56 protein-coding genes (1 of these 56 running past the window's edge) are annotated in these 54026 nt (G+C 66.3%); 25 read left to right on the plus strand and 31 right to left on the minus strand.

Going from position 1 to position 54026, the window contains the following annotated elements:
- Nucleotides 1-172 precede the first annotated feature (172 nt).
- The gene (locus AC07NT_RS10110; RefSeq protein WP_498599155.1) at nucleotides 173-310 is read left to right on the plus strand and encodes a lmo0937 family membrane protein; all 138 of its coding nucleotides are present in this window, start codon (nucleotides 173-175) and stop codon (nucleotides 308-310) included.
- 12 nt (nucleotides 311-322) lie between these two features.
- Here AC07NT_RS10110 and AC07NT_RS10115 read toward each other — a convergent pair whose 3' ends face one another.
- Entirely contained in the window at nucleotides 323-712 is a 390-nt protein-coding gene (locus tag AC07NT_RS10115) for a GreA/GreB family elongation factor (protein WP_498599154.1), read from the minus strand.
- 366 nt (nucleotides 713-1078) lie between these two features.
- On the opposite strand from AC07NT_RS10115, the gene AC07NT_RS10120 reads away from it, so the two are divergent.
- Nucleotides 1079-2326 carry an Hsp70 family protein gene (locus AC07NT_RS10120; protein WP_498599153.1) on the plus strand — a complete coding sequence of 416 codons (1248 nt, stop codon included), beginning with the start codon at nucleotides 1079-1081 and terminating at the stop codon, nucleotides 2324-2326.
- Here AC07NT_RS10120 and AC07NT_RS10125 read toward each other — a convergent pair.
- Together AC07NT_RS10125 and AC07NT_RS10130 are read right to left on the minus strand one after the other, a co-directional pair.
- A complete protein-coding gene (locus AC07NT_RS10125) occupies nucleotides 2323-3807 on the minus strand; it encodes a sensor domain-containing diguanylate cyclase (RefSeq protein ID WP_498599152.1) in 1485 nt (494 codons plus the stop codon). The two genes, AC07NT_RS10120 and AC07NT_RS10125, sit on opposite strands and share 4 nt — an antisense overlap.
- 257 nt (nucleotides 3808-4064) lie before the next feature.
- The gene (locus AC07NT_RS10130; protein ID WP_498599151.1) at nucleotides 4065-4214 is read right to left on the minus strand and encodes a DUF805 domain-containing protein; all 150 of its coding nucleotides are present in this window, start codon (nucleotides 4212-4214) and stop codon (nucleotides 4065-4067) included.
- Between the two features lie 118 nt (nucleotides 4215-4332).
- Here AC07NT_RS10130 and AC07NT_RS10135 point away from each other — a divergent pair, with 118 nt between their 5' ends.
- The 5 genes from AC07NT_RS10135 (at nucleotide 4333) to AC07NT_RS10155 (ending at nucleotide 8427) form a co-directional block, all read left to right on the plus strand.
- Nucleotides 4333-5454 (plus strand): DNA alkylation repair protein, encoded by a 1122-nt coding sequence (locus AC07NT_RS10135; protein WP_498599150.1) that lies wholly within the window; start codon nucleotides 4333-4335, stop codon nucleotides 5452-5454.
- 61 nt (nucleotides 5455-5515) lie between these two features.
- Complete coding sequence (locus AC07NT_RS10140; RefSeq protein ID WP_498599149.1) at nucleotides 5516-5830, plus strand: ArsR/SmtB family transcription factor; 315 nt, start codon at nucleotides 5516-5518, stop codon at nucleotides 5828-5830.
- 2 nt (nucleotides 5831-5832) lie between these two features.
- A complete protein-coding gene (locus AC07NT_RS10145; RefSeq protein ID WP_498599148.1) occupies nucleotides 5833-6297 on the plus strand; it encodes an SRPBCC family protein in 465 nt (154 codons plus the stop codon).
- 14 nt (nucleotides 6298-6311) lie between these two features.
- Nucleotides 6312-6728, plus strand: coding sequence for a GFA family protein (locus AC07NT_RS10150; RefSeq protein ID WP_498599147.1), 417 nt, complete (start codon nucleotides 6312-6314; stop codon nucleotides 6726-6728).
- 127 nt (nucleotides 6729-6855) lie between these two features.
- Nucleotides 6856-8427, plus strand: a complete 1572-nt coding sequence (locus tag AC07NT_RS10155; RefSeq protein WP_498599146.1) for an EAL domain-containing protein — start codon at nucleotides 6856-6858, stop codon at nucleotides 8425-8427.
- A gap of 2 nt (nucleotides 8428-8429) precedes the next feature.
- Here the strand turns inward: AC07NT_RS10155 and AC07NT_RS10160 are convergent, their stop codons facing one another.
- Nucleotides 8430-8912, minus strand: a complete 483-nt coding sequence (locus tag AC07NT_RS10160) for a DUF2798 domain-containing protein (RefSeq protein WP_498599145.1) — start codon at nucleotides 8910-8912, stop codon at nucleotides 8430-8432.
- A 67-nt stretch (nucleotides 8913-8979) separates the two neighbouring features.
- On the opposite strand from AC07NT_RS10160, the gene AC07NT_RS10165 reads away from it, so the two are divergent.
- Entirely contained in the window at nucleotides 8980-9450 is a 471-nt protein-coding gene (locus AC07NT_RS10165; RefSeq protein WP_498599144.1) for a MarR family winged helix-turn-helix transcriptional regulator, read from the plus strand.
- A 3-nt stretch (nucleotides 9451-9453) separates the two neighbouring features.
- Here the strand turns inward: AC07NT_RS10165 and AC07NT_RS10170 are convergent, their stop codons facing one another.
- The 4 genes from AC07NT_RS10170 to modA form a co-directional block, all read right to left on the minus strand.
- Nucleotides 9454-10134 (minus strand): hypothetical protein, encoded by a 681-nt coding sequence (locus AC07NT_RS10170; protein ID WP_498599143.1) that lies wholly within the window; start codon nucleotides 10132-10134, stop codon nucleotides 9454-9456.
- A gap of 176 nt (nucleotides 10135-10310) precedes the next feature.
- A complete protein-coding gene (gene modC / locus AC07NT_RS10175) occupies nucleotides 10311-11396 on the minus strand; it encodes a molybdenum ABC transporter ATP-binding protein (protein WP_498599142.1) in 1086 nt (361 codons plus the stop codon).
- Nucleotides 11393-12076, minus strand: a complete 684-nt coding sequence (gene modB, locus AC07NT_RS10180) for a molybdate ABC transporter permease subunit (RefSeq protein WP_498599141.1) — start codon at nucleotides 12074-12076, stop codon at nucleotides 11393-11395. The genes modC and modB overlap by 4 nt, the downstream gene beginning before the upstream one ends.
- A gap of 29 nt (nucleotides 12077-12105) precedes the next feature.
- Nucleotides 12106-12861 (minus strand): molybdate ABC transporter substrate-binding protein, encoded by a 756-nt coding sequence (modA, locus tag AC07NT_RS10185; RefSeq protein WP_498599140.1) that lies wholly within the window; start codon nucleotides 12859-12861, stop codon nucleotides 12106-12108.
- Between the two features lie 88 nt (nucleotides 12862-12949).
- Here modA and AC07NT_RS10190 point away from each other — a divergent pair, with 88 nt between their 5' ends.
- The gene (locus AC07NT_RS10190) at nucleotides 12950-13708 is read left to right on the plus strand and encodes a TOBE domain-containing protein (RefSeq protein WP_498599139.1); all 759 of its coding nucleotides are present in this window, start codon (nucleotides 12950-12952) and stop codon (nucleotides 13706-13708) included.
- Between the two features lie 21 nt (nucleotides 13709-13729).
- On the opposite strand, the gene AC07NT_RS10195 is transcribed toward AC07NT_RS10190, so the two are convergent.
- From AC07NT_RS10195 to AC07NT_RS10210, 4 genes are all read right to left on the minus strand, one after another.
- Complete coding sequence (locus AC07NT_RS10195; protein ID WP_498599138.1) at nucleotides 13730-14770, minus strand: DMT family transporter; 1041 nt, start codon at nucleotides 14768-14770, stop codon at nucleotides 13730-13732.
- A gap of 61 nt (nucleotides 14771-14831) precedes the next feature.
- Nucleotides 14832-15716, minus strand: a complete 885-nt coding sequence (bla, locus tag AC07NT_RS10200) for a class A beta-lactamase (protein ID WP_498599137.1) — start codon at nucleotides 15714-15716, stop codon at nucleotides 14832-14834.
- A 75-nt stretch (nucleotides 15717-15791) separates the two neighbouring features.
- Nucleotides 15792-16178 carry a DsrE family protein gene (locus tag AC07NT_RS10205; RefSeq protein ID WP_498599136.1) on the minus strand — a complete coding sequence of 129 codons (387 nt, stop codon included), beginning with the start codon at nucleotides 16176-16178 and terminating at the stop codon, nucleotides 15792-15794.
- Between the two features lie 123 nt (nucleotides 16179-16301).
- Entirely contained in the window at nucleotides 16302-17234 is a 933-nt protein-coding gene (locus AC07NT_RS10210) for a LysR family transcriptional regulator (protein WP_498599135.1), read from the minus strand.
- 209 nt (nucleotides 17235-17443) lie between these two features.
- On the opposite strand from AC07NT_RS10210, the gene AC07NT_RS10215 reads away from it, so the two are divergent.
- Nucleotides 17444-17947 carry a DUF4148 domain-containing protein gene (locus AC07NT_RS10215; protein ID WP_498599134.1) on the plus strand — a complete coding sequence of 168 codons (504 nt, stop codon included), beginning with the start codon at nucleotides 17444-17446 and terminating at the stop codon, nucleotides 17945-17947.
- Between the two features lie 84 nt (nucleotides 17948-18031).
- On the opposite strand, the gene AC07NT_RS10220 is transcribed toward AC07NT_RS10215, so the two are convergent.
- Both AC07NT_RS10220 and AC07NT_RS10225 read right to left on the minus strand, forming a co-directional pair.
- Complete coding sequence (locus AC07NT_RS10220; protein WP_498599133.1) at nucleotides 18032-19165, minus strand: GGDEF domain-containing protein; 1134 nt, start codon at nucleotides 19163-19165, stop codon at nucleotides 18032-18034.
- Between the two features lie 41 nt (nucleotides 19166-19206).
- The gene (locus tag AC07NT_RS10225; RefSeq protein ID WP_498599132.1) at nucleotides 19207-20124 is read right to left on the minus strand and encodes a helix-turn-helix domain-containing protein; all 918 of its coding nucleotides are present in this window, start codon (nucleotides 20122-20124) and stop codon (nucleotides 19207-19209) included.
- Between the two features lie 138 nt (nucleotides 20125-20262).
- Here AC07NT_RS10225 and AC07NT_RS10230 point away from each other — a divergent pair, with 138 nt between their 5' ends.
- The 3 genes from AC07NT_RS10230 to AC07NT_RS10240 all read left to right on the plus strand — a co-directional run bounded on the left by AC07NT_RS10230 (nucleotide 20263) and on the right by AC07NT_RS10240 (nucleotide 23640).
- Nucleotides 20263-21249: a Bug family tripartite tricarboxylate transporter substrate binding protein gene (locus tag AC07NT_RS10230; RefSeq protein WP_498599131.1), complete on the plus strand. Its 987-nt coding sequence runs from the start codon at nucleotides 20263-20265 to the stop codon at nucleotides 21247-21249.
- A 4-nt stretch (nucleotides 21250-21253) separates the two neighbouring features.
- Nucleotides 21254-22981, plus strand: a complete 1728-nt coding sequence (locus AC07NT_RS10235; protein ID WP_498599130.1) for a thiamine pyrophosphate-binding protein — start codon at nucleotides 21254-21256, stop codon at nucleotides 22979-22981.
- A 242-nt stretch (nucleotides 22982-23223) separates the two neighbouring features.
- Nucleotides 23224-23640: an SRPBCC domain-containing protein gene (locus AC07NT_RS10240; protein WP_498599129.1), complete on the plus strand. Its 417-nt coding sequence runs from the start codon at nucleotides 23224-23226 to the stop codon at nucleotides 23638-23640.
- 198 nt (nucleotides 23641-23838) lie between these two features.
- Here the strand turns inward: AC07NT_RS10240 and AC07NT_RS10245 are convergent, their stop codons facing one another.
- From AC07NT_RS10245 to AC07NT_RS10275, 7 genes are read right to left on the minus strand one after another with little or no spacing between them, the layout of a single operon-like run.
- A complete protein-coding gene (locus tag AC07NT_RS10245; RefSeq protein ID WP_498599128.1) occupies nucleotides 23839-24426 on the minus strand; it encodes a YbhB/YbcL family Raf kinase inhibitor-like protein in 588 nt (195 codons plus the stop codon).
- Between the two features lie 11 nt (nucleotides 24427-24437).
- The gene (locus tag AC07NT_RS10250; RefSeq protein ID WP_498599127.1) at nucleotides 24438-25409 is read right to left on the minus strand and encodes a Bug family tripartite tricarboxylate transporter substrate binding protein; all 972 of its coding nucleotides are present in this window, start codon (nucleotides 25407-25409) and stop codon (nucleotides 24438-24440) included.
- A gap of 43 nt (nucleotides 25410-25452) precedes the next feature.
- Complete coding sequence (locus AC07NT_RS10255) at nucleotides 25453-27000, minus strand: bifunctional 3-(3-hydroxy-phenyl)propionate/3-hydroxycinnamic acid hydroxylase (protein WP_498599126.1); 1548 nt, start codon at nucleotides 26998-27000, stop codon at nucleotides 25453-25455.
- Nucleotides 27001-27002: 2 nt separating this feature from the next.
- The gene (locus AC07NT_RS10260) at nucleotides 27003-27863 is read right to left on the minus strand and encodes a fumarylacetoacetate hydrolase family protein (RefSeq protein ID WP_498599125.1); all 861 of its coding nucleotides are present in this window, start codon (nucleotides 27861-27863) and stop codon (nucleotides 27003-27005) included.
- A 30-nt stretch (nucleotides 27864-27893) separates the two neighbouring features.
- Nucleotides 27894-28796: a VOC family protein gene (locus tag AC07NT_RS10265; RefSeq protein ID WP_498599124.1), complete on the minus strand. Its 903-nt coding sequence runs from the start codon at nucleotides 28794-28796 to the stop codon at nucleotides 27894-27896.
- Nucleotides 28793-29824: an amidohydrolase family protein gene (locus AC07NT_RS10270; protein ID WP_498599123.1), complete on the minus strand. Its 1032-nt coding sequence runs from the start codon at nucleotides 29822-29824 to the stop codon at nucleotides 28793-28795. The genes AC07NT_RS10265 and AC07NT_RS10270 overlap by 4 nt, the downstream gene beginning before the upstream one ends.
- A 9-nt stretch (nucleotides 29825-29833) precedes the next feature.
- Nucleotides 29834-30259, minus strand: a complete 426-nt coding sequence (locus tag AC07NT_RS10275) for a GlcG/HbpS family heme-binding protein (protein WP_498599122.1) — start codon at nucleotides 30257-30259, stop codon at nucleotides 29834-29836.
- A gap of 123 nt (nucleotides 30260-30382) precedes the next feature.
- Here AC07NT_RS10275 and AC07NT_RS10280 point away from each other — a divergent pair, with 123 nt between their 5' ends.
- Nucleotides 30383-31288 carry a LysR family transcriptional regulator gene (locus AC07NT_RS10280; protein WP_498599121.1) on the plus strand — a complete coding sequence of 302 codons (906 nt, stop codon included), beginning with the start codon at nucleotides 30383-30385 and terminating at the stop codon, nucleotides 31286-31288.
- Between the two features lie 172 nt (nucleotides 31289-31460).
- A complete protein-coding gene (locus tag AC07NT_RS10285) occupies nucleotides 31461-32270 on the plus strand; it encodes an alpha/beta fold hydrolase (RefSeq protein ID WP_498599120.1) in 810 nt (269 codons plus the stop codon).
- A gap of 55 nt (nucleotides 32271-32325) precedes the next feature.
- Here AC07NT_RS10285 and AC07NT_RS10290 read toward each other — a convergent pair whose 3' ends face one another.
- The 3 genes from AC07NT_RS10290 to AC07NT_RS10300 are packed head-to-tail and all read right to left on the minus strand — an operon-like array spanning nucleotide 32326 to nucleotide 34651.
- A complete protein-coding gene (locus tag AC07NT_RS10290) occupies nucleotides 32326-33141 on the minus strand; it encodes an ABC transporter substrate-binding protein (protein WP_498599119.1) in 816 nt (271 codons plus the stop codon).
- Nucleotides 33138-33875: an ATP-binding cassette domain-containing protein gene (locus tag AC07NT_RS10295; protein WP_498599173.1), complete on the minus strand. Its 738-nt coding sequence runs from the start codon at nucleotides 33873-33875 to the stop codon at nucleotides 33138-33140. Before AC07NT_RS10295 ends, AC07NT_RS10290 begins: the two co-directional genes overlap by 4 nt.
- A 32-nt stretch (nucleotides 33876-33907) precedes the next feature.
- Nucleotides 33908-34651 (minus strand): ABC transporter permease, encoded by a 744-nt coding sequence (locus tag AC07NT_RS10300; RefSeq protein ID WP_498599118.1) that lies wholly within the window; start codon nucleotides 34649-34651, stop codon nucleotides 33908-33910.
- Between the two features lie 71 nt (nucleotides 34652-34722).
- On the opposite strand from AC07NT_RS10300, the gene AC07NT_RS10305 reads away from it, so the two are divergent.
- Entirely contained in the window at nucleotides 34723-35919 is a 1197-nt protein-coding gene (locus AC07NT_RS10305) for a substrate-binding domain-containing protein (protein ID WP_498599117.1), read from the plus strand.
- Here the strand turns inward: AC07NT_RS10305 and senA are convergent.
- Nucleotides 35865-37133, minus strand: a complete 1269-nt coding sequence (gene senA / locus AC07NT_RS10310) for a selenoneine synthase SenA (protein WP_498599116.1) — start codon at nucleotides 37131-37133, stop codon at nucleotides 35865-35867. The two genes, AC07NT_RS10305 and senA, sit on opposite strands and share 55 nt — an antisense overlap.
- Before the next feature lie 158 nt (nucleotides 37134-37291).
- Between senA and AC07NT_RS10315 the strand changes: the two genes are divergently transcribed.
- From AC07NT_RS10315 to AC07NT_RS10330, 4 genes are all read left to right on the plus strand, one after another.
- Nucleotides 37292-39019, plus strand: a complete 1728-nt coding sequence (locus AC07NT_RS10315) for a serine/threonine-protein kinase (RefSeq protein ID WP_498599115.1) — start codon at nucleotides 37292-37294, stop codon at nucleotides 39017-39019.
- Nucleotides 39020-39265: 246 nt separating this feature from the next.
- Nucleotides 39266-39805, plus strand: a complete 540-nt coding sequence (locus AC07NT_RS10320; protein WP_498599114.1) for a TRAP transporter small permease subunit — start codon at nucleotides 39266-39268, stop codon at nucleotides 39803-39805.
- A 44-nt stretch (nucleotides 39806-39849) separates the two neighbouring features.
- Entirely contained in the window at nucleotides 39850-41373 is a 1524-nt protein-coding gene (locus tag AC07NT_RS10325) for a TRAP transporter large permease (RefSeq protein WP_498599113.1), read from the plus strand.
- A gap of 35 nt (nucleotides 41374-41408) precedes the next feature.
- The gene (locus AC07NT_RS10330) at nucleotides 41409-41900 is read left to right on the plus strand and encodes a hypothetical protein (protein WP_498599112.1); all 492 of its coding nucleotides are present in this window, start codon (nucleotides 41409-41411) and stop codon (nucleotides 41898-41900) included.
- A gap of 91 nt (nucleotides 41901-41991) precedes the next feature.
- Here the strand turns inward: AC07NT_RS10330 and AC07NT_RS10335 are convergent, their stop codons facing one another.
- Complete coding sequence (locus tag AC07NT_RS10335) at nucleotides 41992-43071, minus strand: TRAP transporter substrate-binding protein (RefSeq protein ID WP_498599111.1); 1080 nt, start codon at nucleotides 43069-43071, stop codon at nucleotides 41992-41994.
- A gap of 144 nt (nucleotides 43072-43215) precedes the next feature.
- Complete coding sequence (locus tag AC07NT_RS10340; protein WP_498599110.1) at nucleotides 43216-44298, minus strand: TRAP transporter substrate-binding protein; 1083 nt, start codon at nucleotides 44296-44298, stop codon at nucleotides 43216-43218.
- A 287-nt stretch (nucleotides 44299-44585) separates the two neighbouring features.
- On the opposite strand from AC07NT_RS10340, the gene AC07NT_RS10345 reads away from it, so the two are divergent.
- Together AC07NT_RS10345 and AC07NT_RS10350 are read left to right on the plus strand one after the other, a co-directional pair.
- Nucleotides 44586-45491, plus strand: a complete 906-nt coding sequence (locus AC07NT_RS10345; protein ID WP_498599109.1) for an adenylate/guanylate cyclase domain-containing protein — start codon at nucleotides 44586-44588, stop codon at nucleotides 45489-45491.
- Nucleotides 45488-47233: a serine/threonine protein kinase gene (locus tag AC07NT_RS10350; protein ID WP_498599108.1), complete on the plus strand. Its 1746-nt coding sequence runs from the start codon at nucleotides 45488-45490 to the stop codon at nucleotides 47231-47233. The genes AC07NT_RS10345 and AC07NT_RS10350 overlap by 4 nt, the downstream gene beginning before the upstream one ends.
- Before the next feature lie 61 nt (nucleotides 47234-47294).
- On the opposite strand, the gene dxs is transcribed toward AC07NT_RS10350, so the two are convergent.
- The 3 genes from dxs to xseB are packed head-to-tail and all read right to left on the minus strand — an operon-like array spanning nucleotide 47295 to nucleotide 50343.
- Entirely contained in the window at nucleotides 47295-49193 is a 1899-nt protein-coding gene (dxs, locus tag AC07NT_RS10355; protein ID WP_498599107.1) for a 1-deoxy-D-xylulose-5-phosphate synthase, read from the minus strand.
- Nucleotides 49194-49204: 11 nt separating this feature from the next.
- Nucleotides 49205-50116 carry a polyprenyl synthetase family protein gene (locus tag AC07NT_RS10360; protein WP_498599106.1) on the minus strand — a complete coding sequence of 304 codons (912 nt, stop codon included), beginning with the start codon at nucleotides 50114-50116 and terminating at the stop codon, nucleotides 49205-49207.
- Entirely contained in the window at nucleotides 50101-50343 is a 243-nt protein-coding gene (gene xseB, locus AC07NT_RS10365) for an exodeoxyribonuclease VII small subunit (RefSeq protein ID WP_498599105.1), read from the minus strand. Before xseB ends, AC07NT_RS10360 begins: the two co-directional genes overlap by 16 nt.
- 208 nt (nucleotides 50344-50551) lie before the next feature.
- On the opposite strand from xseB, the gene AC07NT_RS10370 reads away from it, so the two are divergent.
- From AC07NT_RS10370 to AC07NT_RS10380, 3 genes are read left to right on the plus strand one after another with little or no spacing between them, the layout of a single operon-like run.
- Nucleotides 50552-51673 carry an aromatic ring-hydroxylating oxygenase subunit alpha gene (locus AC07NT_RS10370; protein WP_498599104.1) on the plus strand — a complete coding sequence of 374 codons (1122 nt, stop codon included), beginning with the start codon at nucleotides 50552-50554 and terminating at the stop codon, nucleotides 51671-51673.
- A 23-nt stretch (nucleotides 51674-51696) separates the two neighbouring features.
- Complete coding sequence (locus AC07NT_RS10375) at nucleotides 51697-52584, plus strand: DMT family transporter (RefSeq protein ID WP_498599103.1); 888 nt, start codon at nucleotides 51697-51699, stop codon at nucleotides 52582-52584.
- Nucleotides 52584-53441 carry a sulfurtransferase gene (locus tag AC07NT_RS10380; protein WP_498599102.1) on the plus strand — a complete coding sequence of 286 codons (858 nt, stop codon included), beginning with the start codon at nucleotides 52584-52586 and terminating at the stop codon, nucleotides 53439-53441. The genes AC07NT_RS10375 and AC07NT_RS10380 overlap by 1 nt, the downstream gene beginning before the upstream one ends.
- 3 nt (nucleotides 53442-53444) lie before the next feature.
- Here the strand turns inward: AC07NT_RS10380 and AC07NT_RS10385 are convergent, their stop codons facing one another.
- On the minus strand, nucleotides 53445-54026 hold the 3' portion of the coding sequence (locus AC07NT_RS10385; protein ID WP_498599101.1) for a MipA/OmpV family protein. The gene runs 198 nt beyond the window's last position; 582 of the gene's 780 nt are visible here — the last part of the coding sequence; its start codon lies off the right edge, out of view; it ends in the stop codon at nucleotides 53445-53447.

Here is a 54026-nt window from a genome sequence, read left to right on the forward strand (position 1 = left end):
GGGGATCCGGGACGCTGAGCTCACCTTCTCCCCCACATCTCCGGCACCAACAGCAAACCCCGCCTTGGCGGGGTTTGCTGTTTGAGGGGTAGCGGCTTCAACGGGACCTGCGCGTGCTATCGCCTTGACAGCACCACCCGCGGGGAACACCATGGGTCACTGAAGGAAAACCATGCTTGAAACTGTTGCAGTCGTTCTGATCGTCCTGTGGTTGCTGGGCCTGGTGTCCTCGTACACCATGGGCGGCTTCATCCACATCCTGCTGGTGATCGCCGTCGTGGTGGTCCTGCTGCGCATCATTCGCCGCTGAGCCGACCGCACATCAGCTGACGTAGTCGCCCGCGGCTTCGGGCTGGAAGAGGATGGCCGCCACTTCAGCGCAGCGCTCCTCACCATGCGGCAGACGCCAACGGGCCATATCACCCAGGCGCAGGCCCAGCAGGGCTGCGCCTATGGGCGAGAGCACCGAAACCCAACCCAGCGCCGGATCGGTATCACGGGGGTAGCACAGCGTGAGCTTTTGCCGCTGGCCGGAATCGAGCACCACGATCTCCACCTGCGAGTACATGGTGACGATATCGGGTGCGATCTCTCGCGAAGGTACGAGGTGGGCTGCACCCAGTTCTGCAGGCAGGGGTTTGCCATAGAGGCTGGACAGGCGGGCGAAGTCGAGTTCGGTGAGCTGGCGTTCAGCACTGGGGTTGGAATACATGCAACATCTCCATCAGGGGCGCGCCGCTGCACCAGATGCACAGGGGCGCGATCGCGCTGGGTGGGGGCCCGGCGATGGATGGTTTGCGCAGAAAAAGTGAAAAAGTTATCGCCGGGCTGAGGAATGTGCGACCGGCTTGCGGGGCCAGGTCTTGCACACAGCGGCGCACCACTCCCCGCACGGGCAACGCATGGCGCTCATGGACTCGGGAGTGAAGGTGACGGGCATGGGAAACACTGCGGTATCTTTCAGAGCGGCGATGGTAGCAGCGCGGAGATATCGCACCAAACTGCGCGGGATTGGCAATGGCACAATCCCCGCTCCTTTTCAGACTGCCAGCAGTCCCCTGCCCTCACACCTCCCTTCATGGCTCTCCTCGGCACCCTCGGCATCGACTTCGGCACCTCCAATTCCGCCATGGCCTGGGCCGAGCCCGGGGGCACGGCGCGCCTGATCGCATTGGAGGGTGCGGCCACGGCCATGCCCACCGCCGTGTTCTACAACCACGAAGACCTCAGCACGCACTTCGGGCGCGACGCGGTGACGCAATACCTGGAGGGCACCGAGGGGCGGCTGATGCGTTCGCTCAAGAGTCTGCTGGGCAGCCCGCTGCTGCTGGAGACCACGGTGGTCAACAACCGACAGATCAGCTTCCAGGACATCATCGCCACCTTTCTCGCCACGCTGCGCGAACGCGCCACCCTGGCCCTGGGCGCGGCGCCCACGCGTGTGGTGATGGGCCGGCCCGTGCACTTCGTGGACGACGATGCCGAGCGCGATGCACTGGCCCAGGCCTCGCTGCTGCAGGCCGCGCAGACCGTGGGTTTCAAGGAGGTGTCTTTCCAGCTGGAGCCGATCGCCGCGGCACTGGACTACGAGCGCCGACTGAGCCAGGAAAGCACGGTGCTGGTGGTGGACCTGGGCGGCGGCACTTCGGACTTCACCGTGGTGCGGCTGGGGCCGGACCACATCAAAAACAAGGATCGCTCAACCGATGTGCTGGCCACCACGGGTGTGCACATCGGCGGCACGGACTTCGACCACAAGCTCAGCCTGGAACAGGTGATGCCCCTGCTGGGCTACCGCCACATCGGCCCCGAAGGGCGCGAAGTGCCCAGCCGCATCTTCTTCGACCTCTCCACCTGGCACCTGATCCACTGGCTGTACCAGCCCCGCGCCCTCGCGCAGGCCCAGGCCCTGTGGACCAACTACGCCGACATCAAGCTGCACCAGCGCCTGATGCGTGTGCTGACGGAGCGCCACGGCCACCGCATCGCCCACGAGGTGGAACAGGCCAAGATCCGCTGCTCGCAGGCGGACGCCGACGCGGCCATGGACCTGTCCGATATCGAAGCCGGTCTGGCTGCGCAGATGACCGTGGCCGGCATGCAGGAACACCTGCACACCTTGCTGGAACGCACCGTGGCCTGCGCGCGCGAGTGTGTGCGCAAGGCCGGCGTGAGCGACAGCTCACTCAGCGCCATCTACCTCACCGGTGGCTCCTCGGCCCTGCGGCCGTTCCAGCGCGCGCTGCAGACGGAGTTCGCGGGGGTGCCGCTGGTGGAGGGCGATCTGTTTGGCGGGGTGGCTTCCGGCTTGGCCTACGCCACCTAGGCCTGGTGCAACTGCAGAGGCGCGGGCCCTGTGGGGGCCTCGCGCGGGGCCGGGGTAGCGGCGTCGGCATAGACCACCCGGTTGCGGCCGCCGCTCTTGGCCTGGTAGAGGGCGGCGTCGGCAGCAGCCAGGAGGGGTTCGACGGCGGTCGGGCTGCCGGGTTTGGCCACCGAGACGCCCACGCTCACACTGACATAAGGGCCGGTGCTGCAACGGGCATGGGGCAACTGGCAGCGCAGCACGGTGTTGCGCAGGGTTTCGGCCAGATGCACGGCGCCGAGCTGTTCGGTGTCGGGCAGGATCAGGGCGAATTCTTCGCCGCCGTAGCGCGCTGCCAGGTCCGAGGGCCGGCGGCAACAGGAGCGCAGCGCCGCTGCGACCTGCGTGAGGCAATCGTCTCCGGCCTGGTGACCATAAAGGTCGTTGTAGGCCTTGAAGTGGTCTACGTCGATCAACACCAGGGCCAGGCAACGCCCGTGGCGCGCCGCAATGGCACGCTGCTCCAGCAAGTATTTGTCGAAGGAACGGCGGTTGGCCAACTGGGTCAGACCATCCTGCATGGAGATCTTCCAGAGCAGGTCATTGGCGGTGCGCAATTCGGCCGAGGTGCGCATCATGCGCATATAACTGCGCGCCTGTTCGCCGAGCAAGACGACAAGCAGGAAACAGGCCGCCAGCAGCCCGTAGGCGCGCCCGGCGTACCAGCCCAGGTCGTAACGCCCCGCATTGAAGACCGCGGCCAGCGCCACGTCGAAGATCCAGACACACATGACCACCAGCACCCACACATCGAGCGCGGTATGTGGCTTGCTGCGCCAGAGCAGCGCCAGCGCTGCGACACTCAGCAGCCAGGTGCCGGTCAGCCAGCGGAAACCGCCAGGGGTGACGCGGTCTCCGTCCACCACCACAGGCAGATGGTCGTGCCCCAGCACAGCCCAGAGCAGGCCCGCGCCCACCAGGCTCAGCACCAGCGCTACGGACGCGAGCATCGGGTACGGCGCGGGTGGCAGCCGGGCCGAAGACAAGGACAAGGGCGGTGCGCGCTTGTACAGGGCGTAGAGCATCACCATCAGCGGGAAACCCGCGTGCCAGTAGATGTACATGAACGAGGTGGTCTGTGGCCCCGAACCCAGCAGGCCCGTGGGCGCGAAGAGGCCCGGAAAGACCAGCGCAAAACCCAGGGTGCTCAGGGCCGTGAACAGGTAGGCCGAGGCCAGGATCAGCAAGCCGCGCGCGCGCATGGCGTAGTACTGGCCGTAGAGCATCACGGCGGTGATCAGATCGCTGATGACCAGGGCAGTGACATAGATGGGCACAAAGGCCGGGTAACGGCTGAGCTGCATGCTGGCATTTGGCAGCACCAGCGCAAGAAAGCCAGCCGAGAGCAGCGCGGTCATCCAGGCAAACCGGTACTCGGCCGGCCCTGCCGCGTGGATGAGCAAGTGCGGGTGCTGTGCCTGCTCGTTATGCGGGGTGTCCATGGACAGGGCATTTTCGATACAGGCTGCCGACATACAACCTGAGCATCCACCTGCCCTGAACCTGCGAGGATAAAGTCTCTACCCGACGTAACACCCGGGGGGTGTTGCGCAACGTGGGCTGGTGAGGAATTGGCTCGCGCATGGCCTTCTTTTGTGTTTTCACCGTCCCTTACTGTGCGCCTTGGGTGTCAATAGAGGCCAAGGGTATACCCTTGATCCATTTGGCCTATTGCCACATCGGACGGGGCGCTTGTGATTCACGCTGCGGCGGTGCTGACCGGAACGCTGTCCTCGATGAGCAAGGCGATCGGCACAAGAAAGCGGAGAAAGGGCAGCGCCCCCATCAGTTGCCACCGGCCGGATTTTCCTGTGTCGTGCAACCGGCGAGTCGCGGCGACCCCAGCCAATGTGCGGCAGATGCAGGGCGAACAGCAGCGCGGGACGCCAGACCCCCAGGACCGGGGGTGGCATCATCTCCGAAATGCCTGTGCTGGCAACAACCGTCCTGCAAACCGCACCCGCCCCATGTCTACAGAACAAGAATCCGCACCGCTGCTCAAAGAACTGCTGAACGCCAAGGTGATGGCCGGGATCGGCCGCGTGGCAGCGCAGGTGCACCCTGCGTTTGACGAGCGGGCCTATCTGGCCATGGCGCGCAAGGACCTGGATGCGCTGTCCATCATGCAGCGCATGAGCCGCGCTGCGGACAGCCTGCGCGCGCACCTGCCGGCGGACTACCCCCAGGCCCTGAAGATCGTGCGCAAGATGGCACCGCTGCTGCCCGGCGGCTTTGCCGATATGGTGCTGCCCGAGTTCGTGGGCCGGCACGGGCTGGAACACTTCGAGCTCTCGCTGGAGGCTCTGCGCGAGCTCACGCCCTACAGCAGCGCGGAGTTCGCTATCCGCCCCTATATCGCGCGGGACCCGGAGGCCGTGCTGGCCCTGGCCCTGCGCTGGGCCGAGGACAGCAACGAACACGTGCGCCGCCTGGCCAGCGAAGGCACGCGCCCTCGCCTGCCCTGGGCCCGGCGCCTGCCGCTGCTGGCGGCCGAGCCGCAGCGCGCGCGACCCATCCTGGAAAAACTCCGGGCCGACCCGAGCGACTATGTGCGCCGCTCGGTGGCCAACCACCTCAACGACATGGCCAAGGACCACCCCGACTGGGTGCTGGCGCTGCTGGAGGGCTGGCCTCGCGAGCAGGCCGAAACGCAATGGATCGTCAAGCACGCACTGCGCAACCTGATCAAGGCCGGCCACCCGCGTGCGCTCCAGCTCATAGGCGTCGCGCGGGGAGCCAAGGTGGAGCTGACCTCTTTCGAGGTGAGCCCGACCACGCTGCGCCTGGGGCAGACGCTGCAGCTGAACGCGGCACTGCGCTCCGCCACGCGACAGGCGCAGAAGCTGGTGATCGACTACGCCATCCACTACGTGAAGAAAAACGGCGAGACCAGCCGCAAGGTCTTCAAGCTGCGCACGCTGGAACTCGCAGGCGGCGCCGAACTGGCACTGGAGAAGAAGCAGACTGTCACGAACTTCACCACGCGCGTGCACTACCCGGGGCGGCACGCGGTGGAACTGCTGGTGAACGGCCTGACGGTGGCGCAAGGCCACTTCGATCTGAAAAAGCCCAAGACCCAGGACGTTTGATGCGTCATTTGACATGCAGGTATTTACCTGCATATAATTCCCTCACGCACCCACACAACGAATGGACGCAGACAAGGTTTTCAAGGCACTGGGCGATCCGACACGCAGAAAGCTGCTCGACCTGCTCTGTGAAAAAAACGGGCAGACCCTGAGCGAGCTCTGTGAACAGCTGGACATGGCGCGGCAATCGGCCACCCAGCATATCGGGCTGCTCGAGGCAGCCAATCTGGTGAGCACGGTCTGGCGTGGCCGGGAGAAGCTGCATTTCATCAACCCGGTGCCGCTGCACGAGGTCTACGAGCGGTGGGTGCGCAAATTCGAACGTCAGCGGCTCAGCCTGCTGCACGACCTGAAAAAGGAACTCGAAGGAGAGTGACGATGAGCAAAGAGAAGACCAGCTTCGTTTATGTGACCTACATCCGCTCGACGCCGGAAAAGGTGTTCGAGGCCATCACGAAGCCCGAGATCGCGCGGCGCTACTGGGGCCACGAGAACGTCTCCGACTGGAAGCCCGGTTCAAGCTGGGAGCATGTACGCGCCAACGAGCAACGCTCGGTCAATGTGGTGGGCAAAGTGATTGAGGTCGTGCCGCCGACGCGCCTGGTCATCAGCTGGGCCAGCCCCTCGCAGGCCGCCGATCCGAATGCCTACAGCCGCGTGAGTTTCGACGTGTCCGCGTACGAGGACATGGTGAAGCTGACCGTCACCCACGATGAACTCGAGGCCGGCAGCGGCATGGCCAAGGGCATCCAGCAGGGCTGGCCTATCGTGCTGTCCAGCCTGAAGTCTCTGCTGGAAACCGGGCAAGGCATCGACGTCTTCGCCAAACCGAAGACGGCCTGAACCGGGAGTTGCTCATGACCCAGCCCTACACCGGCGGATGCGCGTGCGGCGCGATTCGCTACGCCACCCAGCACGCGCCCGTTTTCCAGAACCACTGCCAGTGTCGCGACTGCCAACGACGCAGCGGCACCGGGCACGGCTCCTGGCTGACCTTTCCCGCGCGCGCCGAAATGGCGATCACCGGCGAGGCCAGGCACTGGGAGGTGGCGGGCGACAGCGGCAATGTGAAGGTCCACGCTTTCTGCCCGGTCTGCGGAACACCGGTCTACCTGCGCTTTGCCGCCATGCCGGACCTGATCGCGGTCCCGGCGACCAGCCTGGACGAGCCGGGCCGTTTCTCGCCGCAGGTGCTCACCTACAGCGTGCGCGGGCTGGCTTGGGACACCATCGATCCATCCTTGCCAGCCGTCGAGCGGATGCCGCCCGGCTGAGGATCGGCGCGCAAGCCTCGCCCCTGTTACACAGTGGGCGCGTTCCGCAAGGTGGTCATGCTTGCGGATTCATGCTACAACGGCCCCTGCAGAGCGACATACCTAGAACAACTCTCAGGGAGACTGCATGAGGCGGATGGTTGTCCTGACGCTGGCCTACGGCATGGGTTTGCTGGCATTTGTCGCGCCCATCGTCGTCTCGCTCATGCTGTCCGACCGGCAGAGCCGCCTGGCGCAGGAAGAACGCGCCTATGCGATCGCCACAGAGGTCCTGCGCGACAACGTCACCATCTCCGACCAGATCATCAGCGTGGTCCAGAAACTGGAAGCCACCAGCGCCGCCGATCCCTGCTCCGACGCCAACATCGCGCTGATGCGCGAGCTGATGCTCACCTCCAGCCGCCTGCACGTGGTGGGTTACGTCGCCAACAACCGGCTGATGTGTTCGTCCCTGGGCCGGCACGACAAGGGACTGGACCTGGGGCCGCCCGATTTCCTGAGCATCTTCGGCTACTACGTGCGCAAGGACGTGAAGCTGCCCCTGAGCGCCACCAGCACCTTCCGCGTGAGCACGTCGGCCAAGAGCGGCTACGCCGCGTTTGCCCACGTCGAGCTTGCCTCCACCATGACGCTGGACGACCCGGACCTGGCCGTGGGCCTGGTGGGCCTGCGCAGCAAACAGCTGCTCTTCCAGCACGGCGTCTGGCAGCCGCAGTGGCTGAACAACCTGGGCCAGGACCTGCAGGCGATCTGGGTGGACCAGGATTACGTCGTGGCGATGAAACGCTCTGCGGCCTACAACTACGCCGCCTATGCGGCCATCCCGGTCAAGGTCATCGCCCAGCGAGGCCGGCAGCACATGCTGTGGATGCTGCCGATAGGCACCATCGCCGGCATCATCCTGGTGCTGTGCATCTACTTCGGGACCCTGCAGCAGATCGGCATGCCGGCCCAGTTGCGACACGGACTGAGGACCGGGGAACTCTTTCTGTTGTACCAACCCATCGTGGACCTGCGCGATGGCCACTGGGTGGGCGCCGAGGCACTGCTGCGCTGGCAACAACGTGACGGAACGATGGTGAGCCCCGACCTCTTCATCCCCATGGCCGAGCGACGTGGCATGGCCCAGGCCCTGACCGCCTACGTGTTGAAGACCTTCGCGCGCGACGCCTCGGCCCTGCTGTTGGCCCGCCCGGAGTTTTTCATCAGCCTGAACTTCGCGCCCGTCGATCTTGAAGACCCGGCCAATGTGGAACGGCTGGGCAGCACGGTGCGCGACATGGGCATACGCGCGGACAATGTGCACGTGGAGGCGACCGAGCGCGTGTTCATGAACGCAGAGACGGCCAAACACAATCTGCGCGACCTGCGCAAGATGGGCTTCCATGTGGCCATCGACGATTTCGGCACCGGTTACTCCAGCCTGTCCTACCTGACCTCGCTGGAGGTGGACTATCTGAAAATCGACAAGAGTTTTGTCAGCAGCATAGGCACGGGCTCGGCCACCTCGCACGTGGTGTTCCACATCATCGACATGGCCCGCTCACTGCATCTGCGCATGATTGCCGAAGGCGTGGAAACCCAGGCCCAGGCCGACTACCTGCGTGAACACGGCGTGCCCTACGCCCAGGGTTGGCTCTATGCCAGGCCCATGCCCATCAGCGCCCTGACCGAACAGCTGGCGACAAGGTCCGCCTGATTTCAGGCCTGCGCGGCCTGCATCATGCGCTGCAGCCGGGGCTTCACGTAAAAAGCCATGAAGAAACCGATCAGCACGCCTACGGGCAGGGAGCGGCTGAAGGCCGTCCACCAGTAGTGGCCCATGCCGCTGCCCCAGGGGCTGTTGATGAGGGTGACCGCGAGGGCCAGCACGCTTTCGATGGTGAAGGCCGTCAGCAGGGACACGATGATCTTTCGTGCGAAGCCGTGCATGGCGGGAAAGAGCCGGAGCACCAGGCGCTCCAGCGGGCCCAGGCTGGCCAGCACCAGGGGCAGGATGACCAGGCTGCTGCAGAAGCTGCGCAACCAGGTGGGAAGATAGGCCGCGCCAAAACCCACGTTGGCCCAGGTCATGAAGGCGCTGAGGACCAACGCCACCGAGGGCATGATGATCAGCGGGGGCAGGAGCTTGCGCAGGGTGCGCACCGGGGCGGCAGGAGGGGCGACGGGACGGGTGGTGTTCATGGCGGCCTGAATAGTTGACAATAGCAACATTGTAGCAGATGGTTGACTTTATCAACCTTCAACGACCATGAGCAAACCCAGCCGCCGCGACACCGATTCAGCCCTGGCCATCTTTCAGGCTTTCATGACCCTGTTCGGCAGCGTGCGGCAGGTGATGAAGGACCGCATGCAGGCGGACGACGGGCACGCCCTGGGCCCGGTGCACCTGCGCGCCCTCACCCTGTGCCAGCGTCACCCGGGCTGGACCCAGCAGCAGCTGGGCCAGGCCATGGGCCGGGACAAGGGGCAGATCACGCGGCTGATCCGCGAACTGGAGGAACAGGCCTGGCTGGCCCGCACCCCGGACGAGCAGGACCGCCGGGTCTGGCGCCTGAACGTGACACCTACCGGCGAGAAGGAGTGCGCGTGGTTCCTGGCCATCGAGGCCAGCCTGGCCACGGACCTGTTCGGCGGGCTCGGGACCCGTGAACGCGAGGCGTTGGAGCGCTTGATGAACGATCTGCGCGAGCGGATCAGGCCGGCAGCCGACGAGGCGTGAGCCTCAGAGGGAGCCGTATTGCGTGCCACCGGACGCGGGCTGGGACTCCAGAGGCACCAGGTCGGACTGGTACTCAAAATCCCCCAGGTGCAGGGGCGGCGGTTTGACGCCGCGGGCGATGGCCTGCTCGAAGGCGCGCATCTCCTCCGGGCTCACCGGTTCATGGCGGGAACCCGGTCGGCGCGCGAGTACCGGGGTCTGCACTTCAGGGGCAGGCGCTGGCGCGGCTTTGGGCACCACGGTCTTGCCCCCGTCGCCGGGCCGGGCGCCGCGCACGAAGCTGGTGATACCCGGGTGGAAGCGCCAGTAGATTGCATCGATGCGCACGCCGTATTGGGCGAAGGTGCGTTCGGTGAGGAATTTCTCCACCTCGTTCAGGCGCATCACCGTGCCGCCGCGTTTGGCGACAAAACCGGTGGCCACGTCCACGACCACCATGAAGCGGTGCTGCCGCTCGTCCAGGCCCACCGCCTTGAACTTGTACATGCCCGAGATGATTTCCAGCTGCAGCAGGTTTTCGCGCACGGACTGGTAGACCATCTCGCGGCGTACCTGCTTGCGTTCCTCCAGGTTCATGCGCCGCGGCCCGAGGTCCGTGATGGGATCCTCGCCGAAGGGCGTAGAGGGCGCCGCAGGGGGCTTCTGCTTGAAGAGACCGAACATGTTCAGGGCTGGGTTGTACACGAAACACAAAACCAGGGGCCAGAGCCCGTTCACGGTCTCCATGCCCTGGCGGTGTGCCGACGCTTATTCTTCCCTGATATCGGTCACCACCGCAGCACGATACACGTCTTTGCATACCCGGGCCAGGAAAGTTTGTTTCAAGTCATTTCGGGGCCGCCCCCCCAGGCCCGACGCCCCTATTGCACCAGTGCCACCGACTTCACCTGCACCCAGACCGCACGCCCCGGCTGCAGGCCCAGCGCATCCAGGGCCCGGCGCGTGATACGGGCCAGCAGCACCGAGGCCCCACAACGCACCCGCACCAGCACCTGCGAGGGGTGGGCATCGGGTGCGATGGATTCGAGGGTGCCGGGCAGATGGTTCTGGATGCTGGTGTGCTGGGGCTCCACGGTGGTCAGGCTCACGTCGCGGGCCAGCACCCGCAGGCGCACGGCCTGGCCCACGGGCACGCCACTGTCGCGCAGCCAGAGGCTGCCGCCGTCGAAGGCCACGCGCACCAGCTGCCAGTGCGCGTCGCGCTCGGCCACCTTGCCGCCGAGCAGGGCCCCGGCGTCTTCCCCCACCACCACGGGGCTGTCGATGGCCGAGAGCACCTCCTGCACAGGGCCTGAGGCCTTGACGCGGCCGCGTTCGAGCACCACCAGCTGGTCGGCCAGGCGCGCCAGTTCGTCGGCCGAGTGGGTGACATAGAGCATGGGGATGCGCAGTTCGTCGCGCAATCGCTCCAGCCAGGGCAGGATGTCCTGGCGCCGCGCCTGGTCCAGCGCGGCCATGGGTTCGTCCAGCAGCAGCACCTTGGGGGCGGTGGCCAGGGCCCGCGCGATGGCCACGCGCTGGCGCTCGCCACCCGAAAGCTGGTCGGTGCGACGGCGCAGCAGGTCACCTATGCCCAGCAATTGCACGGCGGTGTGCAGGGTGAGTTCGGCGCCGGGCGCGCGGGCGCGCTGCATGCCGTAGCGCAGATTGCCCTGCACATCCAGGTGATCGAACAGGCTGGCTTCCTGGAAGACATACCCCAGGGCGCGGCGGTGGGTGGGCAGGAAGAGGCGCTGCGCATCGTCCTGCCAGACCTCGCCCCCCACCACCACGCGTGCATGGTGGGCGCGCTCCAGACCGGCCACACAACGCAGCACGCTGGTCTTGCCCGAACCGGAGGCGCCGAACAGCACGGTGATGCCGCGCGCGGGCAGCGCCAGGTTGACGTGCAGATCGAAGTCGACCCGCGGCAGCGTGAGGCTGATCTGCAGCTCTTCAACGCTCATAGCAGCACCCGCGTGCTGCGCCGGCGCAGCAGGGCCAGGCTCAGCAGCACGGCAAAGGAGAAGATCACCATGCCGCCGGCCAGCCAGTGGGCCTGGGCGTATTCCATGGCTTCCACATGGCCGTAGATCTGTGTCGAGACCACCCGGGTCTGCCCCGGGATGTTGCCGCCGATCATGAGCACCACGCCGAACTCACCCACGGTGTGCGCAAAACTCAGGATGGCCGCGGTCAGAAAGCCGGCTCGCGCCTGCGGCAGGGCCACGGTGAAGAAGGCGTCCAGCGGGCGGGCACGCAGGGTGGCCGCCACTTCCAGCGGGCGGCTGCCCAGGGACTCGAAGGCGTGTTGCAGGGGCTGCACCGCGAAGGGCAGCGAGTAGATGATGGAGCCGATCAGCAGGCCCGTGAAGGTGAAGGACAGCAGGCCCCAGCCCAGGGCTTGCGTGAGCTGGCCCAGCGGCCCCTGCGGGCCCATGGCCACCAGCAGGTAGAAACCCAGCACCGAGGGCGGCAGCACCAGCGGCAGCGTGACCAGGGCGCTGACGGGCGCACGCCAGCGTGACCGCGTCTGCGCCAGCCACCAGGCCAGCGGCGTGGCCAGCAGCAGCAGGAGCACGGTGGTGAGCGCGGCCAGCTCCAGGGTGAGCCAGACGGCCTGCAGGGCTTGGGAACTGAGGGGCATCTCCGGGCTACAGACCAGGGCCTGTCACGCTATTTCTGCACATCCTGGAGATCGTAGCCGTAAGAGCGGACGATGGCACGCGCCTTCTCGCCGCGCAGGTACTGCAGCAGGGCGGCAGCGGCCGGGTTGTCCTTGCCCTTGGCGAGCAGCAGCGCATCCTGCCGGATGGGCGTGTGCAGGTCGGCCGGCACCAGCCAGGCCGAGCCCTGCAGACGGCCGTCGGCCAGCACCTGTGAGTAGGCGACAAAACCCAGCGGCGCGTTTTCCGTGGCGACGTATTGGTAGGCCTGCGCGATGTTCTCGCCCTGCACGAACTTCGGCCGCAGCGCTTCCAGCAGGCCCAGCCGGGTCAATGTCTCGATGGCGGCCAGGCCGTAGGGGGCCAGCCTGGGGTCGGCCAGGGCGAGCTTGTCGAATTTGCCGGCCTTCAGCACCTCGCCCTTGTCGTCCACCAGGCCGGGCTGCCTGCTCCACAACACGAGGCGGCCAATGGCGTAGGTGAAACGCGTGCCGGCCACGCCCTGCCCCTCCTGTTCCAGCCTGGCCGGCGTTTCGTCATCGGCCGCCAGCAGCACCTGGAAGGGTGCGCCATTCCTGATCTGCGCGTGGAAGCGCCCCGTGGAACCGAAGGCCAGCACGGCCCTGTGGCCGGTGTCGGCCTCGAACAGGGGGGCGATCTTCTGCATGGGTGCGGTGAAGTTGGCCGCCACCGCGACAGACACTTCGGCGGCCTGCGCCGCAGACGAAAGACAGACCAGGGAAAGAACCCAACCCAAGCGTTTCATGCAAGACCTCGCTATTCAGAAAATGAATAGCGAAACTGTAGCATGAAGTCTGCTACGCTATTCACACCATGAATAGCGAAACCACCGCATGAACCGCAAGACATTGCCTCTGGCCGAGGTGCTGGGTTTCGAGGCCAGCGACAAGCGCATCGACATCCTGCGCCGCATCGGGCAGGCGGGCTCCATCTCGGAAGCGGCGCGCGGCGCGGGTGTGAGTTACAAGGCGGCCTGGCAGGCGCTGGAGACATTGGCCAACCTGGCCGGCACCCCGCTGGTGGAAAAGGCCGTGGGCGGCAGTGGCGGTGGCGGCGCGGCGCTGACCCCTGCCGGCCAGCGCGTGCTGGAGGCGGCCGAGGTGCTGGCCCGTGCACGGCAACAGGTGCTGGCGCAGCTCGGCACCGGTGCGGCTGGCACACCGGGGCGCGCCGCCCTGTCCCTGCGCACCAGCATGCGCAACCAGTTTCCCTGCACGGTCGGCGTGATCAAACCGCTGCAGGGGCTGGTGCGCGTACAGCTGCTGCTGGCCGACGGCGCCATGCTCCATGCCCGCATCACGCGCGAGAGCGTGCAGCTGCTGGGCCTGCAGGCCGGCCTGCAGGTGCTGGCCCTGTGCAAGGCCACGGCGGTGCAGGTGGCGCAGCGCATCGCGCCCTCCCCCACGCGCAACGTATTGCAGGGGGTGGTGACCCGCGCCTCGCGCGCGGCCGCGGGCGGCGAGGTCGGCCTGCGCCTGGGCAGTGGTGTGCAGTTGGTGGGTTTTGCCGCGGCCGGCCATGGCCTGAAAGCAGGGCAGGCCGCGATGGCCGCGGTGGACGAAGCCGGCGTGGTGATGGCCGCGGCGGGTTGACGCGCCCGGGCCCTCCCGGCCTCAATGCCTGTGACGGTGGTGGATGTCCGGGTAGTGGGGATGCTTGTGCGTTACCGCGGGGTGCTGGTGCCAGTGCGCGTGCGGCTCTTGGCCATCCCAGGCAAAGTCGTGCGGGTGCTGGTGGTGGGCATCGTGCGCATGGGGATGGGCGTGGGCCAAGGGCTCATGGCTGTGCTCGTGTTCGTGGCGCTCCGTCAGATGCAGGTAGACGCCCTGGGCCATCAGCGCTGCCGCCAGCCAGAACGCACCATTCGCCGACTCGCCCAGCAAGACAAAGGACAGGGCCGCACCGATGAAAGGCGCGGTGGCAAAGTAGGCCCCGGTACGCGCCGTGCCCAGGCCGCGCAGCGCCAGCACAAAGAGCGCGAGGCTGCAGCCATAACCCAGCAGACCGACCGCGAGCATGGCAGCGCCGGCCCCCACACCCGGCAAGGCGGCTCCCAGCAACCAGGCCAGCAGCACATTGACGGTACCGGCGATCAGACCCTTGCCGCCGGCAATGAACAGGGCGTCGGATGCGGCTACCCGGCGCGTGAGGTTGTTGTCGATGGCCCAGCACAGGCAGGCCAGCGCGATCAGCAGGGGCCCGGTCCAGTGGGTCCAGCCGGCCTGGGTCCCAGGCCAGGACAGGACGATGCCGCCTGCCACGATGGCCAGCATGCCCAGCACGATACGGCGGTCCGCGCCTTCCTTGAAGACCATCCAGGCCAGCGCGGCAGTGAGCACGGCCTCGAGGTTGAGCAGCAACGAGGCAATGGAGGCGCTGGTCTGGGTCAGGCCGGACAACAAGGCCACCGGCCCCAGCACACCGCCAAAGAAGATGGCACCCAGGAGCCAGGGCCATTCGCCCGCGCCCAGACCCGAGGCCAGCCAGGCACGGTCACGCAGCAACCGCACCAGCGCCAGCCCGACCCCGCTGCCCAGATAAAGCAGGCCCCCCAGCAGGAGCGGCGAGACCTCACCCAGCAGCAGCTTGGCCAGGGGTGTGCTGGCGCCAAACAGCGCAGCCGCCAGCAGGGCGTAGCCTATGTTGCGGTTCATTCCCCGATTCTGAAGCAAACACGGGCGAGGAACGCACTCACATGGGAGGTGGTGGCCCTGCTCAGCCTGCGATGCGCCGCACCAGCTGGCCGACTTTCGCCAGGGTCTCTTCCTTGACCTGGCTGCTGGCCGGGCTGTCGGCCAGGTAGGCCGTGACCAGCACCGGCGCGCGCTGCGGCGGCCAGACGATGGCGATGTCGTTGGCATCGGTCTTGTTGGTGCCGGTCTTGTCACCGATACGCCAGTCTGCCGGCAGGCCGGCCTTCAGGCGCTGCCCACCCGTGGTGTTGGCGCCCAGCCATTGCAGCAGCAGGCTGCGCGACGACACAGAAAGCGCCTCCCCCACCAGCAGCTTGTGCAGGGTGCCGAGCATGGCACGCGGTGTGGTCGTGTCCATCAAGCCATCGGGCGTGGGCATGTTGAGCCCGGGTTCGGTCCGGTCCAGCCGGGTGATGCCGTCGCCGAGTTGGCGTGCATAGGCGGTCAAGGCGGCCGGGCCGCCGTAGCTGGACAGGATGAGATTGGCCGCTGTGTTGTCGCTGGTGGTGATGGTGGCCTCGCACAACTGCGCCAGACTCATGCTGCCCTTGTCGACATGCTGCTGCGTGACGGGCGACCAGGGGATGAGATCCCGCACGGCATAGGCCATGCGCCGCTGCAGCGACTCCCGTCCTGCGTCCACCCGGTGCAGCACCAGTGCACTGGCCAGCAGCTTGAAGGAGCTCAGCATCATGAAGCGTTCATCAGCGCGGTAACCGTGGGTCTGCCCCGTCGCGGTATCCAGGATGGCCACGCCCAGACGCCCCTGGGCGGCGGCTTCCAGTTCACCCAGATAAGTCTGTATGGACGGTCCCGGTGCCGGCGCGGCCAGCAGGCTCTGCGCCCCGGCGATGGAAGCACCCACCAGGCCGAGACCGGTGGCGGCAAATTGCCGTCTTGAAAACATGTCGATGTTCCTGCAGGAAAAGGAGGAACTATAAAGTTCCCCGCATCGCGGCACGCCCCCCCCGCGAGGAGGTATTCAGAACACCAGGGTGCGCCAGGCCGGGTCGGCGGCGCGGCCCATGAACTGCACCGAACCACCGATGCCGCTGCACAGGGGAATGAGCTGCCCGCGTGTGAGGCCGGCCGCATGCAGGGCCTGGCCGCAGGCGTAGAGGCCGATGCCGAGCTCCTGCATCTGGGCCAGGTAGTCGGCCAGGACGCGCTGCTCGGGCCCGAAACCCACGGGCGTGGCGCCCGCCTGGGGCGTGAGCAGCTGCACGCTTTGCGCGGTGAAGTAGATCTCCACGTCCAGGTCCATCACGGCGGCGGCCTGGGCCAGCACGAAAGGTGTGGCCAGGCGTTGCGGTGCCGAGAGATCGGCCGACCAGAGCAGAAGCGCGACGGAACGCACGGTGTCGCTCATGCGTGCTCCCTGGAACAATCCCTGGTCTCCAGAACCTGCCGCTGTACCCACATACCACGCTCCAGCCTGTTGTTGAACCGGCCAGAATACCTGAAGCTCAATGAGTACACACAGCGCCCGGTGTCAGCAGGCGGCACAGGCCTCCAGCGCGCGCTGGCTCTGCTCGCGCGTCTGCTCCATCAGGTAGTCCAGGAAGACGCGGCTGCGCTGGGGGATGAATTTGCGGCTCGGCAGTGCCGCATACATGGAGAGCCGTCCGGTGATCCAGGGCGAGAGCACACGCACGAGGTCACCGCGCGTGATGGACGCTGCCACCAGTTCCATCGTGACCGAGGTGATGCCCGTGCCGTCCAGGGCGGCGCGCAGCAGCGTGTCGGTGTGATTGGCCACCAGCACGGGCTTGACTTCAACTTCCTCGGTCAGGCCGGGCTGGCCCTCGGGCCACATGCGCCACTGGCGGTAGCGGCCGTTCTGCGTCTTGTGGCGCAGGCAATCGTGCCGCGCGAGATCGGCCGGGGTCTGCGGCAAGCCGCGACGCTGTACATAGGCGGGGGAGGCAACCAGGATGGCGTCGGACTCGATGACCTTGCGCGCCACCAGATCGGCGTTGAAGCTTTCATCGGCCGGCACCAGCGTGATGTCGAAGTCCTCGACCGCCGGGTCGCGCACGGTCTCGACCTCCATGTCGATCTGGATGTTCGGATAGCGCTCGCGAAAGCCCGCCAGCAGGGGCGCGATCACATAGCTGGCCAGCACGGGCGGCGCATGCAGACGCAACAAGCCACCGAGCTCACGGGTGTGGGCGCCGACGATCTCGTCCGCTTCCTCGACGTCCTGCAGGATGTTGCGCACACGGTTCAGATAAAGCTGGCCCGCGTCGGTGAGCGCCAGACGGCGGGTCGAACGCTGCAGCAGCCGGGAACCCAGGTGTTCCTCCAGATCGGCCACAAGGCGGGTCACAACGGGGGCGGACATGTCCAGCACACGGGCGGCGGCGGCAAAACTGCCTTCGTCGACAACGCGCTGGAACACCCGCATGGAAAGCAGACGGTCCATGGGAGCTTTCGGAATTTCAACCCCTCGATTATTTCTATTTTAGAAATACCACATGACCATCCAGACCATTTATCTATTGATTCCGAAATCTTACAGTTCATCCCATCGATGCAGCAAACGCCAAACGCAAGCGCACCGACGGGATCCCGGCCCGGCCCACACGGCCAGACAGGGATCAGTTATCTCGTTTTTTGGAAAGTATTGACATCATGAACCGCACTACCGTCTCCATCCTGGCTCTCTCTGTGGCCGCCCTGTCCGCCGGCCAAGTCCTGGCCGAAGAATCCGCTGGCAAGACCCGCGCTGAAGTCAAGGCCGAACTGGTCCAGGCCCAGCGCACCGGCGACATCGCCACCGACAGCGAAAGCTTCGGCGGCGGCCGCAAGCTGAACGAAGTCCTGCCGGGCAACTACCCCGCCAAGTTCCAGGGCGCAGGCAAGACCCGCGAGCAAGTCCAGGCCGAGCTGGCCGAAGCCATCCGCACCGGCGACATCGCCCCGCACTACCCCGACAACCGCGGCCGCAAGATGAACGAGATCGTTCCGGGCAACTACCCCGCCAAGGCCAAGGTGGCCGGCAAGACCCGTGAGCAAGTTCAGGCCGAATTGATCGAAGCCCAGCGCAGCGGCGACATCGCCACCGACAGCGAAAGCTTCGGCGGCGGCAAGAAGCTGAGCGAAGTGCTGCCGGGCAAGTATTCCCGCAAGTCCTGATCCCCGCAGGGATCCCGCAGCGGCCGACCCGACCGCTGTACTGACAAAGGCCGCCCACAAGGCGGCCTTTGTCGTTTGAGAGGGTCAGGCGGCTGTCTGTACCCGGTTGCGTCCGCCCTGCTTGGCGGCGTACAGCGCCTGGTCGGCGCGCTGCACCAGGGCCGCAGCCGACACCGCGGCGTCTCCCTCACCCGCGCCCGGCAGCAGGGCCGCGCCGATGGACACGGTGATGCGCAGCGGCTCGGCCACCTGCACCGGCATGCTCTGGGCCGCGATGACACGGCGGATGCGCTCGGCGATCTCGAGCGCAGCGGGCATGGGCGTGGCCGGCAGGAGCATCACGAATTCCTCGCCGCCGTAGCGGGCCACCACGTCGCTGCCACGCAGCTGCGCACGGATCAGGCGGGCCACGTAACGCAGCACGGCATCACCGGCGGGGTGGCCGTGCGTGTCGTTGATGCGTTTGAAATGGTCGACGTCCAGCAGCAGGCAGACCAGAGGCAGTTTGCTGCGGCGCGCGCCCTGCACCTCTTCCAGACAGCGTGATTCGAAGTAACGGCGGTTGTGCACGCCGGTCAGGCCGTCGGTCAGGCCGGCCAGCTTGAGGCGCTCGGTGGCCAGGGCGCTGTCCAGGCAGACGGCCACCAGGGCGGCCAGGCGTTCCAGGAAATCGGTGCTGCTGTGCGCCGCGAAACGCGCGGCGTCACGGCTACCCAGGTTGAGACTGCCTATGAAAGCGCCACGGTGCACCAGGGGCAACAGGGCCACCGTGGACAGGGGTGCACCCTGCCCTTCGAACAGGAAGTCATGCGCCTCGGTGGGTGCACCCAGCCAGGGCCGTGTGCCCCCGGCATAAAGCTGCTGCAGGGGCTGATCGCTGTGCAACAGAAGCAGATGAGCGGGCTGGGCAGCGCCGCCCTCGCCCAGGATGCGCGCGGCCTCGTACTGCGCGTCTACCAGGGCCAGGGTGACGCAGTCGAGTTCGAACAGCGCGGGGTAGTCGTTCAGCAGGGTGGACAGCAAGTCGGCCAGGGAGGAGGCACCGATGACCTTGCGCTCGAGCTGGTCGAATCGGCGCAGCTTGTCCTGGTTGAGGCGAGCCTCGGTGATGAGGTCGTCGAGCTGCTCGCGCAGACGCCGGTTCTCGGCCTGTAGCAGCGCCACCGACAGGCGCGGGCTGGCGAGGGCCGCCGCACTCCCTTGCTCCTTCTTGTTCATGCCCCGATGTTAACGCGGCACTGTGTCAGGACATGCCATGTTCATGCGCCGACCTGCTGGTCGGGCAGCAGGGCGATGCCTTGCGCGATGGCTGCGCGGTAGGTGCTGGGCGCCTGGCCCGCGAGCTTGGTGAAGAAGCGGCTGAAGTAGGCCGGGTCCTCGTAGCCGAGTTCGTGGGCCACCTCGACCACGCTGGCCGGCGTGTAGGCCAGCAGGCGACGCGCCTCCAGCAGCACGCGCTCGTGTGCCAGGTCCAACGCGCTGCTGCCGGTGGTGAGGCGACACACGCGGCTCAGGTGGTCGGCCGTGACCTTGAGTGCGCCGGCGTAGAAGCTGATGGGCTTGTGCTTGCGGAAATGCAGCTCGAGCAGGCTGCGGTAGCGCTGCACCAGGGCGTCGCGCAGGGCTTCGCTGCGCAGCGCGGCGCGGGTGCCGGCCTCAAGCCGCAGAAACCACAGCCCCAGCAGCGCTGCGTGGCTGCGCAGTGCCTCGGCGCGTCCGGGGCGGCTGCGCTCGAACTCGGCGCCCAGGCGCTGGAACAGGGCCTCGCATTCCTGGCGGTCTTCATCGCCAAAGTCCTGCATCGGCACCAGTACAGGCTGGTCCAGGCGCGGCAGCAGGGCCGGGTTGCTCGCCAGCGAGGCGCGCAAGGCGCTGCTGGGCAAGGTGATCTGATAGCCCACGCTGTCACGCTGGTAGGTGAAGCCGTGCACCACGCCCGGGGTGACCATCAGCGCCAGGGGAGCCTGCAAATCCAGCTGCACACCGTCCAGCGTGGCCTGCATGCCACCGCGCACCAGCAGCTGGAACTGGTGCAGACCTTCGTGGCGGTGGGCCGGAATCGTCCATTGGTGCAGTTTGCCGCGCACCTTGATCGGTTCGTAGTGCAACACGTCGTCCGGCTGGTCGTGCCGGACTTCGCGAAACGGGATCATCAGCAGGGGGGCGGCGGGTTTCATGGACGTGCGGCTGCAGGCAGGGCGAGAACGGATGCCGGAAATGTACAGGCCTGCCGCCCTTTCGTCCATGTCCAGAACGGGGTAGCCGACGTATCGTAGGAACCAGACCGGAAACACCGGCACCTTAGGAGACAAGACATGACCCTGAACCGTCGTTCCCTGCTGCAGCGCAGTGCCGCCAGCGCCCTGGCCTCGACCCTGGGCCTGCCCGCACTGGCCCAGTCCACGGGCAACGCCTTCATCATCTCGGGCTTCCCCGCCGGAGGCATGGGGGACTTCGTCGCGCGCCCGCTGGCTGAAAAGCTGCGCGGCAAGTACGCGGCCAATCTGCTGGTGGAAAGCAGGGTCGGCGCGGGCGGGCGCATTGCGGTGGAGTATGTGAAACGCGCCGCGCCCGACGGTCTGACCATCCTGCAGATCCCCAGCGCGCCCATGGTGCTTTACCCCAACGTCTACAAGAAGCTCAACTACAACCCGGTGAGTGACTTCATTCCGGTCAGCACCACGGTGACCTACGAGTTCTCCATCACCGCGGGCCCGGGCCTGCCAGCCGAAGTGAAGACCCTGGCCGATTACCTGAAGTGGGGCAAGGCCAACCCCAAGCTGGCCAACTACGGCGTGCCCGCCGCCGGCTCGGCCCTGCACTTCGTGGGCATGATGCTGGCCCGTGCCTCGGGTGTGGAACTCGCCAGCGTGGCCTACCGCGGCGGCGCGCCCCTGCTGCAGGACGTGATGGGCGGGCAGATTCCGATTTCCATCAATGTGATCGGGGAAGTGGCGCCCCACATCCGCGCGGGCAAGTTGCGGTCGCTGGCCGTGACAGGGCCCGCGCGCTCGGCCTTCCTGCCCGATGTGCCCAACCTTGTCGAGCTGGGCTACCCAGACATCGTGGCTCGCGAGTGGCTGGGCTGGTTCGTGCCGGCCAGGACGCCGATGGAAACCGTGAACAAGCTCGGCGCGCTGGTGCGGGCCAGCCTGAAAGACCCGGAGTTCGTCGAAGCGCTGGCGAAGAACTCCCTGCAGCCCCTGCTGCTCACGCCGGAAGAATTCGCCAGCCAGATGCGCGCGGACCTGGACCGCTGGGCCGTCATCGCCAAGACCACCGGCTTCACCGCCGAGGAGTGAACCCTTGACCATTACCCTGACAGGCGCGCAAGCGCTGGTGCGCGTACTGGCTGCCGAACAGGTGCCTTACGCCTTCGGGATCGTGGGCGGCAAGCTGGCGCCCCTGCTGCACGCGATCTCCCTGGAGCAAAGCATCCGCTACGTCGGTGTACGTCACGAAGCGGCCGGCCCCATGATGGCCGCCGCGGTGCATGCGGGTTCGGGCCGCATGGCCGTGGCCGTGGGCGAGATGGGGCCTGGCGGGCTCAACCTGGCCTCGGGCATGGGTGTGGCCTACAACAACAACCTGCCCCTGCTGGCCATCACGACCAACCAGCACCGCGCAGCGTCGTACCCGCACAGCGGCATGTTCATGGACCTGGACACCCAGGCCGTGCTCGCGCCGTTGACCAAGTGGAACGCCGTGGTGCAGGACCCGCGGCGCATCCCTGAACTCGCGCGCCGGGCTTTCCGTGAAGCCCTGGGTGGACGGCCCGGGCCGGTACACCTGGACATCCCGCAGGACGTGCTGAGCGCGCGCTGCAGTTTTGCCGACGACGAATTCGATCTCGCGCCCGGGCGCTACCGCGCCACCGTGGCCTCACGCCCGGCGGCTGAGACGGTGCGTGCGGCGGCGCAGTTGCTGCGCAGCGCTCAACGTCCGCTCGTCGTGGCCGGTGGCGGCGTGGTCCACAGCGGCGCGGCGCAGGCGGTGCGCAGCATCGCCGCCCTGCTGGGTGCGCCTGTGGTGCCCACGCAGATGGCCCTGGGCGTGGTACCGAGCCGCAGCTCCCATTTCATCGGCCACGGCGGCCTGATCGCAGGCGATGCCGTCAAGCAGGCTTTCGAGCAGGCCGACGTGGTGCTGTCCATCGGCTGCCGCTACTCGTCCTGGATGTGGGACGAACGCGGTCCGCTGGCACGACGTACGCACCAGGTGATCAGCATCAATACCGACCCCGGCGCCCTGGGCGGGCCGGTGCTGCATGAGGTGGCCATGCTGGCCGATGCCGGCCTGGCCCTGCAGGACCTGCAGGCCGAACTGGGTGCTCAACCCAAACTCGCAGTCGATGCGGCCTGGCTGCCGAAGATGCGCGCCGTGCGCGCGCAGTACGAAGCCGGGCTCGCCACCATGGCGCGCGAAACCGAAACGCCCATGCACCCCGCAGCACTGGCCACCGAACTGGCCCGGGCCCTGCCCGTGGACGCGCTGGCGGTCTATGACGGCGGCCACACCACCTTCTGGAGCAATGACCTGACGCCCGTGCACGAGGTGCGCACGCGCTTTCACGAACCCGGCATGAGCCACCTGGGTTTCGGCCTGCCTTATGCGCTGGCCCTCAAGCTGCAGTCACCGCAGCGTTTGGTGCTCAACATCACGGGGGACGGCTCCTTCGGCTTCACGCTGAACGAACTCGACACGGCGCGTCGTTATGGCCTGCCGGTGATCAACGTGATCCACAACAACGCGGCCTGGGGCATCATCCGCTCGGGCCAGAAGAAGCAACTCGACTTCGAACTCGGCACCAGCCTGGAAGGCACGGACTACGCTGCGGTCGCGCGCGGTTTCGGATGCCACGGTGAAGTCGTCAAGCGCCCCGAAGATGTGGGCCCAGCCCTGGCCCGAGCCGTGGCTTCGGGCCTGCCCGCGGTGCTGGACTGCCACACGCGTTTCCTGCCGCACCCGGCCACCGGCATGTTCGGCAGCATGAATCGTTTTGGGTTTGACGCGCTGACGCGTGACACGCCATAACGCCGTACATCGCCCACCCGAGAGCTGATGTCTGGCTGTCCCACCGGCGAAGGATAGGCAAATCGACCCCGTGCCGGGGATCGGCCGGATGCTAGGTTGGATGGCCCTTGGGGGGATATACCGGGGTGCCTGTGTTCCCTAGAATCTACAGAGCCATTCAATCAAGCGAGGATTGAATGTGGCACGCGCTTGGTTCAAACGTCAGGCATCAAAAAACACGCCACGCCACTCTGGAGTCACCCATGAAGATCACCGTCTCAACAGTTGTTGCCGCTCCGATGCACGAGGTGTGGCACGCCTACACGTCGCCTGAAGACATCAAAATCTGGAACACGGCGTCCCCTGACTGGCACACAACGGTGGCCTTTGTCGATCTTCGTCCTGGGGGCAAGTTCTCGTCGCGCATGGAAGCCAAGGATGGCTCGTTCGGTTTCGACTTCGCCGGGGTGTACACCAGGATCGTGCCGCACCAGCTGATCGAATACGCCTTCGGGGACCGGGTCGGCACGGTCGAGTTCAGCAACGGATCGGCTGGAGTGACCGTGAAAGTGACCTTCGACAGTGAACCGACGCACAGCGAGGACCAGCAACGCACCGGGTGGCAAGCCATCCTCGATAGCTTCTCTCGCCATGTGGCGGGCAAGCTGGCGTCCAAGTGAACACTCGGCCGAATGGGACCTGGTCCCTCGCTCGGGCGTAGCGCGAACGACAGACCCACAGGGCCGACGTTGCTGCCTACCCGGCTCGAACGCCGGGTGTGCGCTGCGGGTCGACAGCATTTGCTGGCCCGCCCCATGAGTGAGCGGCGGAAAAAAAGCCCCGACCTGCGGGGCTTTTTCATTGGAGACGTTTGAGTCCTAGTGCGCGTAACGCAACACCAGGCTGGCCGCGCCCAGGGCCTTACCCTTGAGCGCTTCCATCAGCTCAGCCTTGCTCAGGCCAGGCGGCAGCGCGTCGGGTGCCAGCGAGGTAGCGATCAAGGTGTAGACGTAGTGCTGGGGTGCGTTGCCGCGCGGCGGGCAGGGACCCAGGTAGGCCATGCCGAGCGTGTTCTTGCCCATCACCAGCTTGCTGCCGGGCGCGCTGCCCTCGCCTTCGGCCAGACCCGTCACGTCGGCCGCGATGCCGTAGGCCGTCCAGTGGTTCACGCCCAGGCCGCCGCGCCCGGCCTGGTCGTCCATCACGATGGCAAAGCTGCGCGTGCCTGCAGGGGCGCGCACCCAGCTCAATGCCGGCGCGATATTCTCACCCGCGCAGTTAGGGTTGGCCGGGTTCTTGCCCGCGTAGGGTTGCGTGAGCATGGCGTTGTCCAGGCGGCCGGGCGAGACCAGGTTGAAGCCGCTGGCGCTGTAGGGCGAGGGACTGGACAGGCCGGCGCAGGCGCCGAGCAGACCGGCCGCGACCAGCAGCAGACCGACCTTGAAGCTGCGATGCAGGCTATTCATGGCGGCCTCGCTCATTCCGGCAGCAGGCCGATTTCCTGCGCGGCGCTGGTCCAGCGCTGGTGCTCCAGGTTCAGGAAGGCACCCGTCTGCTCGGGCGCACCCATGGACTCGGCGATGGGGCCGATGGTGGCCATGCGCTGCGCGATGTCGGCGTCAGCCAACAAGGTGTTGATCTCCTTGTTCATGCGCTGGACGATGGCCGCCGGTGTGCCCGCAGGCGCGACCACTGCAAACCAGCCCACCATTTCGAAACCGGGCAGCAGTTCGGACAGGGCCGGCACCTGCTCCCAGCCGGCCACGCGCTTGCCTGCCGTGACGGCGAGGTAACGCAGACGGCCCTGGCGCACCAGGGCGGCCGTGGAAGCCACATCGGCCACGGCCACGTCGGCATGTCCGCCGATCAGGTTCTGCACCGCCACACCCACCGAGGCATAACCCACCAGGTTGCCTTCCATCTTGGTACGCGCATTGATGACGCGGGCGATGATGCCACCGAAGGTGCGCGGCCCTTCATTGGCGACCGACAGCTTGCCGGGATCGGCCTTGGAGCGGGCGATCAGGTCCTGCATGGAGGTGATGGGCGACTCGGCCTTCACGACGACGGCAAAGGGGCTCTTGGCGATGAAGGCCACAGGCACAAAGTCTTTCTCCGGGTCATAGGGCATGGTCTTGAACAGGTACTTGTTCGTGACCAGGGCCGCCGTGGTGGCGAAGTAGAAGCTGTAACCATCGGCCGGCGAGCGTGCGGCGGTCTGCGCGCCGATGATGTTCTGCCCACCGGGCTTGTTCTCGATGACGATGGCCTGGCCCAGCCCCTTGGCCAGGCGGTCGCCCAGCAGGCGGGCCACGTTGTCGGGACCCGAGCCCGGAGGCTGCGAGAGGATGAACTTGATGGGCTTGTCGGGCCAGGCACCGCCCTGGGCCCAGGCGGCGGGAACGGCCGTGACCAGCAGGCTGGCCTGGATGAAGTGTCTGCGTTGCATGTCTGTCTCCTCGTTGGGTTGTCGTTGTTGAATCTTGGGTATGTCAGAAAGCAGCGAGCGACGCAAGCTGTGCTGCAAGTTGCTGTGCGTCGGACGCCACGCCGTAGACGTAGTGGTCAGGCCGCACCAGGGCGGCGCTACAGCCCTGGCGCTCGAACCAGCGGGCCAGCACGCCTTCGGTCTCGGTGCAGCCGGGGGTGCCGAGCTGAACGACGGTCAGGCCGGGCCGCGCCTGCACACGCGCCTGCTGCAACAAGGCTGCATCGGCGTGGCGATCCAGCACCAGCAGCCAGCCGCTGCCCAGCACATCGTCCATGCGTTTGGGTTCGCCCGCTCCCGCCTGCAACCAAGGCTGCGGGAAGATGGTGCCGCGTGCGGCATGCGTTTGAGCCGCCAGCAGGCCGGCGCGCAGCGCGGGCTGCACGTCCTGGCGCGGCGTGGGCTGCACAACGCCACCGCAGTCGGCCAGCAGTTTCGCGTCACGCTCACGGGCGCGCACCGGGTCGCGCTCGCAGATGATCTGGCCTATGCCCTTGATGCGGGTGGTGAGGTCGATGACGTGGGCCTTGCGTTCGGGGCCGTAGCTGTCGAGCAGGCGCTCTGGCGCACCGGCCTGCAAGACGGCTTGCAGCTTCCAGCAAAGGTTGGCCACGTCGCGCACGCCCTGGCACATGCCCTGGCCCAGGAAAGGCGGCTGCTGGTGGGCGGCGTCGCCCGCCACGAAGACACGGCCCTTGCGCCATTCGGCGGCCACCAGGGCGTGGAAACGGTAGCTGGCCTGACGCCAGAGCGTGGCGTCGGCCGGCGTGAGCCAGGGAGCCAGCAGCTTCCAGGTGCCCTCCGCGGTGGCAACCTGTTTGGGGTCTTCGCCGGGGTTGATGGAAATTTCCCAGCGGCGATGATTGCCGGGGCAGATCAGGTAGGTGCTGGGGCGCTCGGGGTTGCAGTACTGCACGCTGGTTGTGGGCAGCTTGGCCAGGCCTTGTTCGTTGACCAGCACGTCCACAACGAGCCAGGGCTCATCGAAGTCCAGGTCTTCGAGTGTGATGCCGATCTGGCTGCGCACGGTGCTCGACGCGCCGTCACAGGCGATCACGTAGCGCGCCTGCACGGTGGAGGTCTTGCCGTCGTCGCCTTCGAGCGTGAGCGTCGCCAGCCTGGCGTCCTGCGTGATCTGCGTCAGCGTCTGGCCCAGGGCCACGGTGACCGAGGGAAAGGACACCGCGTGTTCGCGCAGGATGCGCTCGGCCGGCGGCTGGGTGAACACGACCGAAGGCGTGTGACCCAGCGGGTAAGGCGGCGCCACGGTGGACATGCGCTTGATGATCTGGCCGTCCACGCCGAAATAGACCGAATCGGTGAAGGGCTCGAGGTAAGGCTTGATCTTCTTGGCCACGCCCATTTGCTGGAAGAGACGGATGATCTCGTGGTCCAGCGCGATGGCGCGGGGTTTGTCGTAGACCTCGTGCAGCTTGTCGCACACAAAAGTGCGGATGCCCTGCGCGCCCAGCAGGCCCGCAGCGACCGCGCCCGACGGGCCGAAGCCAACGATGGCAACGTCAAAAGGCGTTGCCGCTTTCACGCTCCCCATGCTCAGACCTCGTTCTCGATGGTGTTGCGCAGCACGCCGATGTTCTCGATCTCGATCTCGACCACGTCGTCATGTTTCATCCAGACCGGGGGCGTGCGGGCCTGGCCCACGCCGGCTGGCGTGCCCATGACGATGACGTCACCCGGCTCCAGCGTCATGCACTCGGTGAGCAGCTGGATGGTTTCGGCAACGCCCCAGATCATGTCGCGGGTGTTCGCGTCCTGCATGATCTGGCCGTTCAGGCGTGCCTGGATACGCAGATCGGTGGCGCCCGCAGGCAGCTCGTCGGCGGTGACCAGCACGGGGCCAAAGGGGCCGGTGCGGTCGAAATTCTTGCCTATGCTCCATTGCGGCGTCTTCTTCTGGTAGTCACGCACGGAGATGTCGTTGAACACGGAATAGCCAAAGACCGCGTCGAGTGCGTTGTCCATGGTGCAGTGCTTCACCGTCTTGCCGATCACCACGGCCAGCTCGGCCTCCCAGTCCAGGCGCTCGGACACCCTGGGGCGCAGGGCCTTGGCATTGGGCGCGAGCAGCGAAGATGCGCAGCGCAGGAAGAACCAGGGGTAGACCGGCTTCTCACGCCCGCCCTCCTTGGCGTGGTCGTAATAGTTCAGGCCCAGGCAGACTATCTTGCCGGGCTCGGGCAGCACCGGAGCCAGTTGCACACTGGCGAGGGGCAGCCGCGGTGCATTGGACGCGATGGCAGCCTTGGCGGCGCCAGCCAGGTCCTGGCCCAGGCGCAGTGCGGTGCGCAGGTCGGCGCTGATCTGAGGCTGGGCCTTGTTGAGGTCGATGACCTCATTGCCAACGACGACACCGAGGCGTTGCTCCTTGCCCAGGGTGTAAGTGGTGAAACGCATGAAAACTCCTAGCGATATCTAAAGAAAAAATCAGGAAACGAAAACGATGGCCTTTTGCGCCTGCTTGAGGCGTGCACTGGGCGGTTGCGAGATGCCCCACTGGTCCACGCGGCCGGGCGGCCAGGTCCAGTCGGAGGGCTGACCGGCCTGGTAGCTGTCGTCCACCTGCTCGACTTCGGCCGTGTACTCGATGACCACGTCGAAGGGCCCGACGAAGTAGTTGAAGGCGTTGTCGCCGGGGCCATGACGGCCAGGGCCCCACTCGATGCCGTAGCCCGCGTCGCGCATGCGGCCACCACCGCGCATGACCGACTCCAGATCCGGCATGAGGAAGGCGATGTGATTGAGCGCGTCGTTGTCGGTATCCCCCAGTGCGATGCTGTGGTGGTCGCTGTTACAGCGCATGAAGGCCATGATGCGGGTACGGTCCGACAGCGAAAAATCGAAGACCTGCTCCATGAAAGCACGGGTGGCCTCCACGTCGTGGCTGTTGAGCACGGCATGGGCCAGGCGCACAGGGCGGTCCTTGGTTTCGTGTGCATCGGCATGCAAGGCGTCGCCATGCACGAGACGGAAGATGCGGCCATCGGGGTCGGCAACAGTCACGGCCGTGCCACCGCCGGGTTCCCGCACAGGCGCGGCCGCTTCAAGCACACGGCCGCCCGCGGTGAGCACCGCCCGCGCGACGTCGTCCAATGCGGCGCGCGAGCGTGCGCGCAACGTGACATTGCGGATGCGGGCCGCACCCGGCGCCTGGTGCAGGGCCAGCAGGTGGTGGTCGGTGCCGGTGCCGCGCAGGTAGATGGCGTCGGCCGTGCGTTCGGCCACGCTGAGGTGCCAGGTGCCGGTATAAAACGCTTCGGCCTGGGCCAGGTCGGGCACGTTCAGGGCCACGCTGCGCAAGGCGGCCACGCGGGAAGAGGCATGGGTCATGTGTTGGTTCCTCTGGTATCGGGGGGCAGCCCCAGGAAGCGCCGGGCATTGGCATGGGCCAGCTGGTCGACGATGGACTCGTCGAAGCCGGCAGCGCGGATGCTCGCTATCGGACGGGCATCGTGAAAATTGAAGGGGTAGTCGGTACCGACCATCAGTTGCGAAGCGCCGAAGGTACGCGCCAGATGTTGCAGCGTAGGGGCATCAAACACCAGGGTGTCGTAATAGAGTTCACGCGCCTGCTCGGTGGGCGACTTCAACAAGCTGTCTTTCAACGCGGGGAAAACGTTCATGGCCTGCTGCAGGCGCGGCAACAGCATGGCCAGCGTGCCGCCGCCGTGACTGAAGGCCAGGCGCAGGCCGGGTACCTTGGCGAGCAGATTGCCCGTGAGCACGGAGGCCGCGGCCAGGCCCACATCGGTCGGATAGGCCAACACCTGCTGCAGCGGCGGCGGGCCGACCAGTCGGTCCATGCCGGCCGGGCGCAGCGCATGCACAAAGACCGGCAGGTCCAGCGCGGCGCAGGCCTCGAAGAAAGGCAACCAGCGCGGGTCGCCCATGACCACACCATTGATGTTGCTGCCGATCTCCACGCCCTTGAGACCCAGCTTTTCTTTCAGATAGTGGAGCTCGGTGATGGCCAGGTCCAGGTCCTGCAGGGGTACGGCGCCCAGGCCGATGAGCCGGCCGCCCGACTCGGCCGCCATGCCCGCAATCTGCTCATTGAGGTAACGCACCAGCTGGGCACCGACGGCCGGCGCCAGCCAGTAGGACAGCAGCTCGGGCATGGGCGAGATGGCTTGAAGCGCCAGGCCCATCTCCGCGAAATCCGCGAGGCGGCGCGAAGTCGTCCAGCTCTTGTCGGAGACGGTGCGGTAGTTCTTGCCGTCGATCATCACACTGCGGTGATGACAATCCTGCGCGGGCGCCATGGAAGGCCAGCCGCTGGGCGCAGCGCCGCCCAGGTACGCGGGAAACTCACCGGGGATCACGTGGGCGTGGACGTCCACGCCGCAGTTGCAGATCATGCCGGCCTCTCAGCCCGCAGCCAGGCCGGCAGATTCAACACCGGCGATGCAGATGGCCTCGTCCTCGTCCCCGGTACCGCCGCTGGCGCCCACGGCGCCCAGGGTCTCGCCGGCGGCGTTCTTGATGAGCACGGCGCCGGTCTGCGGCAGGAACTTGCCGCCGGCCGTGGCGGCCAGGGACACGAAGAAGTTGGGGTTGTCCTTGGCGCGCTGGCCCAGCAGGCGGCTGGAAGCGCCCATGCCCACCGCGCCCCAGGCCTTGGCCTGGGCGACTTCGAAGCGGAACATGCTGGCGCCGTCTTCGCGGACATAGGCCTTGAGATGCCCGGCCTCATCGAGCACGACGATGCCCATGGGCTTGTAGCCGGCGGACTTGGAATGCGCCAGGGCGCCAGTCAGGATCTGCTGCGCCTGGGCCAGCGTGAGTGTTGCCATCCGGGTGTCTCCTCGTATGCGATCCCGCACCTTGATGCGTATCAATTTTTCAATGTGAGGGCGAGTCTAGGGAGGCTCCAGGTATTTATCTAGTCGATTTCATAAATACATAGAATCCATGACATGGATATACGATCGGTCGACCTGAACCTGCTGGTAGTGTTCGACGCCATGCTTGAGCACCGCAACGTCACACGGGCCGGTGAGGCCCTGGGCCTGAGCCAGCCGGCCATGAGCGCGGCGGTGGCCCGGCTGCGCACGCTCTTCAACGACCCGCTGTTCGTGCGTGCCGGCGCAGGGATGAACCCTACACCGCGCGCCGAGAGCCTGGGCGCGGTGGTCCGGCCCATCGTGATGACCATCCAGTCCGAGATCCTGCAGCCCACGGCCTTCGACCCGGCCACCAGCCAGCGTGTCTACACCCTGCTGACACCGGACATCGCCGAGATGAACTTCCTGCCACGCCTGCTGGCCCACCTGGCCGAGCAGGCGCCCCACATCAACCTCAAGACCCTGGCCATGCCTCGCCATGCCGCCGCCTCGGCGCTGGAGTCCGGTGCAGCCGAACTTGCCATCGGCTACTTCCCCGACCTGCAGAAAGCGGGCTTCTATCAGCAGCGCCTGATCCGCAGCTCGCACGTCTGCCTGCTGCGCAAGGGGCATCCCTTGGGCAAGGGCAAGCTGACGCTGGCGCAGTTCCTCAAGGCCTCGCACGCGGTGGTCAAGCCCGACGGCCGGGAACACGTGATCGAACAGTTCCTGCAGACCAAGGGCATACAGCGACGCGTGGTGGTGGAGCTCTCGCACTTCATGAGCCTGCTGCCCATCGTCGAGACGTCCGACCTGATCGCCACCGTACCACGCGACCTGGCGGAGTTCTTCGTGCAGCACGGGAACGTGCGTTATGTCGACACGCCGATGAAGTCACCGGTCATCGATGTGCACCTGTTCTGGCACCAGCGCTTCCAGAAAGACCCCGCACACACCTGGCTGCGCAAGCGGGTGCACGAACTGTTCCGGCAGGACTAAGGCCTGCTCCTGGCGATTCATCAGGTATGAGCAGCCCTGTGAAAACCCTTGACGGGACGCTGGTCGTGCGGGCTTATAGTGAGCCGCAACCGTCGAGCGCGGGTCCGGATCCCGGATGCGGCGCACGTCCGGCTTTCGCCCGCCTGGCGCGCAGCAACAAGGAGTGGTGGTCATGATCACGCAAACCCAAGGGTCTGTCGAATACCAGGAAAGCGGCGCTGGAACTCCCGTGGTGTTTGTGCCAGGTTCGTTTTCCACCGGCGCTTCTTGGCGCAACATCAGTACGCCACTCTCGGAACGCTATCGCACCGTCACCACCAGCCTGTCGGGTTATGGAAAGACACAGGAACGGCGCAAGCCGGGGGGTGACCATCTGCAGGATGAGATGGATGTGCTCGAAGCCGTGCTGGCACAGGTCGGCGCGCCTGTGCACCTGGTGGCCCATTCCTTTGGCGCCTGGGTGGCGTTGGCGCTGGCCATGTACCGCCGCCCCCGACTGCTGAGTCTGACCCTGCTGGAGCCGACGGCCTTCAATCTGCTGCTCCTGGGTGACGAGCCTGCGTTGAACCGGCAGGTACATGCCATGACGGACCGGTATATGGCGGACTGGCAAAACGGCGATCAACGGGCCGTGCGACATGTGATCGACTTCTATGGCGACGTCGGGACGTTCGATGCCTACCCCCCTGCGGTGCAGGACAAGGTCATCACCCAGACACCCACCAACATCCTGGACTGGGGAACCGGCTACGCACAGCATCCCCAAGCCGCGGACTTCAGCGCTGTCCAGGTACCGACACTGGTGATCTACGGCAGCACCAGCCACCGGGCGATGCAACGTTGCAATCAACTGCTGGTGGACTGCCTGCCTCAGGCGAGACTCATGGCACTGGAGGGTGCCAATCACTTCATGATCGTGACCCACGCTGCCGATTTGACTGGAAAGATAGAACAGCACATCCGAGCCGTGGGCCCGGCCTGAAATTTCCGTTCAGGAACCCAGATTCCTGCCGCAGCCTGAGGCTCAGGGATCCGGCTTACTGGCCAGCGTTCGGGAAGAAGAGCTGCTCGCCGCCGATCTTGTAGGCCGCGATGGCGTTCTGGCCGGCGGGCGAGACCACCCAGTCGACGAACTTCTGCGCCTCGGCCTGTTTGACCTGCGGGTGCCTAGCGGGGTTGACCACCATCACGCCGTACTGGTTGAACAGGCGCTTGTCGCCTTCGACCAGCACCGTCAGATCAGCACGGTTCTTGAAGTTGAGCCAGGTGCCGCGGTCGGCCAGCACATAGGCGCCGCTCGAGGCTGCAATATTGAGCGCCGGGCCCATGCCGCAGCCGCATTCCTTGTAGCCACTGCCCTTCTGCTGCTCCAGGTCAGCGAGCTTCCAGTAGCGCAATTCGGCCGCATGCGTGCCGCTCTTGTCGCCGCGCGAGATGAAGGGGCCGTTGACGGCCGCGAGTTTTTTCAACGCCGCGACGATGTCATGGCCCTTGGTACCCAGCGGGTCGGCCTTGGGACCGATCAGCACGAAGTCGTTGTACATGACGGCCTGGCGCTTGAGGCCCCAGCCATCGGCCACGAACTTCTCCTCGGCCGCCTGGTCGTGCACGAAGACCACATCGGCGTCCCCGCGGCGCGCCATGTCCAGGGCCTGGCCGGTGCCCAGGGCCACGACCTTGATGTCGATGCCGCTGGCCGCCTTGAAAGCCGGCAGCAGGTGCGAGAACAGGCCCGACTGCTCGGTCGAGGTGGTCGAGGACATGACGATAGTCTGGGCCGAAGCGGTCAGGGCAACGACCGCCAGGGCGGCGCCCACGGCGGCCTGGCGGAAGAGGGCCAGATGGGGGTTCATGCGAGTTCTCCTTTGACAAACAATGCGGCGGATGGCGAGACGGACTGCAGGCGTGCTGCGTCGAAAAATTCCTGCACGGGCAGATCGGCCAGCACACGGCCCATCTCCAGGTAGATGACACGGTTGGCCAGGCGCTTGACCTGGCCCAGGTTGTGACTGGCAAAGACCACGGTCATGGGCCGGCCGTCGGTGCCGGCGGCGAAGTCGGCGATGAGCTGCTCGACCTCGCGTTTGGCGTGCGGGTCCAGGCTGGCGGTGGGTTCATCCAGCAGCAGCACCTCGGGCCCCAGGGCCCAGGCGCGCGCCAGCGCCATGCGCTGTTGCTGGCCGCCCGAGAGCGTGCGTGCGGGCTGGCCGGCCTTGTGCTGCAGGCCCACGCGCTCGAGCGCGAGCAGCGCGCGCAAGCGGGCTTCACGCCAGGGCGTGCCGCGCAGCCACAAGGCCAGGGCGACGTTGTTCTGCGCCGTGGTGCGCAACATGAAAGGCCGCTGGAACAGCATGGCCTGTCGCAGCCCGGCGTCCGCCAGGCAGGTCCCGCTGCTGGGACGCAGCAGACCGTGCAGCAGGCGCAACAGCGTGCTTTTGCCGCTGCCGTTGGCGCCCACCAGGGCCACGGACTCGCCGGGAGCGATGCTGAGGCTGAGCTGGCGCAGGGCCCGCAGCGCGCCAAAGCTCACGCCTGCCGACTGGAGTTCGAATACCGGGCGGGCCGAGCGCTGCGTGACGTCGCCCATCGCGTCCAGCGCAACGACTGGCAACACGGCGCTCATACCGCCGCCTCCACGCCGACCGCCATGCCGCGACCGCGGCCTTCGAGCCGTTCGCGCCAGCGACGCACCAGGGCGATCAGGGTGTTGAGGCCCAGCACCACGGCCAGCAGGATGATGCCCAGCGCCAGCGCCAGGGGCAGGTCGCCCTTGCTGGTCTCCAGGGCGATGGCCGTGGTCATGACCCGCGTGAAGCCGTCGATGTTGCCGCCGACGATCATCACGGCGCCCACCTCGGAGATGGCGCGGCCGAAAGAGGCCATGAGCATGGTGAGCAGTGCGTAGCGTTCGTCCCAGGCCAGCAGCAGGCCGCGCAGGCCGGTGCCGGCGCCGAGTGACTGCAGCTGTTCGCCGTGTTGACGCTCGGCGTCTTCGATGACCTGGCGCGTGAGGGCCGTGGCCACGGGCAACACCAGCAGGGCCTGGGCCAGCACCATGGCCTGGAAGTTGAAGAGCCAGCCCAGGTGGCCCAGCGGGCCGGAGCGAGACAGCAGCAGGTAGACCACCAGACCAACCACCACCGAAGGCACGGCCAGCAGGGTGTTGAGCAGGGTGAGCAGCACATCGCGCCCCGCGAAACGCGCCACGCCCAGCCAGGCGCCGAGCATCACGCCGAGCACGCAGGCGATGGCGCAGGCCGTGGCGCTGACCGCCAGCGAACGGCCAACGATGGCGAGCAGGGCGGGATCGAGGGATGAGATGAGTTGCAGCGCTGTGCTCGCGCTTTCGGTGAAGGTGGACATCGGGTGGCTGGGGCGCAGAGGGTTCTGGGGTATCGTACGAATTGCTTCAAAACCCCACCATATGAATTACCGTGCATAGGTTGCAGTTCCACTACACATTCGTCCCGCAGGCGCAGCCGCAGACCGGCCTGATCCGCAACCCCCTGCTGGACCTGCTGCATGCCGTGCAGGAAAGCGGCTCGATCTCTGGTGCGGCGCGCTTGCTGGAACTGTCCTACCGGCACGTCTGGGGCGAACTCAAGCGCTGGGAAAACGAACTGGGCAACGAGCTGCTGATCTGGGAAAAAGGCCAGGCCGCGCGCCTGAGCGAGTTCGGCCACAAGCTGCTGTGGGCCGAGCGCCAGGCCCAGGCCCGCCTGTCCCCGCAGATCGAGTCGCTGCGCGCCGACCTGGAACGTGCCTATGCCCTCGCCTTCGACGACACGGTGCATGTGCTCACGCTCTATGCCAGCCATGACGACGCACTGAGCGCGCTGCGCACGCATGCGGCCAACCAGCACCAGCTGCACCTCGACGTGCGCTTCATGGGCAGCGTGGACGCGCTGCGCGCGCTCAACGAGGGGCGCTGCGTAATGGCGGGTTTCCACACGGTGCAGCAACCGGGCGCAGGCTCACTGGCCGAGTCGACCTACAAGCCTCTGCTGAAGCCAGGCCTGCACAAGATCATCGGTTTCGCGCGGCGCAGCCAGGGCCTGATGGTGGCGCGCGGCAACCCGCTGAGATTGCACAGCCTGCAGCAACTGGCCGGCAGCGGCGCGCGTTTCGTGAACCGCGCCCTGGGCACGGGCACACGCGTGCTGCTCGACGAACTGCTGAAGCAGCAACGCATCGCGCCCGGCAAGATCAAGGGCTACCGGCACACCGAACCCTCGCACGCGGCGGTGGCGCAGGCCATCGCCGCGGGCCAGGCCGACGCGGGCCTGGGGATCGAGGCGGCCGCACGCGCGCGCGGCCTGGACTTCGTGCCCCTGGTGCTGGAGGACTACCACCTGGTCTGCCTGAAGTCCGCGCTGGACGAGCCGGCCGTGCAGGCGCTGTGCCACGTGCTGCAGGCCGAGGGCTGGCTGCAGCAATTGCAGCTGCTACCGGGTTACCAGCCGGCCGAGCGCATGGGCGAGGTGCTGGCGATGAGCCGCCTGTTGCCCTGGTGGAATTACCGCAAGCCCAAGGAAAAACCCGTGGCCTCGAAAAAACGCGCTGCGGGGTCTGCGCCTCAGAGGGCGCAGGAACGAAAGCCGCTGAAGAAGTCGTCGCGGCCCGGCAAATAGAAGTTGCGGTACTTGGGCGACTTCATGCGCTGGCGCGTGGCCAGCGAAGCGCCGCGCAACACCTTGTGGGTACCGAACCAGGGCTCTGAGTAGTCGCGATAGGGGTCGGCGCTGAAACCGGGGTAACCGAAGAAAGTGCTGGCGGTCCATTCCCAGACCTCCCCCCAGCGGAAGCCGCGCGCACCGGCCTGGTGCGCCGCCACCTCCCACTCCACCTCGGTGGGCAGGCGCCGGCCGGCCCAGCGGCACCAGGCATCGGCCTCCCACCAGCTCACATGCATCACGGGCGACCAGCCGGCCATGCGCACGGTCTGGCCGAACCAGCCCTGCAACACGGCCCCATGGCCACCCGCGCGCGCCACCCCGATCTGCTCCACATGGCGCGGGGCGCGTCGGCCCTCCTCTCGCACCCGCGCCTGCAACCAGTCCCAGCCCGCAGGCAACCAGAGCTCGGGACGGTCATAACCGCCGTCGGCGACGAATTCAACGTACTGCGTCCAGCACACGGGCTGGGCGTCGATCTCGAACTCGGGAACGGCCACCTCGTGTGCCGGGCGCTCGTTGTCGAAGGTGTAACCCTGGCCCGCATCCAGCCCCATGCGCCAGCGGGTGGCCGGCACCCACAGGGGTTCACGCGCCAGCGCGGGCACCGGCAGAGGCAGTTTCAGGCGCAGGCCCAGGGTCTGGGCCATGTAGACAAAGGCCTCGCCATGCATGTCCTCGTGGAACAGGCACAGGCGGTAGAAATACAGCGCGTCCTCCTCGTCGGGCGTCTTGGCCAGCAGCTCCAGCGTGGACTCCAGCGTGGCCAGCAGATAGGCCTTGATGTCGGCCAGCGGGGGCAGCTCCAGGGCCCAGCGCCGCTCGTGCGGCATGCGGCTCGAATCCCACCAGAAGTCGGCCTGGGGCAGCAGCGAGGCCAGCAGCGTGGCCTGCGGGTCGGCACGCGGGCCCTGGTGGCGCTGCAGGTTGCGCCCGATCCAGCGCTCCTGGAACCAGCCCACATGGCCCAGTTCCCACAGTGGCGGGTTGAGCCCGGCCTGCTGGGGCACCTGCAGGCCCTGGACACGCAGGGCCTGTTCGTACTCCCCGATCAGGTACAGGGTGTGGTTGCGCGCGTCCATCAGCGCCAGACTCAGCAGATCGCGTCCGGTGCTGCGCAGGTCGGCCGCGTCCAGGCGCGAATAGGAGGGCACGGGGAGTTCGAACGACATGGCGCATTATTCCGCGGACACGGCCGGCTGTCGAACGCCCCTGCGGGACGCCGGCACCAGCCCCACGGAACTGCCGTCGCCACCCCGATCACGCAGGCTTTGCAAGGGCCTTGGGCTGCGGGTTCGGCTAACATCCGCTGCAAGTACTGGAGTCGCTGATGAGTCTGAACAAACTGGGGCGATACGATCTCATCCGCGTGGTGGGCAAGGGGGCCATGGGCGTCGTGTACGAAGCCCGGGATCCGAATCTGGACCGGCGCGTCGCCATCAAGACCATCGCCGTCGACGCCCTGAGCGAGCCGGAGGCCATCGAGTACGAGGCGCGCTTTCGCACCGAGGCCCGTTCGGCCGCACGCCTGCAGCACCCCCACATTGTCAGCGTCTACGATTCCGATCGCGATCTCGACGTGGCCTATCTGGTCATGGAATTCGTCGAGGGCCATGACCTGAAGCATCATCTCGATGGCGGCGCGCGCCACACGCTGGAGCAGACCGTCGCCATCATGGGCGACCTGCTGTCGGCCCTGGACTACGCGCACCGGCAGAACGTCGTGCACCGCGACATCAAGCCGGCCAACCTGCTCATCGAGGCCAGTGGCCGCGTGAAGCTGACGGATTTCGGTGTCGCGCGGATTCAGGATGCCGCCGACGCCACCCGCACCCGCGGAACCGTGGTCGGGACGCTGAAGTACATGTCGCCCGAGCAGGTCCAGGGGCTGACCGTCGACGCCCGCTCCGACCTGTTCTCCGCCGGCATCGTGCTGTACCAGCTGCTGACCAGTGCCCGGCCTTTCGAGGGCACAAGTGACTTTGACGTCAGCCAGCAGATCGTCTCCCAGGGCGTGAAGCCCCCCTCCGCCTTCAACCCCAGCCTGCCACACGAAATCGACCTCGTCGTTGCGCGTGCCCTGGAGAAGAACCGGGACCGGCGGTTTTCCACCGCCGCAGAATTCAATACGGCGCTGCAGGCCGCGGCGCGTTCTGCCGCGGATCCGACGATGGTGCCGCCGCTCGCACAACGCGGCCCCGGCGACAGCGCGACCTGGACATCCACGCTGGCCCGGGGAGAGTCGCTGCTGGCCACCGGCGGCAGCGCGCCCAGTCTGCCCTCCTCTACCGTGACGCAGGAGGTGGAGCTGGTCTACTGGAAGGAGATCAAGGACTCGGAGGATGCACAGGCCTTCCACGGATTCCTGCTGCGCTTCCCGGATGGCATCTACGCCGACCTGGCGCGCCAGCGCCTCCAGCGCCTGCAGGACGGGGGACAGGCTTCCCGGCCGCGCGCCCAGGCCAGCCCTGCGGCGGATCAGGCCTCTTCCTATGATGCGACGCAGGCGCTGACCCCGGCCTCGGCAGGCGTGGCGGCGACACGCGCAACGCCATCCGGCACCCGCCGCCGGGGTCTGCTGCTGGCCTTGCTGGCCGCCACCGTCGCAGGCGGCATTGCCATTGGTTTCAGCATCGGCAACGGACGCGGCACCCAGGACGGGGAAGTTCTGCCGACGGCCAGCCCGGCCGCGCCCTTCACTCCGGCCCAGCCCCCGGTGACGACCGCATCGCCGGCCCCGTCGGCCGTGCGCCCGGCGGCTGATGTGGCGCCGAAGCCAGCGTCGCGCCTGACCGCGAAGGGCACAACGTCCGTACCAGCACCCGCACCGGCATCGGCACCGACACAAGGCGGGGCACCCGCGGCCCAGGCACCCACCCCGGCGACGCCCCCCAAGCCCGCAGAGATCCCCGACCCGCGCAAGGAGTGTGATGGACGCATCCTGCTGGGCTACGAAACCTGCATGTTGGACCAGTGCGAGAAGGCGAAGTTCGCTCCCCATCCTGAATGCGTCGGACGCCGCCGAGTGGACGAGCCCAACTCCTCGATTGCCAGATAAGGGCGCTTACAGCCGGGGATGTCCAGGGCCATGGGCCTATATCTTCCAAAGGCACTGCCCGCCGCCGACCTGACTTCTCCCTGACTGGCAGCGGGCGGGTCTGCAGAACTACCTACTGGTGTTTACACCCCCTGGCACCTGCCGGCCGTCCATTAAAATCGTCGGATTTGCCGGATGTACCGCCCAGTGCCTTATCCGCGCTGCCGACCACCCGGGCAATACCGGACCACCCCTCCTGGAGAGAGCATGCATGCCCTTCTGAAATTCAGCCAGCTCATAGACTGGATCAGCGACAAATTCGGCAAGATCGCCGCCGTCGCCGTACTCGCCGCCGCAATGATTTCCGCTGGTAACGCCTTTGTGCGTTACGGCCTCGACATCAGCTCCAACGGCTGGCTCGAGATCCAGTGGTACATGTTCGCAGCCACCGTGATGCTCGGCGCACCCATCGTGCTCAAGCTCAATGAGCATGTGCGCGTGGACATCTTCTACGGCAAGCTCAAGAACCACGCCCCGGTCCTGGTCGACCTGTTCGGCCTCACCGTCTTCCTGCTGCCGGTCATGGCGCTGCTGACCTGGTTCAGCTGGCCCTTGTTCGTAAAAATGTACATGACGGGTGAAATGTCCCAGAACGCCGGCGGACTGATCCGCTGGCCCGCCATGCTGCTGCTGCCCCTGGGCTTCGGCTGGATGTTCCTGCAGGGCCTGAGCGAGATCATCAAGCGCGTGGCCTACCTGATGGGCCTGATCGAGATGGACACCCATTACGAGAAGCCGGTGCAATAAGCACCATCTGCCGCCCCCTACTCAAAGACTTCAGGAATAAAAAAATGCAGATGGAAAACTTTGCGCCCATCATGTTCGCCGGCCTGGTGCTGGTGATGCTGATCGGCTTCCCCGTCGCCTTCTCGCTGGCGGCCCTGGGCCTGTTCAGTGGCTTCTTCGCCATCGAGATGGGCTGGTTCCCGGCCGAGTTCATGGCCAACCTGCCGCTCAACATGTTCGGCATCCTCAGCAACGACCTACTGCTGGCCATCCCCTTCTTCACCTTCATGGGCGCCATCCTCGAGAAGTGCGGCCTGGCGGAAGACATGCTGGACTCCATGGGCCAGCTCTTCGGCCCGGTGCGCGGCGGCCTGGGCTACTCGGTGATCATTGTGGGCTTCATCCTCGGCGCCATCACCGGCACCGTGGCCGGCCAGGTGATCGCCATGGCGCTGATCTCGCTGCCGGTGATGATCCGCTACGGCTACAACATGCGCTACGCCACCGGCGTGCTGGCCGCCTCGGGCACCATCACGCAGCTGGTGCCGCCCTCGCTGGTGCTCATCGTGCTGGCCGACCAACTGGGCAAGCCCGTGGGTGACATGTACAAGGGCGCCTGGGGCCCCTCCATCCTGCAGATCCTGATCTTCGCGGGCTACACCTTCGCGCTGAGCATGATCAAGCCGCACCATGTGCCGGGTGTGCCCAAAGAGGCGCGCACGCTCAACGGCTGGGCCCTGTGGGCCAAGTGCCTGCGCGGCATCATTCCCTCGGCCATCCTGATTTTCGCGGTGCTGGGCTCCATGGGCGGCCTGCCCGGCCTGAACACCGCCATCGCCACGCCCACCGAGGCCGGCGCCATGGGCTGCGTGGGCGCACTGATCCTGGCGGCGATGCACAAACGCCTGACCTGGCCCCTGATCTGGGACGCCATGAAGAGCACCATGCGCCTGACGGCCATGGTGGTCTTCATCCTGATCGGCTCGCGCGTCTTCTCCATGGTCTTCCAGGGCGTGGACGGCGCCAAGTGGGTCGAGCACATGCTCAGCCACCTGCCCGGCGGCCAGCTCGGCTTCCTGATCGCGGTGAACGTCTTCGTGTTCTTCCTGGCCTTCTTCCTGGACTTCTTCGAGATCGCCTTCATCATCATCCCCATGCTGGGCCCGGTGGCCGACAAGATGGGCATCGACCTGATCTGGTTCGGCGTGCTGCTGTGCGTGAACATGCAGACCAGCTTCATGCACCCGCCCTTCGGCTTCGCACTGTTCTACCTGCGCGGCATCGCCGATACCCTGTTCAAGGAAAAACGCATCGCCAAGCCCGTGCTGTCCAAGGACATCTACATGGGCTCCATCCCCTGGGTGATCATGCAGCTGCTGCTGGTGGCCATCGTGATCTTCGTGCCGCAGACCGTGACCGCCTTCCTGGACAAGCCTGAAGTCGTCGATCTGGACAAGGTCAATCTGGAAGTGGTGATCGAGCCCGGCGAGAACGGCGAAGCCGCACCCACGGCGGAAGAAGCCGCCGACGCCAGCGCGGACGAAGACCAGAAACGCCTTGAGGACATGCTCAAGGACAACAAGAAATAAGAGGGCTGGTCGCCCTGCGCGGCCAGGCTTGCCACATGAACGAAGAGCTGTTGCAAAGCCTGGGCCCGCCCCCCTTTCGCTTCACCCCAACCCAGGCCGGGCTTTCGAGCCCGGCTTTCACACGCCCCTTCAAGGCCCTGGCCACGGTCATCGTGGGCGCGGGCTCGGCCTGGCTGGCCTCACTCTGGCATGCCGGCGCGCTGGGCTCGGGCAGCAGCACGGGCCTGGTATGGCTGCTCACGGCCCTGGCCCTGATGCTCTACACCTGGTGGCACATCATGAGCAGCCGCACGCGGCTGGACGCAACGGCGCTGCACCAGACCTGGGTCTGGGACAAGAAGCTGGAGCTGCGTGAGCTGGCCTACGGCAAGCTGATCCGCGTGCGCGGGCTGGACTGGCTGATCGCGCCGCGCCTCTACGCGCGCACCCTGATGGGCAAATTCTCCGTCTTCTATGCAGCCGACCCGGTGCTGCTGACGGACTTCGAACGCCTGATCCGCGAACTGGCCGAATTCCGCAAGCTTTGAACTCCGCGGGCCGCGCGCTGTGCGGCGTTCACCGACCCTCCCCAATAAAAAAAACGCGCCGTAGCGCGGTTTTTTCTTGAGGCTGGCAGCCTTACATCTTCTGCGCTTGCATGAAGCTGTCGAAGCGGGCTTCGGTGAAGCGGAACCACTGGTTCTGGTCGCGGCGGAACACGGCGTAGTCGGCGTAGACCTTCTTCCAGTTTTCGTTCTTGGCCGACAACTCCTCGTAGAAGCCCATGGCGGCCTTGTAGGCGGCAGCCATCACATCGTTCGGGAAGGGGCGCAGCTTGGTGCCGGCACCGACGAGCTGCTTGAGCGCGATCGGGTTGCGGGCATCGTACATGGCCTGCATGGTCACGTGGGCGTGGCTGGCCGCAGCCTGCACGATGGCCTTGTTCTCGGGCGACAGGGCGTCGAAGGCCTTGTTGTTGATGTAGAAGTCCAGCTGCGGACCACCTTCCCACCAGCCGGGGTAGTAGTAGAAGGGGGCGACCTTGTTGAAGCCCAGCTTCTGGTCGTCGTAGGGACCCACCCATTCGGCGGAGTCGATGGTGCCTTTTTCCAGGGCGGAATAGATTTCACCGCCGGGGATGTTCTGCGGCACGCCACCGATCTTCTCGAGGATCTTGCCGCCGAAGCCGCCTATGCGCATCTTCAGGCCCTTGATGTCCTTGAGCGACTTGATTTCCTTGCGGTACCAGCCACCCATCTGCGCGCCGGTGTTGCCGCCGGGGAAGTGCACGATGTTGTAGTTGGCGTAGAACTCGCGCATCAGCTTCAGGCCGTTGCCTTCGTACTGCCAGGCGGTCATCTGACGGCTGTTCAGGCCGAAGGGGATGGCGCAACCCAGGGCGAAGGTCTCGTCCTTGCCGAAGAAATAGTAGGGAGCGGTGTGGGCCATTTCAATGGAGCCCTGCTGCACGCCGTCGACCACACCGAAAGCCGGCATGATTTCGCCAGCGGCGTGGACCGAGACTTCGAACTTGCCGCCGGACATGGCCTTGACGGACTTGGCGAACACTTCAGCGGCGCCGAAGATGGTGTCCAGGGCCTTGGGGAAGCTCGAAGCCAGACGCCAGCGGATGGCGGCCTGGGCATGCACCGCGGGAGCGACACCAGCGGCCAGCACGCCGGCGATACCGGCCTGTTTGATAAGGGAACGACGGTCCATGAATGTCTCCTTGTATGGAACTGAGATGGGCCGATTCTAGGAAGCACCCACTAGCACAGGCATAGGGAGTTACCCCCGTACGCACTTCTACGCAAAAAAGAAACGGGCCCGCAGGCCCGCTTCTTGTGCGCATTGTCGTGCGACTTACAGTTTGGCGGAGGCCATGAAGCCGTCGTAGCGGAACTCCGAGAACCGCGCCCACAGGATCTGGTCGCGCTGGAAGGTGCGCATGTCCTGGTGGATCTTCTGGAACTCGGGCGACTTGGCCTCGTGCTCGGCGAAGACTTCCATGGCCGCCTTGTAGCCGGCGTCCATGATCTCCTTGGAGAAAGGCTTGAGCTGGGTCTTGGCCGCGACCAGGCGCTTGAGAGCGGCCGGGTTCCTGGCGTCGTACTTGGCGGTCATGTCGCGCGCGGCCACGGCAGCAGCGGCATCGACGATGGCCTGGTTCTCGGCAGACAGGGCCGCATAAGCCTTCTTGTTGATATAGAACTCGAGCTCGGCGCCGCCTTCCCACCAGCCGGGGTAGTAGTAGAAGGGGGCCACCTTGTTGAAGCCCAGCTTCTCGTCGTCGTAGGGACCGACGAACTCGGTGGCGTCCAGCGTGCCCTTCTCGAGCGCCTGGTAGACCTCACCGGCAGGCATGTTCTGCGCCACCACGCCGAGCTTGGCCATGGTTTCACCGAACAGGCCACCGCCCATGCGCATCTTCAGACCCTTGAGGTCCTTGACGGTCTTGATCTCCTTGCGGTACCAGCCGCCCATCTGCGTGCCGGTGTTGCCGGCGCTGGCGCTCTTGATGTTGTATTGGTCCAGGAAGGCGTCCATGAGCTTGCGGCCGTTGCCATGCTCCATCCAGGCGTCCATCTGGCGCGCAGTCAGGCCAAAAGGCACAGCGCAACCGAAGGCGAAGATGGGGCTCTTGCCGGTGAAGTAGTAGGGCGCGGTCTGCGCCATCTCGATGGTGTTGCCCTGCAGGGCGTCCACCACGCCGAAGGCCGGCATCAGTTCGCCTGCGGCGTGCACGGAGACTTCGAACTTGCCGCCCGACAGGGCCTTGACGGTTTGCGAGAACTTCTCGGCGCTGCCGAAGATGGTGTCGAGCGACTTGGGGAAACTCGAGGCGAGGCGCCAGCGCACGGCGGCCTGGGCGTGGACAGCGGGGGCGACACCGGCGGCCAGCACACCGGCGATACCGGCCTGCTTGATGAGGGAACGACGATCCATGTTCTTGACTCCAGTTCAGTGATGCAGATTTCCCTGCACCTTGCGTGCAGGGAAGCCCCCTAGTGTATGCCCCCGGGCCCGGGGAAACCCTAGGTAATAGCCGCAAACCCCTGCGGATCGGAGCCGGCCCGCCACCAGGAGACCAGGGGGTCGCCCAGGCTTTTCAGGTACCATTCCTCGAAGATGGGGCATCAGCGCGGCCGACGGTTGAGTGATGGCCCCTGCTGGCCTGTTCACACCGATTTCCCAAGACAGTGTGGGCAGACCCCAACCAACCCGGGCGTTTGATGGCCACCGTCGTTTTTGCTGATCTTGTAGGCAGCACCAGTCTTTTCGAGCGACTGGGAGATGAAGCAGCCTCCCGGTTCGTCACCCAACTGGTGAGCACGCTCAGCGAGATCTTCGGGCAACACCATGGCCGTGTGGTCAAGGTGCTCGGCGACGGTCTCTTCGTCGTCTTCCAGCACGAAGGCGAGGCCCTGGCAGCCTGCATCCAGGTGCAGAACCACCTGCTGGAAAAACAGATCCGGCCTGGTGGCAGCGGCGCCCCCGTGGAACTGCAGATCGGCATCGACAGCGGCGAGGTCGTCGAGATCGAAGGCGACTGTTTCGGCGACACGGTCAACTCCGCCGCGCGCCTGGCCGACCTGGCCGGCGCCTCGCAGATCCTCACGACCGAAAGCGTCTGGAACGCCATTTTCCCGGTGCAACGCGCCGCGCTGCGCAGCATGGGCCCCATGTACCTGCGCGGCAAGACCGAATCCAGCCATGTCTACCGCGTCGAATGGCAGGAAGGCCGAGACGGCGAAGCCACCATGATCGGACGCTCCACGGTTGCGCCCCGGCGCGAGGAGTACCTGGAGCTGGCCTTCGGGGACAAGCGGCTGCGACTGGATGCCAAGGCCGGCAAGATATCCCTGGGGCGTGCGGCCGACGCGGCGCTGCATGTGAACGACCCCCGGGTCTCGCGCCTGCACGCGACGCTGGAGTGGCGCGGCGGCCAGTTTCTACTGACCGACGCCTCCAGCTTCGGCACCTGGGTCTACCTGGGCAACCAGAACGAAGCCCTGGAGCTGCGGCGCACCGAATGCTATCTGGTGGGCAGTGGCCAGATCGTGCTGGGCTGTGCCCGGGAAGAGGAAGACGCCCCGTCGATCACGTTCTCGGTCAAGACCCTGGGCCCCAAGCCATGAACCAGAAAACACTGGGGCGCTACGAACTGGTCCGGGTCCTGGGCAAGGGGGCCATGGGCCTGGTCTACGAGGGACGCGACCCCAACCTGGACCGGCGGGTGGCCATCAAGACCATCAAGGTCGAGAACCTGACCAGCGAAGAGGCGGCCGAATACGAAATCCGCTTCCGCACCGAAGCGCGTTCCGCCGCGCGGCTGCAGCATCCCAACATCGTCAGCGTCTACGATTCCGACCGCGACGGCGACATCGCCTACCTGGTCATGGAATTCATCCAGGGCGAGGACCTCAAGCATCACCTGGACCAGGGGGTGCGCTACACCCTGCAACAGGCTGCCAGCATCATGAGCGATCTGCTCTCGGCGCTGGACTATGCGCACCAGCAGAACATCGTGCACCGCGACATCAAGCCGGCCAACCTGCTGATCGAAGCCAGCGGCCGCATCAAGCTCACGGACTTTGGTGTCGCCCGCATCCAGGATTCGGGCGAGGCCACCCGCACCAAAGGCACCATGGTGGGCACGCTCAAGTACATGTCGCCGGAGCAACTGCGCGGCCTGCCCATCGATTCGCGCTCCGACCTCTTCTCGGCGGGCATCGTGCTCTACCAGCTGCTCACCGGGACCCGTCCCTTCGACGGCACGGGTGACTATGAGATCATCCAGAAGATCGTCTCGGAGGAAGCGGCGGCGCCCTCGACCATCAACCCTCAACTGCCGCCGGCCATCGACCAGCTCGTCGCGCGCGCGCTGAGCAAATCCCGGGACGAACGCTACCCGACCGCTCACGAATTCAACACCGCGCTGCAGGTCGCCACCGGTTCGGCGGCCGACACCACCATCACACCGCCCAAGGCGCCCCCACGTTCGGGTGAAAGCTCCACCTGGACCTCCACCGTGATCAAGGGCGAGTCCCTGGTCAGCACCAGTTCGGGCAGCATGTCGGGCCTGCCCGGCTCCACCGTGACGCAGGAGGTGGAACTGGTCTACTGGAAGGAGATCAAGGACTCGGTCGACGTCGATGAGTTCCAGGATTTCCTGCTCAAGTTTCCCTCCGGCATCTATGCCGACCTGGCGCGCCGGCGTATCAAGCGCCTGAGCCATCCCGGGGGTGGACACAGCGGCTCCCAGTCCGGCATCGGCACCAGCACCCGGCTGGCAGAGATCGTGTCGACGGACCTGGAAACGGACAAGGACACCGACGGGCCGACGACAAAAATATCCGCGTCAGCTGCGGGCCACGCGGATGCAGAGGATCCCGACGCCACACGCAAGCTGGCGCCGCGCGCAACGGCACATCTGCAGGAAGCCGTCACCACCAGGCAGGATGAAGCCCCCTTCGATGAGCGCAGTGTGGCCGCACCGGCCCGTGGCAAGCGTGGCTGGATTCTGGGAGGCGTCGCTGCGGCGGTACTGGCAGCAACCGCAGTCGGTTACCTCGGCCTGTCTCGCACAGTGGTGCCGCCCCCCGAACCCGCGGCCCTGGTCAAGGACACGACGCCCGCGGGCAAGACCACAGTGCAGACCCCGCGCCCCGGCGACAACCCGAAGACCTCGGGCAAGGCCGCAACGGGCACCCCGGCCAGCGGCGGTGCTCAGGATCCGAGCAAGGAATGCCAGGGGCGCATCCTGCTCGGTTACCTCAACTGCATGAAAGAGCAGTGCGACAAGCCCCGCTACGCGCGACACCCCAGCTGTGTGGAGCGACGTGAGATGGAGCAGCGCAACCGGCAGACCGCCCAGTGAACCCTGTCGGGGTCGGTCCGCCGTCGAGCAAGCCCGCCCACGACCAGCCGCCCCAGGGACTTCAGCCCACGACCTTGAGTGCGGGCTTGGCCTGGGCCGTCAGCGCCGGGTAGCGCCGTTCGATCGAGGCCTGGATGCCGGCGGCGTCGAGGCCCTGCAGGGCCAGCAGCTTGGCCGGGTCGCCGTGTTCGATGAAGACGTCGGGCAGGCCCAGTTGCAGGATCGGCTTGAGCACACCCGCCGCCTGCAAGGCTTCACCCACCGCGCTGCCGGCACCACCCATGATGGCGCCCTCCTCGACCGTGACCAGGGCCTCGTGCGTCGCGGCCACCTTGAGCAGCAACTCCACGTCGAGCGGCTTGGCCCAGCGCATGTTCACCACCGTGGCACCGAGCTTCTCGGCTGCAGCCAGGGCGGGATACAGCAGCGTACCGAAGGCCAGGATCGCAATGCCCTTGCCTTCGCGACGCACCTCGCCCTTGCCATAGGGCAGGGATTCCAGACCTGGCAGAGGTGCCACGCCCGCACCGGCACCGCGCGGATAGCGCACGGCCACGGGATGGTCCTGCTCGAAAGCGGTGGACAGCAACTGACGGCTTTCGCGCTCGTCGGCCGGACAGGCCACGGCCAGGTTGGGAATGCAGCGCAGGTAGGCGATGTCGTAATTGCCCGCGTGGGTGGCGCCGTCGGCACCGACCAGGCCCGCGCGGTCCAGCGCGAAGACCACGGGCAGTTTCTGCAGGGCCACGTCATGGATCAGCTGGTCGTAGCCGCGTTGCAGGAAGGTGGAGTAGATGGCCACGACAGGCTTCAGCCCTTCGCAGGCCAGGCCGGCGGCAAAGGTGACGGCATGCTGCTCGGCGATGCCTACGTCGTAGTAACGCAGGGGAAAGCGCTGGTGGAACTCCACCATGCCCGAACCTTCGCGCATGGCCGGCGTGATGCCCACCAGGCGCTCGTCCTGTTCGGCCATGTCGCACAGCCAGTGGCCGAAGACCTGCGTGAAGGTCTGCTTCGGGGGCGTGGCGGGCTTGACCAGGCCCACGGCCGGGTCGAACTTGCCAGGGCCGTGGTAGGCCACGGGGTCGGCCTCGGCCAGCTTGTAGCCTTGGCCTTTTTTTGTGACCACATGCAGGAACTGCGGCCCCTGCAGGTGCTTGATGTTTTCCAGCGTGGGGATCAGGGACTCGAGGTCGTGCCCGTCGATGGGGCCGATGTAGTTGAAGCCGAATTTCTCGAACAGCGTGGCTGGCACCACCATGCCCTTGGCGTGCTCCTCGAAGCGCTTGGCCAGCTCGAACAGGGGCGGCGCCCCCTTGAGCACCTGCTTGCCCACCTGCTTGGCGGCCGCATAGAAACGCCCGCTCATGAGCTGCGCAAGGTAGCGGTTGAGCGCGCCCACGGGCGGGCTGATGGACATGTCGTTGTCGTTGAGGATGACCAGCAGCTTGCAGTCTTCGACACCGCCGTGGTTGAGCGCCTCGAAGGCCATGCCGGCCGTCATCGCGCCGTCGCCGATCACGGCGATGGCGTGGCGGTCCTCGCCCTTCTGGCGTGCGGCCAGGGCCATACCCAGGGCGGCGGAAATGGAGGTGCTGCTGTGCGCCGTACCGAAGGCGTCGTATTCGCTCTCGCTGCGTTGCGGAAAACCGCTGATGCCACCGAGTTGGCGCAGCGTGTCCATGCGTTCACGCCGGCCCGTCAGGATCTTGTGCGGGTAGGTCTGGTGGCCCACGTCCCAGATCACACGGTCATACGGTGTGTTGAAGACCTGGTGCAGCGCCACGGTGAGTTCCACGGTGCCCAGGTTGGAGCTCAGATGGCCCCCCGTCCTGGAAACGCTCTCCAGCACATAGGCACGCAGCTCGTCGGCCAGGGTGCGCAGGTCGGCACGCGAGAGCTTGCGCAGGTCGGCCGGGTCGTTGATCGTCTGCAGCAGGGGATAGGTAGCGGAAGTCATGCTCAACTCGTTCAGTTCGCGCGGTTCACGACCATGTCGGCCAGGGCGCGCAGGGCACGCGTATCGGCCAGGCCGCTGGTCTCCAGCGCCTGCAATGCCTGGGCATACAACTCCTGCGCATAGCTGTGCGAACGCTCCAGCCCCAGCAGGGACACATAGGTGGGCTTGTCCTGCTCGGCGTCCTTGCCGGCCGTCTTGCCCAGGGTGGCGGAATCGGCCGTGACATCGAGGATGTCGTCGACGACCTGGAAGGCCAGACCGATGGCGGCGCCGTAATCGGACAGGGCCTGGCGCTCGCCAGCGCTCAGCTCACCGCAGGTCGCCCCCATGAGCACACTGCCCTGCAGCAGGGCGCCGGTCTTGAGGCGGTGCATCTGGCGCAATTCGTTTTCATCAAGCTTCAGTCCGACGCTGGCCAGGTCGATGGCCTGGCCGCCGGCCATGCCCGCGCTGCCGGCCGCTTGCGCGAGCAGGCGGCACAAACGCGCCTGCATGGCCTCGGGCACGCCGTCATCGACGGGGGTGAGCAGCTCGAAGGCCAGGGCCTGCAGCGCATCACCGGCCAGCAGGGCCCCGGCCTCGCCGTATTTCACATGCACCGTGGGCTTGCCCCGGCGCAGCACGTCGTTGTCCATGCAGGGCATGTCGTCGTGCACCAGGGAATAGGCGTGGATCAATTCCACCGCGCAGGCCGCGCGCAGGGCGGCGCATTCGTTGCCGCCCACGGCCTCGCTGGCCGCCAGCACCAGCAGGGGGCGCAGGCGCTTGCCGCCATCGAGCACCGAATAACGCATGGCCTCGCCCAGGCCGGCCGGCGCATCGGCCGCTACCCAGGCTTCCAGCGCGCGCTCCACGCGCGCCAGCCGTTCCGCACTCCAGGCGCGCAACTCGAAATCCTTCTTGACGTTCACTCGGGTGTCCATGTCTTGAGGGCGCCTTCATCCAGCACCTTGATCTGGTCTTCCACGGCGGTGAGCTGCTCACGGCAGTACTTGAGCAGTTCGGCTCCACGCTGGTACCCGGTGAGCAGTTGCGCCAGCGGCAGCTCGCCGGACTCCAGCTGGCTGACCAACTGTTCGAGTTCCTGCACGGCCGCCTCGTAGCTGGCAGGCGTGCCGGCGGGAGCGGTGGAGGGGGTGGCCTTGGGCATGGGGAGTCCGGAGTGCAAACCCTGCATTTTAGGCGCAGGGCGGGCCTGTGCGGGCAGCGGGCGGCCTTCCGTTTTCAGTTGCAGCCAGCCCCCGGGGTACAATCCTTTGCTCACCTGTGGCTTGGGATGCTCTCCCGGGCCTTTTTCATGTCCTCCAGGCGCCTCTGGGCGTACCCTCCCTGTGGGGAGTCTTTAGGTCAGGTCACCCATGTCTGATTTAAGTCTTCAACTGCAGCAGGCGCACAGCCAACTACCAGTTTCCAGCTACTTCGACGCAGCGCTGTTCCAGCGCGAGATGGCGCAGATCTTCCAGCGCGGCCCGCGTTACATGGGCCACGCCGCCAGCGTCCCCGAAGTGGGTGACTACCACGCTCTTCCCCAGGAAAAGGAAGGGCGGGCCCTGGTGCGCACGCCCTCCGGCGTGGAACTCATCTCCAACGTCTGCCGGCATCGCCAGGCCGTGATGCTCAAGGGCCGCGGCTCGCTGAACCAGACCCAGCCCGGCAGCGCCGGCGGCAACATCGTCTGCCCCCTGCACCGCTGGACCTACTCTTCCCAGGGCCAGCTCATCGGCGCGCCGCATTTCGCGCAGGACCCCTGCCTGAACCTGAACAACTACAAGCTGCGCGAGTGGAACGGCCTGCTGTTCGAGGACAACGGTCGCAACATCGAGGCCGACCTGGCCGGCATGGGCCCGCGCGCGCAGCTCGACTTCACCGGCTTCACGCTGGACCGCGTGGAATTGCACGAGTGCAACTACAACTGGAAGACCTTCATCGAGGTCTATCTGGAGGACTACCACGTGGGCCCCTTCCACCCGGGCCTGGGCCACTTCGTAACCTGCGAAGACCTGAGCTGGGAGTTCAAGGACAACTACTCGGTGCAGACCGTGGGCGTTTCGGAAGCCTTCGAGCGTCCGGGCTCACCCGTCTACCAGCGCTGGCACGATGCCCTGCTGAAATACCGCAACGGCCAGAAGCCCGAGCGCGGCGCAATCTGGCTGACCTACTACCCGCACATCATGGTCGAGTGGTACCCGCACGTGCTGACCGTCTCTACCCTGCACCCGATCAGCCCGAACAAGACGCTGAACATGGTGGAGTTCTACTACCCCGAAGAGATCACCGCCTTCGAACGCGAGTTCGTCGAAGCCCAGCAGGCCGCCTACATGGAAACCTGCATCGAGGACGACGAGATCGCCGAGCGCATGGACGCCGGCCGCAAGGCCCTGTTCGAGCGGGGCGACAACGAGGTTGGCCCCTACCAGAGCCCCATGGAAGATGGCATGCAGCATTTCCATGAGTGGTATCGCCGGCAGATGAGCCTGTAAGCCCACCTTGAATCGAGATTGACATGCAAGCCCTCTGGATGGTCCTCGGGGCCTTCTTCTTCGCCACCATGGGCGTGGCGGTTAAATACGCCTCCGCCTCCTTCAGCACTTTCGAGCTGGTCTTCTACCGCGGCCTGATCAGCATCGTCTTCCTGGGCCTGATCCTGCGCAGCCGTGGCATCAAGCTGGGCACCAGCGTGCCTTATATGCACATCTGGCGCAGCATCATCGGAGCGGCCTCGCTGACGGCCTGGTTCTATGCCATCGCCTACCTGCCTCTGGCCACGGCCATGACGCTGAACTACATGAGCGGCATCTGGGTCTCGGCCTTCATCGTGGGTGGCGCCATCCTCTACGGCAAGACCGAGCGCCAGGGCCCTTTGCTGACCACTGTGCTGCTGGGTTTTGCGGGGGTGGTGCTCACACTGCGCCCCACCATCGACCACAACCAGCTCTTTGCCGGCGTGATCGGCCTGCTCTCGGGCATGAGCGCCTCACTGGCCTATATGCAGGTCACGGCACTGGCCCGTTCGGGCGAGCCCGAAGGCCGCACCGTCTTCTACTTTGCCGTAGGCACGGCGGTCACCGGTCTGGCCGGCATCCTGTGGACCGGCTTCACCCCCTGGAACCAGATCGACTGGCACGCAGCCATCTGGCTGCTGCCCATCGGCATCCTGGCTTCGCTGGGCCAGTGGTGCATGACCCGTGCCTACAGCCGAGGTCATACCCTGGTCGTCGCCAGCCTGCAGTACTCGGGCATCGTCTTTGCCGCCTTCTACAGCCTGATCCTCTTCGGCGACAAGATTCCGCTTTACGGCTGGCTGGGCATTGCGCTCATCGTCGCCAGCGGCGTGGCCGCCACCTTCCTGCGCGAACGCGCCATTCCCAATACTCCCGCCGAGGAACACTGATGTACACGACCCTGATCGGCGCCGAGCAGCTCAAACATCTGGTGCACGACCACAAACCCCTGATGGTGTTCGACTGCAGCTTCGAATTGATGAAACCCGCCGAGGGTGACGCCCAGTACGAACGCCTGCGCATTGCCGGTGCGGTGCGCGCCGACCTGGACCGGCACCTGAGCGCCAAAGACAAGACCCAGGCCGTCAATGGTGGCCGCCACCCCCTGCCGAGGCCCGAGATCTTTGCGGCCTGGCTGGCCCGCATGGGTTTTGCCAGCGACATGCAGGCCGTCGTCTACGACCGCCAGGGCGCGAACTACTGCGGCCGCCTCTGGTGGATGCTCAAGTGGATAGGGCATGAGAACGTGGCCGTGCTCGACGGCGGCCTGCAGGCCTGGGAGGCCGTCAACGGCCCCGTGGCCACCGGCCCGGACCTGCCGCGTGTGCCCAGCAACTTCAAGGCCGGCGCGCCGCGCACCCGGCTGGCCACGACCGAAGACGTACTCAAGCACCTGGAACTGCCCGACCAGACCCTGATCGACGCCCGCGCCCCGGCACGTTTTCGCGGCGAGGTCGAGCCGCTGGACCCGGTGGCCGGCCACATTCCCGGCGCGCTGAACCGCCCCTTTGCCGAGAACCTGGGGCCCGATGGCAAGTTCAAGTCGGCCGAACAGCTCAAGACCGAGTTCACGGCCCTGCTGGGAGACCGTCGCCCGTCCACCGTGGTGCACCACTGCGGCAGCGGGGTGAGCGCCGTGCCCAATCTGCTGGCCATGGAAATCGCGGGCCTGGGCCGTGGCGCGCTCTACGCCGGCAGCTGGAGCGAATGGTGCGGCGAAGCGGCGCGCCCGGTCGCGCGCGGTTAGGCCTTAAAAGGCATAGGCCACGCCCACCACGCCACCCAGGCTGCTGGCGCGGCGCGTCAGCACGCTGTCACGCGCCTCACCCATCAGTTGCTGAAAACTCAGCGCGCTGAAGACCGAGGTCTCGCGGCTGATCCGGTGAGTAAGTGCCAGGCTGGCATGGGCGTTGCGCCACCCCGCACCGGGGTTGGACACGGCATAACCGCTGGTGGACGACTGCGCTGCCGTGACACCGAAGAAGTCCTGCATGTAGTCGGCATTCACCCAGCTCAGCCCCAGGCCCAGGCCCAGGCGGGTCTGCGCCCCCAGCGGCGTGGACCATCCCGTACCCAGGTCCACCACCAGACCGTGGCGCTGCGTGCCCGCGCCGTAGCGTAGCGAGGAGGTGAAGGCGAAACCCGGAGCCCAGAAACGGTTGTAGAAGACGCCGATCTCCGGCCGGCCTTCGATGTCGCCCATGCCCTGCAGGGCTTCGGAACCGCCCGCATCACGGCCGAAGTCATAGGTCAGGCGCGCACCGTACTGTTGCGCACGGTCCGACGAGGCGTTGTAGCCCACGCCGCTGCCGCCCCCCGCGAACCAGCCGTT

It is taken from the genome of Hylemonella sp. GW821-FHT10B10, assembly GCF_059415585.1.

What these genes read in the sequence shown, in the direction of transcription:
- AC07NT_RS10110 (WP_498599155.1), top strand. Translation starts at nt 173, where the DNA reads ATGCTTGAAACTGTTGCAGTCGTTCTGATCGTCCTGTGGTTGCTGGGC.
- AC07NT_RS10115 (WP_498599154.1), bottom strand. Translation starts at nt 712, where the DNA reads ATGTATTCCAACCCCAGTGCTGAACGCCAGCTCACCGAACTCGACTTC.
- AC07NT_RS10120 (WP_498599153.1), top strand. Translation starts at nt 1,079, where the DNA reads ATGGCTCTCCTCGGCACCCTCGGCATCGACTTCGGCACCTCCAATTCC.
- AC07NT_RS10125 (WP_498599152.1), bottom strand. Translation starts at nt 3,807, where the DNA reads ATGGACACCCCGCATAACGAGCAGGCACAGCACCCGCACTTGCTCATC.
- AC07NT_RS10135 (WP_498599150.1), top strand. Translation starts at nt 4,333, where the DNA reads ATGTCTACAGAACAAGAATCCGCACCGCTGCTCAAAGAACTGCTGAAC.
- AC07NT_RS10140 (WP_498599149.1), top strand. Translation starts at nt 5,516, where the DNA reads ATGGACGCAGACAAGGTTTTCAAGGCACTGGGCGATCCGACACGCAGA.
- AC07NT_RS10145 (WP_498599148.1), top strand. Translation starts at nt 5,833, where the DNA reads ATGAGCAAAGAGAAGACCAGCTTCGTTTATGTGACCTACATCCGCTCG.
- AC07NT_RS10150 (WP_498599147.1), top strand. Translation starts at nt 6,312, where the DNA reads ATGACCCAGCCCTACACCGGCGGATGCGCGTGCGGCGCGATTCGCTAC.
- AC07NT_RS10155 (WP_498599146.1), top strand. Translation starts at nt 6,856, where the DNA reads ATGAGGCGGATGGTTGTCCTGACGCTGGCCTACGGCATGGGTTTGCTG.
- AC07NT_RS10160 (WP_498599145.1), bottom strand. Translation starts at nt 8,912, where the DNA reads ATGAACACCACCCGTCCCGTCGCCCCTCCTGCCGCCCCGGTGCGCACC.
- AC07NT_RS10165 (WP_498599144.1), top strand. Translation starts at nt 8,980, where the DNA reads ATGAGCAAACCCAGCCGCCGCGACACCGATTCAGCCCTGGCCATCTTT.
- modC (WP_498599142.1), bottom strand. Translation starts at nt 11,396, where the DNA reads ATGAGCGTTGAAGAGCTGCAGATCAGCCTCACGCTGCCGCGGGTCGAC.
- modB (WP_498599141.1), bottom strand. Translation starts at nt 12,076, where the DNA reads ATGCCCCTCAGTTCCCAAGCCCTGCAGGCCGTCTGGCTCACCCTGGAG.
- modA (WP_498599140.1), bottom strand. Translation starts at nt 12,861, where the DNA reads ATGAAACGCTTGGGTTGGGTTCTTTCCCTGGTCTGTCTTTCGTCTGCG.
- AC07NT_RS10190 (WP_498599139.1), top strand. Translation starts at nt 12,950, where the DNA reads ATGAACCGCAAGACATTGCCTCTGGCCGAGGTGCTGGGTTTCGAGGCC.
- AC07NT_RS10195 (WP_498599138.1), bottom strand. Translation starts at nt 14,770, where the DNA reads ATGAACCGCAACATAGGCTACGCCCTGCTGGCGGCTGCGCTGTTTGGC.
- bla (WP_498599137.1), bottom strand. Translation starts at nt 15,716, where the DNA reads ATGTTTTCAAGACGGCAATTTGCCGCCACCGGTCTCGGCCTGGTGGGT.
- AC07NT_RS10205 (WP_498599136.1), bottom strand. Translation starts at nt 16,178, where the DNA reads ATGAGCGACACCGTGCGTTCCGTCGCGCTTCTGCTCTGGTCGGCCGAT.
- AC07NT_RS10210 (WP_498599135.1), bottom strand. Translation starts at nt 17,234, where the DNA reads ATGGACCGTCTGCTTTCCATGCGGGTGTTCCAGCGCGTTGTCGACGAA.
- AC07NT_RS10215 (WP_498599134.1), top strand. Translation starts at nt 17,444, where the DNA reads ATGAACCGCACTACCGTCTCCATCCTGGCTCTCTCTGTGGCCGCCCTG.
- AC07NT_RS10220 (WP_498599133.1), bottom strand. Translation starts at nt 19,165, where the DNA reads ATGAACAAGAAGGAGCAAGGGAGTGCGGCGGCCCTCGCCAGCCCGCGC.
- AC07NT_RS10225 (WP_498599132.1), bottom strand. Translation starts at nt 20,124, where the DNA reads ATGAAACCCGCCGCCCCCCTGCTGATGATCCCGTTTCGCGAAGTCCGG.
- AC07NT_RS10230 (WP_498599131.1), top strand. Translation starts at nt 20,263, where the DNA reads ATGACCCTGAACCGTCGTTCCCTGCTGCAGCGCAGTGCCGCCAGCGCC.
- AC07NT_RS10240 (WP_498599129.1), top strand. Translation starts at nt 23,224, where the DNA reads ATGAAGATCACCGTCTCAACAGTTGTTGCCGCTCCGATGCACGAGGTG.
- AC07NT_RS10245 (WP_498599128.1), bottom strand. Translation starts at nt 24,426, where the DNA reads ATGAATAGCCTGCATCGCAGCTTCAAGGTCGGTCTGCTGCTGGTCGCG.
- AC07NT_RS10250 (WP_498599127.1), bottom strand. Translation starts at nt 25,409, where the DNA reads ATGCAACGCAGACACTTCATCCAGGCCAGCCTGCTGGTCACGGCCGTT.
- AC07NT_RS10255 (WP_498599126.1), bottom strand. Translation starts at nt 27,000, where the DNA reads ATGGGGAGCGTGAAAGCGGCAACGCCTTTTGACGTTGCCATCGTTGGC.
- AC07NT_RS10260 (WP_498599125.1), bottom strand. Translation starts at nt 27,863, where the DNA reads ATGCGTTTCACCACTTACACCCTGGGCAAGGAGCAACGCCTCGGTGTC.
- AC07NT_RS10265 (WP_498599124.1), bottom strand. Translation starts at nt 28,796, where the DNA reads ATGACCCATGCCTCTTCCCGCGTGGCCGCCTTGCGCAGCGTGGCCCTG.
- AC07NT_RS10270 (WP_498599123.1), bottom strand. Translation starts at nt 29,824, where the DNA reads ATGATCTGCAACTGCGGCGTGGACGTCCACGCCCACGTGATCCCCGGT.
- AC07NT_RS10275 (WP_498599122.1), bottom strand. Translation starts at nt 30,259, where the DNA reads ATGGCAACACTCACGCTGGCCCAGGCGCAGCAGATCCTGACTGGCGCC.
- AC07NT_RS10280 (WP_498599121.1), top strand. Translation starts at nt 30,383, where the DNA reads ATGGATATACGATCGGTCGACCTGAACCTGCTGGTAGTGTTCGACGCC.
- AC07NT_RS10285 (WP_498599120.1), top strand. Translation starts at nt 31,461, where the DNA reads ATGATCACGCAAACCCAAGGGTCTGTCGAATACCAGGAAAGCGGCGCT.
- AC07NT_RS10290 (WP_498599119.1), bottom strand. Translation starts at nt 33,141, where the DNA reads ATGAACCCCCATCTGGCCCTCTTCCGCCAGGCCGCCGTGGGCGCCGCC.
- AC07NT_RS10295 (WP_498599173.1), bottom strand. Translation starts at nt 33,875, where the DNA reads ATGGGCGACGTCACGCAGCGCTCGGCCCGCCCGGTATTCGAACTCCAG.
- AC07NT_RS10300 (WP_498599118.1), bottom strand. Translation starts at nt 34,651, where the DNA reads ATGTCCACCTTCACCGAAAGCGCGAGCACAGCGCTGCAACTCATCTCA.
- senA (WP_498599116.1), bottom strand. Translation starts at nt 37,133, where the DNA reads ATGTCGTTCGAACTCCCCGTGCCCTCCTATTCGCGCCTGGACGCGGCC.
- AC07NT_RS10315 (WP_498599115.1), top strand. Translation starts at nt 37,292, where the DNA reads ATGAGTCTGAACAAACTGGGGCGATACGATCTCATCCGCGTGGTGGGC.
- AC07NT_RS10320 (WP_498599114.1), top strand. Translation starts at nt 39,266, where the DNA reads ATGCATGCCCTTCTGAAATTCAGCCAGCTCATAGACTGGATCAGCGAC.
- AC07NT_RS10325 (WP_498599113.1), top strand. Translation starts at nt 39,850, where the DNA reads ATGCAGATGGAAAACTTTGCGCCCATCATGTTCGCCGGCCTGGTGCTG.
- AC07NT_RS10330 (WP_498599112.1), top strand. Translation starts at nt 41,409, where the DNA reads ATGAACGAAGAGCTGTTGCAAAGCCTGGGCCCGCCCCCCTTTCGCTTC.
- AC07NT_RS10335 (WP_498599111.1), bottom strand. Translation starts at nt 43,071, where the DNA reads ATGGACCGTCGTTCCCTTATCAAACAGGCCGGTATCGCCGGCGTGCTG.
- AC07NT_RS10340 (WP_498599110.1), bottom strand. Translation starts at nt 44,298, where the DNA reads ATGGATCGTCGTTCCCTCATCAAGCAGGCCGGTATCGCCGGTGTGCTG.
- AC07NT_RS10345 (WP_498599109.1), top strand. Translation starts at nt 44,586, where the DNA reads ATGGCCACCGTCGTTTTTGCTGATCTTGTAGGCAGCACCAGTCTTTTC.
- AC07NT_RS10350 (WP_498599108.1), top strand. Translation starts at nt 45,488, where the DNA reads ATGAACCAGAAAACACTGGGGCGCTACGAACTGGTCCGGGTCCTGGGC.
- dxs (WP_498599107.1), bottom strand. Translation starts at nt 49,193, where the DNA reads ATGACTTCCGCTACCTATCCCCTGCTGCAGACGATCAACGACCCGGCC.
- AC07NT_RS10360 (WP_498599106.1), bottom strand. Translation starts at nt 50,116, where the DNA reads ATGGACACCCGAGTGAACGTCAAGAAGGATTTCGAGTTGCGCGCCTGG.
- xseB (WP_498599105.1), bottom strand. Translation starts at nt 50,343, where the DNA reads ATGCCCAAGGCCACCCCCTCCACCGCTCCCGCCGGCACGCCTGCCAGC.
- AC07NT_RS10370 (WP_498599104.1), top strand. Translation starts at nt 50,552, where the DNA reads ATGTCTGATTTAAGTCTTCAACTGCAGCAGGCGCACAGCCAACTACCA.
- AC07NT_RS10375 (WP_498599103.1), top strand. Translation starts at nt 51,697, where the DNA reads ATGCAAGCCCTCTGGATGGTCCTCGGGGCCTTCTTCTTCGCCACCATG.
- AC07NT_RS10380 (WP_498599102.1), top strand. Translation starts at nt 52,584, where the DNA reads ATGTACACGACCCTGATCGGCGCCGAGCAGCTCAAACATCTGGTGCAC.